Source organism: Yoonia maritima, from assembly GCF_002933395.1.
GTDB classification, from domain to species: Bacteria; Pseudomonadota; Alphaproteobacteria; order Rhodobacterales; family Rhodobacteraceae; genus Yoonia; species Yoonia maritima_A.
On sequence record NZ_PKFN01000011.1, the window covers coordinates 1 to 57,671 of the forward strand.

Genomic DNA, 57,671 nt, shown 5'->3' on the forward strand with positions numbered 1-57,671 from the left:
CGCGGGATGGAGCAGCCCGGTAGCTCGTCAGGCTCATAACCTGAAGGTCGTAGGTTCAAATCCTACTCCCGCAACCATTGAAACCGACACCCCACCCGTAAAACGGTGGGTTTTGTTGTTTTTAGGGTTGGTGAAATCCAAGATCGCGGCCAATTCCCCAAAGAGTTCAATCACATGACCTTCTTCGGCACTTTCGTCTGGATGCAAGCGCACCTCTGTCACAAGGCTGCGAAGAAGTTCGATGGCTTCGTGTTTGCTATCCTCATGATTGAGGCTGTCTGCCAAAGCGGTGATCTTCCCTCGGTAGGTCTCTGCGAGTGCAGGATGTAGCACTATTGGATCCTGTTCGGGCAGGGCTGCGAGTTTGTTCTCTAATTCGGCTTGTCGTATTGAACGACAACGCGATCCAATAGCTCATGAAGTTCATCACTCGCTCTCTCGCAAACTGCTTAGGATTGTTTCAGCTGCCAAGTCTTCCTTTAGGCCAGGCATCCCTGAGCAAACAGCGGAGCCTTTCTCCTTTGCGTTAGCGCAATAGTATCGCCGTGCCTTGCCAGAACCTGCCACAGTGAGATTACCACCGCACTGCCCGCACTGTAGTAGGCCAGAGAGAAGGTATTACCGAGTCTTTGATCATCAGTGATGTGGTCTGAGGGGGTGTCGGTTCAGGGGGGCAGATGCATCGCTTACAAAGCGCCTGTATCGCGTCTGAGCCTGCAGTAAAATTAGGGATGAAGGCGTCTGCAATTCTCGTGGATATTCAATTTAGGCGAATATTGACACCTAAACACTTGTTCGCTAAGTATTCCCAAGGTGCATATGTGAGCTGCCGGATGTAAAGTATTTGTTGTCTTCAGCGTGAGGCTCCCGACAGTATTTCAGATCGTCGATTGCATTTTCCGAATGATGCTTAGAAAGTTACGCTGAAGCAATAGACATGACTATAATAGCGGGCAACAAAGTAAACTCTCTACAAGCTTTACGGTTCGCAGTTGTCGGCTCGCTGACCGCTGCAATTTACTTTGGTATGTATAATCTGCTGAGGATTGCGGAGGTTGCTTCTCCAATAATGGCATCTGCTATGACATATTGCGCCGCCGTTTCGTTTCAATACGTTGGCCACTCTTGGTTTACCTTCGGCAAACCCGTTTTCGACATTGTGCAATTTATGCGTTTCTTAGCAACTAATGCCTGTGGCTTTGCATTTTCGATATCGTCAACATACCTGATGGTATCCGTCTGTCTCATGCCTGACTGGGTTGCCAGCGGGCTGATTGTTATCACGCTACCGATAATAAACTGGTTCGTAATGCGGCGATGGGTTTTTAATTAAATTGCGTCCGGCGATTTTTAGAATATAGCCAAACACCCAAATTTATATCTTGAAAAAATTGGAGTCCGCTCGGCATGAACGCCCCCCCAAAAACCATCCCAACGCTGGCTTTTGTAGTTCCGTGTTTTAACGAAGAACTTGTTTTAGATGAGCTAATTAAGCAATTAACATTGCTTAGTGCAAAGTTATTACAATCGGGTCTTATATCGCAGGAGGCCCAAATAGTGCTGGTTGATGATGGCTCTGTAGATAACACTTGGAATATGGTTGAAACGGCAAGCGTCACTGGAAATGTCATGGGAATTAAGCTCGCACGAAATCATGGCCATCAGCCTGCACTACTTGCTGGTTTGATGACGGCGAAAGCTGACATTTTGGTAAGTTTGGATGCTGACTTGCAAGATGACTTAGAAGCAATCCCTAAAATGATCGAAGCATATATGGGCGGTGCCGAAATCGTATTTGGTGTACGCTCATCTCGTAAGTCCGATACTTGGTTCAAGCGCAATAGTGCGCGGACGTATTATAAGATGATGCACTATTTAGGTGTGGACTTGATTGCCGATCACGCCGATTTTCGCCTGATGGGCCGCAAAGCTATCAACGCATTACGTGAATATGGCGAAGTTAATATCTTTCTCAGGGGGCTTATCAAAAACTTAGGATTTCCAACCTCAACCGTTGAATATGATCGTGCCGCACGGGTAGCTGGTGAAACCAAATATCCTTTCAGAAAGATGGTGCGGCTTGCCTTAGAGGGAGTGACTTCATTTTCAGTACGCCCATTACGGCTCGTTGCTTGGGCTGGATTAACCATCGCATTATTTTCATTCATATACGTCGGATACGCTGTCATCATGCGTTTTATGGGCCATTCAGTGTCAGGCTGGGCATCTATTGTAGCCTCAATTTATATGCTTGGCGGCATCCAGTTGATAGCGCTTGGCGTGATCGGCGAGTATTTGGGTAAAATATATCTCGAAACAAAAAAGCGTCCTCAGTTCATCATCGAAAAGACGACCGCAGACTAGGATTTATGATGATTCGAACACTCCCGTTGTGGGGCTTCATACTAACTGCTGTGTTGCTTTGTATACCAATTCTAACACATCCACACCTTCCTATGGTTGACTTGCCCAATCACATTGCGCGATTGCACATTGCAGCTAATCCAGAAAGCGTGCTGAACGAATACTATAGCTACGTTCTTGAGTTTCGCACGAACGTAGCGGTCGACGTTTTATGGCTGTCGATTGGTCAGTGGCTTTCGAGTGCTGAACAATTCTCCAACGTAATGTTTGCTGTCTATGCAGTCGGCTTTCTCGGGTCAATTATGGTGCTCAGCCGCCTGGTGCATGGGCAATGGCTAATGTGGCCGCTGGTATCAAACTTGGTCGTGTTCAACGCTGTCTATTTTTGGGGGTTTGAAAACTATCTCATTACCGTAGCTGTCGCGCTGTACATGTTGGCTTTATGGCTCTGGATGGAAAACCAGCCAAATTACATCAGGATATTAGTATACATTCCACTGTGCATGCTCCTCTATGCAATGCACATCTTGGGACTACTTGTCTTGATGGCTACGGCATTTGGGCGAGAAGTGCAGGTATTAATTGAAGCTAAACGAAGTTGGCCGCAAGTACTGCGCAGAAATTGGATTTTAAGTATACCGTTTTTATTCCCTATAGGCATCGTTGTATATGATATTATCTGCAAACCTCCAAACATTTATGGTGGGGCGATGCGTTTTGGCGATCTAGGTACCCGCCTTGAGGTGTTCACTGCACCAGTCAGCTCTATTATTTCAGACTGGTCGCAGACAATGAACCTGATTGGTTTCGCTATTTTATACGTTATTCTTGCATTGTTGTTAACTTTACGCCGCAAAGAAGGTGCTAGACTTCAGTTCAATCCAAGACTTAGGGGCCCTGTCATTGCGCTTTGTGTGCTTTCACTGTTCTTGCCCGATCTATTGAATGGTGTCGCTGTCGTCCATTTACGATTTTCGTTTATCTTACTCGGTGTCATCTTTGCGGCAACCACTTGGGTTGACCTTAAACCTAAGCATGGTGCCGTGCTTTTCGTTGCGATGGCCGTTCTTAGTGTCACAAGGGCGGTTTCAGTCGAGCGGATGACGTCTCTTCACAGTCGAGAAATTACTCAGCTTATCTCCGCACTCGATGCTGTTCCACCGGGCTCAAGGGTTCTTCCATTGCGGAATATGAAATTAAACCCGTCACCACGCTTATGGCATATGCAAGCCTATGCGGTTTCCGAAGCTGACTCATTTATTCCGACATTATTTATCGGTACACACAACTTACATTTACGTGAAGAATGGTGGGATAGCGCGAAAGCAATTGAACGCAGTACGCCCGGTTTCTTGCTATTGGACCCACCACGCATCAGAAAAAGCCGTAGTTCCTTGCAGAACTGGACTTACCTTTATGACTGGGAGCAAAAATTTACGCATGTTCTAACGCTGAATACCATGGAAGAGGGGTACTTCGATGAAATGCCAGTTCACCTGATTAAATCCGAAGGTATTTTTAGCTTATACGAAGTTGAATACGTCCCCTCAAATTGAAAATCATACTGGACTTGTCGGGTTTAAGTGCCGATCCTCGTGCTCATCTAAGGTCGAAGATTTAACCCCAAGGTCTCCGCTCAACGCTGGAGGAAACTTGGGACGCAGGTCACGTGTTAATGACTCAGCTCATCTTTTCATGCGCAGGTCTTGCGCATAAAGGTGATATATCTCTGGATCAAAGATTGAATTGACGGGTATTTGTGTGTTTGGCTCTAGATCTTTTGAAAACACTTGTGAAGCTGCGAAGCTTTCTGGAGTGATGGAGCGTAGGCCGTCGGGTAAAGGACCTTGACCAACTCCGGGAGATTTCATTGCCATATTAAACCCCCATATTCCAAACGACGGGATTGGTGTTTGGTAATTAACAACTTGAGGGAATATTTCTTCGAGAGTGCGTGAAACCGTCCAATAGGTATTGGGGGTGAAAAAAGGTGACGAGCTTTGGGTTACTAAGATGCCATCATCTGACATGATGTCAGATACCATCGCGTAAAATTCAACCGAGTACAGCTTTGACAGCGCTTCATTGTGTGGATCAGGGAAGTCAATGATAATTCTATCATAGGTGTTAGCGGTCTCTTTAACGTACAAAAAGGCGTCTTGATTTAGTACATTTACCAAAGGCGATGACATGCTGCCTTCGTTTAGGCGTACAATTGGAGCAAAGTCCCTCCCTAGATCGGTCATAGCTGGGTCAAGATCGACGATGTCGATTGACGTAACACTTGGATGTTTAAGAACCTCGCGGATAGCAAGCCCGTCTCCTCCACCTAAAATTAGTACGGTTTCTGGCGGCGTTCCCCAAGAAAGTACTGGATGAACAAGAGCTTCGTGATAGCGAAATTCGTCAGCCTGCGCGAACTGGAGGTGGCCATCAATAAAAAGCCGGACGTCGTTCTTTTGCCATGTGTTTGTTACAACAAGTGACTGATACTGTGACTGTTCACGCCAAACAACCCGATCAAAGTATAGATGGTCCTGTGCAAATGCAGTGATTTTTGACGCGAGCAACGTTAGGGTAAACAGCATTACGATAGTCGCGACGACATAGCCAAGCAAGCGTTTGGGCGCGTCTAGGTGGTCGCGCAACATAAAGACATTCAAAAGAGCGACAGATGAATTTATCAAGCCAATCGCGAATGACGCAGTGATGAGCCCGAGTGATGGAAGTAGCAAGATTGGAAAGGCAACTGAGCCGATCAGAGCGCCTATGTAATCTAGTGACAAAACGTCGGCGATGGACTCGCGAGTGGTCGATCGTTCCGACAAAACCCTTGTCAGTATTGGAATTTCCAACCCAACCAAAAAACCAATCGTTGATATGAATGAGAACATGCCTACCGTGTAGAACCATGGCGCAGCCGGAAAGAGCATAAATAGTGAAATACTGCAAAGACCACCGACCAAGGCAAGGATCAGTTCCACGTAGACAAATGCTTGTATCAGGTTTCCGTTGATGAAGCGGGATACGTATGAACCGACCCCCATAGCGAACATGAAAAAGCCAATCGTAAGCGAAAACTGATAAACAGAGTTCCCAAGTAGGTAGCTTGAAACCGTGCCAATAATCAGCTCGTACACAATGCCGCATAAAGCAACGATAAGGATTGATGCCAGCAATACGACGGCCTGCCTTTGAGGTAAGTCTTTGTAGCTGGGCTGAGATGATGGTTGTTTCGGCACTGTGCGGTCCTATCGTGGCGTTGAAACAAAAAAGGCTCGGTGCATGTGACGCAACCGAGCCTGTCATGAGGCAGTTTTTGCTTATTTGCCGGAACGTGGTCCGCCAGAACGGGCACTTGAGGGCGCACGGTAAGAGCTGCGTGGTGATACCGTCCGGTTGTTAAAGCTTGCTGCACTTATGCCTGCAGCACGTTGGCGACCGATTAGATTGCCTAACAAGGCACCAGCAAGGAAGCCTGTTCCAGAAAACCTCAATCCTGACGAGTTGCCAGCAAGGTCAGTCGCAATAAGCCGGTTATTCGCCTCGTCGATTTCAACGGTAAATACTTTGCCTTCGCCTTCGTCTTGAATGCGGTTGGCGTTTTCGTCTGCAAAGCCAAGGAACGTCGCGTCTTCCATAACACTTAGGCCAAGTGTTGTATCGTAGAACCGGGTGTCTGCGTTCAATACATCGGTATAAAACGCAGTAAATTCAGTAAGCTCTGCATCTGATGCTTCGGTAACACCGTTATCGGTTAGGTAGCCTTGGTAAGTATTTAGTGCGAACTCTGTACGATCAAGAACCTGCCCCAGGTCAGCCGTTTGTTCTGACTTTGTACCTGAGAGAAATGAGTAGGCAACAAAGCCAATCACACCCAAAATCGCGAGGTTCTTAAGATTTCCAAACATAAACAGTTCCTTATTCGTTACGGACGATAATCCATCAATATTTGCCATCCAAAGAACATATCCACCAGACTTGGTGCAATCCAAAATTGTAATAGTTGTCCAGCCTACCACAGACTTCAAATTTATGTGACTTTAAGGTATCAGCATTGGCGTCTGATAGGTCGCTAGGAAGCGCCAATACCACCTTACGGCCCCCGCGCATCTTAACTTGATCAACGGCGTAATCGATCCCAGCCAAGCCTACGGGTGCTTCTTGCCAAGTCAAACCAAAGACACCTTCGGTCTCAGGTTCAAGCGCAGACCCAGTAATGGATATCCCAGTGCTGGATGGCATGGCCGGAGATGGTCCTGCATCGAATTCAGGATTATCAAGTCCATACACGATTTTTGCTTCTGTCACAGTATGATAGGCAGGTATCGTTAGCTCAACCGCGGCGCCAAACTCAGCATACATTTTATGTGCGGCGGCATAGATTAGCTTGCCAAAATGATCATAGTCGCTGGTAGCGATGAATATTTTCCTTATTCCTTTCGCCTTTAGCTTTCCAAGCAAGTCATTGAGCATATACGCCCCTAGACCTTCACCTGCGCAGTCTTTTCTTAGATACGTCCATGATAACCATACAACATCATCAACCTGATCGTCATGACTATAGCCGATCACCCCCAAAACCTCCCCACGTTCGAGAAGTACGAACATGTCTTCAATGCCGTCATTTAGAAACTCGTTTTCTGCCTCTGCCGCGTCATCGTCGTCGGTTTCTTTAATGATTTGCACAACTTTTGAGAGATGAGTAAGTTGCATCGGTTTTAACTGGGGGCCTTTGCTGCCGAATAGTGATCCGAACATTGCGTAACTTCCTCCGATAAGAGTTGAAAAAATATGAGCATAAATCGCGATGGAACGGCCCCCAAATAAGATCTCAAGCGTGATAACTCCTAAGATAACAAGACATAAAAACCACCAGTTTTTAGGTTCTGCCGTGGCTATAACTGCATAAGTAACCAGTCCATAGACAGGGCCTGATATTCCGACAAAACGTTGATCAACCATGGCTAACTGCACCGAGGTCCCGACGGCGATGCATGCAATGATAAGCAGGAATGTCTGCCAGTGCCCAATGCGTTGTTCAGTAATCTGTCCGCCCAGAACAAGCATAACCAAATTCATTAACAGGTGAGGTATATCACCATGCATAAAGACATTCAGAAAGACGTCAGAAATAGGGATCGGATCATAGGGGACCGAAGCTGCCCCATTTTGCCAATACGCAAGAATGCAAAGTCCGAAAACCGCAAAGGTGACGCTTGACGCGCGCAATACATCCATAACTCCGTCAGGCCATGCCCACCTGGCCCACATCGTTAACAAAAACCTCGCCGCGTTTCACCAGCTGTACGGTTTCGCGTTTAGGGGCGAAATAATGCCGTAGCACATCAAGGCTACATAGGGGATCGACATCGCCGCACATGAAAATATCGATTGCCGCATAACTATGTTCTGGCCATGTGTGTATTGATATATGAGATTCGGCCAGCAAAGCTACTCCTGTAAAACCAGTTCGATCGCCGAAATCATGCAGCTTAATTTCGAGGACTGTTGCGCCAGAGGCAACTGCCGAATCGTGTAAAATTTGTTGGGCGGGTTCGCAGTCAATTAAGCATGCTGCGTCGAAAAATTCAGCAATGACATGAAGCCCAAGAACTGTTGGTTTCGTTTGGGCCTTTGTCAGCATTATGTTCCCTCAAGCATCACTACGTCAATATAAACGCAAACCACATGAAAAAGACGATAATTGCAACGCATTTTCACGCGCCGGGGTTGAGCGCATGCCCTGGATGGCCAAATTGTCGGAGCGGTGGATGTCTTTATGCTACTGCAAAGATGAAAGTTCTACCGTGATAGACTACACACTCATATCCCTAGAGATAGTCCCCATCGGGTAAATTATACTCACAACTATTCATGGTATTCTGGCGTGGGAAGTACGAGTAAGACCGGTGAAGGCGGTGTATCAAGGCGCGCGTTTTGCGCGCGCACCTTGTTCGAGCCCCTGAATGAACGACACGGCGACCAGCTGCATTGGTGAAAGATCGTTTGGAGTATGGCCTTTATGGTTCGCAGGGTAAGAATGTTTCCGCGAACGAGATGCAAAAGCAGCCCCAATCAATGCCAGCCCTAAGTATATGAGGCCGATTACGGTCGCAGCGAATAACTCTGACTGCAATTCAGTCATCACAATCCATGCGGCAGCGGTTAGGAATCCTGCTCCGATCATTGCCAGTATGGCGCTTGCGGAGAACAGAGCCGCCTTTTGGGCGGTCTCTGCTACTTTTCTTTCGATGCCAAACATTAGCGACGCGATGTCAGCATGCCGACAACAAAGCCAAGGCCTGCAGCGATACCTACGGCTGCGGCAGGGTTGGCGCGTACAGCATTTTCAGCATCGGCATAGGTGGCTTCTGCTTTTTGCTTTGCCGCGTTCGCTGTTGCGGCACCAGCAGTCGCTGCGTTTGCAGCTTTATCCATTGCGACAGATTTCAGCTGGGTGCCTTGCGCCTTGCCGTAATCCGCGACGGTCGCAGTTAGGTTTGCAATGTCTTCGCGCAGGACTGCCATTTGTTTGTTAATGTCGCCACCAAGATCGGAGACGTTGCTTTTTGTGGACTGTGCCATTGGAATTCTCCAGTGTTTGTTACGTTCGTAAAACCAACTGGCAACAGTCCTAAAAGTTCCCACATTTCTCTAAGAAATTGTGATTTCTTCGCTAGAGGAAAAGAACATTGCTTGGCTTACGGCCGAACGAACTTGTTCTTCGGTATAGGGTTTACTGATCAAGAATGCGGGCTCTGGCCGTTCGCCAGTCAGCAAGCGTTCTGGGAAGGCGGTGATAAAGATCACAGGGATATCGCCTGCGTCTTTTAGGATGTCGTTGACGGCATCAATGCCAGACGACCCATCCGCGAGCTGAATATCCGACAGGATCAGGCTCGGGCGTTTTTCACCCGCCAGTTTCACCGCTTCGGTGCGTTTACGGGCAACACCTGTCACGTTGTGCCCCAATTCGGTGACGATCTGTTTGATGTGAAGCGCAATGATGGCCTCGTCTTCGATCACCAGAATATCGCCAGAGACGGATTGTTCCATCTCGTCCAAGGCAACGCGCAGCAGATGATTAATTTCATCTTGATCGGTTTCCATGATTTCAGCGATTTCGGGAACGGAAAAACCTTCGATTGTGTGCAGCAGAAGTGCCTCGCGGGTATTCACGGTAAGGCGTGCCAAATGCGCAAGCGCTTTGCCGGACAGACCCGTTGAATCGTTTTGGACCGGTTCGCCTAGGCTTTGCCAAATACGGTGGAACGCCCCGAACAATGCAACCTTGTGGCTCGATGCTTCTTCAAAGATGCTGCGATCGGTCAAAAGTGCCTCGAGAGTCATAGCAGCATAGCGGTCGCCGCTTTTTTGTGACCCCGTCAATGCACGCGCATAGCGGCGCAGGAATGGCAAAAGTTCAGCTACAACGAGTGACAATTGCTTTTGTGATGCATCGGATGACATTTATTGTCCCTTTTTTCGATTTCTTTGGAACCAAACGCGGCCACGCGAGTTTGGTTCCATGAGATGTGATTTTTTATTCTAAGATGGTGAGGCGGTAAGTTGGCATGGGAAGACTAGAGGCAGATCGATGAACAAAGACAAGAGAGAAAGTCGGGCGGATAACCTGATCAAAGATAATCTTCGCCGAGCGTTTGACGATAAGGCGTCAGAGGAACTACCCACAGAGCTTATTGCGCTGCTGGCACAACTGAGGGATCAGGATGACCAGAATGGTACAAAGTGATTTTGAGGGATCGATGGATCCCCGTGACGAACTAGTCACGCACATGGGGGTGCTGCGCGCCTTTGCATTAAGCTTGTGCCGCAATTCGGCAACCGCTGACGACCTTGTCCAGGACACGGTTATGAAGGCTTGGAAATCGATTGGGTCGTTTGAAAAGGGTACGAATATGCGTGCCTGGTTGTTTACGATATTGCGCAACACTTATTATACCAACCATCGCAAAACGCGTCGTGAAGTTATGGATTCTGACGGGCATTTTGCAGCGACAATGTCTGTTAAGCCAGAACACGACGGTGCGCTTGCGATGACTGACTTTCTTGTTGCGTTTAATCAGCTGCCAGATGAACAACGCGAGGCGATAACTTTGGTCGGTGCATCTGGGTTTGCTTATCAAGAGGCCGCAGAAATGTGTGGCGTTGCGACAGGTACGATGAAAAGTCGCGTAAATCGTGCGCGCCAAAAGTTGGTAGAGCTGCTTGATCTATCTGACGAAGATTCAATGGAGCTGACCGATACCGGAACTATGGCTGTGCTGACTGCGCATCTTCCTGTTAGGCGCGCCTAACGTGGTGGCCGATTATGCGGGTGACGTAACCGTGCTTGTCACCGCCAAAGAAGCATACCCTGCGTTTGAGGCGCTGTTTCTTGCTGCGGAACGCAAGATCGAACTTGGGTTCCGCATTTTTGACCCTACTACAAAACTACGGTCCACCGATGCACTACAGGTTGGGAAAGACTGGGCAGATTTAATTGTCGCAACGCTGAACCGTGGTGTCTCAATCGAATTGCTGCTGTCTGATTTCGACCCCATCGTCGGGTATGATTTGCATCGGTCCGGATCAAAAAGCATCCGCATCTTACAAGGTCTAAACGATAAGACCGAACCGGGTGCCGCAATGCTGATGGTGCGTCGCCAATTGCATCCGGCAGTCGGCGGGATCGTTCCACGTGTTTTATTTGCGCCAAAGACTCGCCAAAAACTGCGTGAAATCGCAACGCAAATGAACGAAAGTTCAGACCCAGCCAGCGCTTTAAATGATGCGCCGGGTCTGGAACCTGTGCTTGATCTGATTGACGGCAAAGTATGCGTGCGACCTAAGGTGCTGCCATCGCTGAACCCGGTTACGTTGCACCATAAAATGGCAGTATTTGATGGTACGACAACCTATGTCGGTGGGCTTGATCTGAATGATCGACGCTATGACGATCAGAAACACGATCAACCCGCGCAAGACACATGGCATGATGTTCAACTGATCATTCGCGACGACGCAGTTGCGAGAGATGCGTCAGCATTTTTGCAAAGCTTGCCGGATGCGATTGCGGGCACATCTGAATTACCTCAAACGAATTCGATGTTCTTGCGGACCCTGTCGCGGAAATGGAAACACAATACCATCGCCTTGGCACCTGACAATGTCGCTGACGATTTGTTGCAGGAACATTTACGCCAAATTAAGGCTGCGAAACAGCTGATCTATTTGGAAACTCAGTTCTTTCGTGACCGGCGTATTGCATCGGCTTTGGCACAGGCAGGACGTGATAACCCAGACCTAAAGCTGCTGTTGCTGCTACCTGCTGCCCCCGAAGATATTGCGTTTGAAGCGTCGCGAGGTGTTGATTCCCGTTTTGGTGAATACCTTCAGGCGCGCGCAATCCGCAAGGTTCGCCGGGCATTTGGTTATCGGTTTTTGGCCGTGAGTCCCGTTCAACCTCGACGCCCGACGCACAGCGACCACGATGTGGATAGGGCTACATTGTCAGGTGCGCCAATCATTTACGTGCACGCAAAAGTGTCTGTTTTCGACGATACATCCGCGATCGTATCATCGGCAAATTTGAACGGGCGCAGCATGAAATGGGATGCTGAGGCCGGCGTGGTTTTAACGCGCAAGCCTGACATCGAAGCGGTACGGCACAAAGTTTTGGGCCACTGGTTACACGATACCGCTGGACCTGAATTTTACGATATTGGCTCTGCGTTTGAACATTGGAAGAACCTCGCGATGGACAATGCGACGCAATCGCCGGAAACGCGCAAAGGTTTTATTGTACCTTACGCCTTAGCCCCGGCAAAGGCACATGGGCTCGTCGTACCGGGCGCGCCAGAGGAGCTTGTCTGATGCGAGGAGGCGGGAGATGTAACCCCAAATGGAACTTAGCTTTACTATACCCGGTATTAGAATATGAGTAATGTTGTTTTGAAACGAGCAGGTAAATAGTCGGATGTTCAATATATTACAGGTCGCTAAGGCTGCTTTTGACAAGCTGGGTATTCGGTTCGCCGTCGTGCTTGCGGTGGCTCTTTTGCCTCTGACAATCGTGTCTGTGCTGCGCTCACAAAGTGTCATTAGCGAAGCTCGCTCTCAGTCCGAGGCGGCGCTGGACGGCGAGACGCTTCGTGTGGTTTCGCGTGAACTTGCTTTGATTGAAGAAGCAAAGGGCGCTGCCATCGCATTGGCGGAGGTTATACCGCAGCTTATGGCCAACCCCGAAAGCTGCTCGAAATCGATGAAACGTATCGTTGACGCACAGCCTTTTTCATTTGCAGGCTACTATGATCTGACCGGTTACATTGCCTGTTCAAACGCTGACGCACCATTTAGCATTGGCTTGACCGAAGACCTTAAAGCGCAAATTGCTGATCCGCGTACGACGGTGTTGGTTAATAGGGATGCGCCGGTTTCGGGGACTTCAGTTCTATATGCGACCTCTCCGATGTATAGTGAAGACACTGAAGAGTTGACGGGGTTTGCTGCGGTATCTGTGCCGCACCGCGCACTTGCACCAGCATCAGAGAAATTTACTGACAACGTCGCATTTTTAACCCTGAACTGGGACGGGCAAATCCTGACGTCTACTGTACCCTTGGATAGCGCCGATCAGGTGCTTCCTGTCGAGGGGGAAATTATTGATTACCTAGGTCGGTTAGATCCGTTCACCCGCAAAGACCGCGCGGGCGTATTGCGGACCTATTCTGTTGTGCCAATCTTAAACGGTCAGGTCTACGCGCTAGGCACTTGGCCAGAGGCAAGCATCAGCGAAAACAATTTCTACATGAGCAGCCCGGGCATGTTCCCCGCACTTATGTGGTTGGCTAGTTTAGCCGTTGCATGGTTTGCGTCGTCATTGCTTGTTACAGGCCATGTGTTGCGGCTGCGCAATGCGATGCGCAGCTTTACTCAAGATCGCAGTCCCACGGATCTAGCCAGCTTTCGCCATGCGCCGCAAGAATTGCGCGAGGTCGCGCAAGCACATGCTGATATGACGGATCAGTTGATGCGTGACGAAGCATTACTGGAAGACACTGTGAGACAAAAAGAGGTCTTGTTGCGCGAAGTCCATCACCGCGTGAAGAACAACCTTCAGCTTATTGCGTCGATCATGAATATGCAGATGCGCGGATCAAAATCGCCGGAAGTGCATCAGTTGATGCGTGGACTACATGATCGCGTTATTAGCCTCGCGACGATCCATCGTGGTCTATACCAAACCACGGGTCTGGCTGACGTGCGGGTCGATGAATTACTTGCTGAAATTGTGCAACAAGTTGTGCGTATCGGCGCAACCGATCACAAAGCCATTGATGTGAAGACCGAACTGAACGAGTTGCACCTAAACCCAGATCAAGCTGTTCCGCTTTCACTGATGGTCACTGAGGCGTTGACCAACGCGCTTAAGTATATCGGCGCAAAGGAAGGTCAGAAGCCTAAGCTGACAGTCGAATTAAGGTCGCTTGATGATGACATGGCAGAAATACTGGTGAGGAATACTTTGCCATCTGTTGTAACACCATCAGAAGAAATTGAGTCGACAGGGCTAGGCAGTCAGTTGTTAGAGGCGTTTTGCCAGCAGCTTTATGGTGAAATGGAGAAAACTGATGATGGTGAATGGTTCACCGTCAAGGTTGGTTTTCCTGTCGAAGAATTAACACCCAAGCCCGGGGAATAGAAAAAGGGCGGCACGCTGAACGTGCCGCCCTTTTGAATGTCTTCTATAGCGCATTTCTTAGACTGGCGGACGACCACGTACCGCGCGGGCAATCATTGTCACTACGAACAGTACCAAGAAAACCAGGAATAGGATTTTTGCGATACCAGCAGATGCGCCAGCAATACCACCAAAACCAAGTGCAGCTGCGATCAGCGCAACAACAAGAAAAGTAAGTGCCCAAGTTAGCATTGTCTTTCTCCTTCAAGAAAATTTCGTTTGTCTTTGTGATAGAATAACCGCCAAAGGTGAATTTGGTTCCAAACAAAGCACACGGAAGGATGACAGAACTTCGCGGAGGGTTGCGTTCACAAGACGAAAAGTTGCAAGGTTTGGCTGCGCGTTGGTCACAATTCGAATATATTTAGTATGTGTTGGTATACGGCGATGCCCTTGATGTGTTGACTTGGCAATGGTGCACATTCTAGCCTTGTACATGTTAATCCGCGCGTACTGATAACTGAAAATAAGTGCGTCACGGCATAACAGACGTGCATATTGGGCGACATTTGGATCCGTAGTCGTCGTGCAAATTTACGGACCTATAGCCTGACATTGTTAATTATTCATAGGTTAGTCGTGCCGATTTTTACTTTTCATAATCTGATCAATGCGTGCCGGTTTTCGGCACCTTTTCCGCTGTTTGATACGCTAGGAACCTTTTCGCATGGTGCAAAAATATCTTGTTCGCAGATTTTTACGGTGCTTGCGTGATTTCCAAAGTAACTTATTTTTTTCGTTTCATACTGTCGGCCATTTTTTTTGTATTCTTATCTGGCGTGCAGGCGTTTGCGCAGGAACGATGTGGGGCCGCTTGCGTATTTGCTGGCCCGCGCTTGGCCAGTGTACAGTCTAGTGAATCTGAGCTTTTAAACCCTGTGCTTTCGGGGTTGTTGGGAACTCATGTCAGCATCAGCGTGCTTGATTGGAATGCGATTGCGAGCGCAGAGCTTGATCTGCTGGGGGTGTTGGGGGAAAGTGGGCAAGATATTATCGTGTCAGACCCCAGCCAGGTCGCGAATATTGACCTAACATTACTTGAGTTGATTGAGGCATCGGCTGTTGTTGCAGAAGCGGACGGAGACACCGCTCTGGTCAGCGCCCTGAATGCACTAAGCATCCCTATCGCTGAGCTGAACCAGACGATTAATTTGGCTGACCTTATTTCTATAAACCTTCCCAGAGGAGCGTTGGCAGAGCTGGAGTTGAACGCTCTCGACCTCATCGGTGGTGCGATCCAGCTTTACAATTATGAAAATGTCGTCACGACAACACAACCAGTCGCTTTGGATAGTACATTTTTACAGCTATTTGGGATTGGAGGGGCAGAGATATTATTGCAGGTTATCGAGCCGCCTCATTTCGAATGCGGCGGGGCTGGTACCACCTTTCATACCTCGACAATCCGCGCGAAGCTCTCGGTAGATTTGGCTGATATTTCGCTTGATACGGGCGTTTTGGAAACGGCGCTTGGCCCTGTGGTTGGCGGATTGGTAGCGGTTGATATCGTTTTGGCTGATATAGACCTGTATTTCGAATTTGGCCGGGTTGACGGTGAAGTCGTATCTGCAGATCCAGTGACCAAAACAGCCAGTGTCGTCCTCGCCCCTAGCGCGATTGATCTCTATCTGGGGGGGATTGACGATGCTATTTTCTTTAACCGTGAGCAGCCGATCCAGCAATCGGACGTCGATTATGCAACGCTTGGCGCGCTTGAAATTTCTTTATTTGGGGGGCTAATTCAACAAAGTGCAGCGATTGACATAAAATCGTTTGCACAAAGCGCGCCCAGCACCGGCGAAACCTTGTTCTTTTCTCCGCCTTACCCTCAACGGCAGGCTATCGGTGACGGTGTTTCTTCCTTCAGTAATTTGGTCGGAACCTTGGCTCAAAGCTTGGATATTGAAGTGCGCGGTTCGCTCGGTGGCTTGATTGATCCAGTGGTCGACTTGATCATTGAACCGCTCTTGAAAGACATTGTTGGTGACCTTCTTGTGAACGTCATCTCGCCAGTCTTAGATATTTCGGTTGATCCGCTGTTGGCCTTTTTGGGCATTGGTATCGGTGAGGGCGAAGTCGCAGTTTTGGGCGTTACATCACAATGTTTGGACTTTAGCGATTGTCCAGTATCTGGCCCTGCGCCGGATGGTTTTTCTATCGCAAACTATGGTGCTCCTTCCCACGTGATTTACGAAACAATGTTTATGGGACTGACCGCTCCTGATGAAGAAACAGGTTCGCTTGCGAATAGTACTGCGACAGGTGACGACGATGACGGTCTTGATGACGAAGACGGCGTTTCAGTGCCTCCGTTGATCCCGGGACAGACGCAGATCATAGAAATCAGCGTTACAGAAACAAGTGGAGAAAGTGGTTACCTCCAAGGCTGGATTGATTGGAACGGCGATGGCAGCTTTTCGGAAACAGAACAGGTTGCAAAAGATGTAACGCTCGCTGGCGGTGGGGTCATATCGCTTTCCGTTATTGTCCCGACCAATGCTCGTCTGGGTCAGAGTTTTGCGCGGTTTCGTTGGTCCACCGAAGCGGGGCTGAGCGCATCAGGTGCTGCACCAGATGGTGAGGTCGAAGATATGAGCGTCGTTGTCGCGAATCCGCCGGCACCTTTAGTAGCGGGCAAGATGCATGCGGATACCGGGTCGGGAAGTGGAATTGCACATGATGCAATCATGAATGGCAACGAGGTTGTACTGGACGGTATTGTGATCCGGGTCGAAACTCTCGCGGGGGAAATTCTTGCTGAGACGATGTCGAACACATCAGGGGATTGGTCACTAACCTTACCGGCCGGAACCAATGAAAGCGTCGTAGTACTGACTGTCCCCCCTGTTGGGTGGTTAACTATTTCTGAAACCACAGTCGGTCCGTCAGAGCTTGTTGTATCCGATAATTCAGACGGTCAGATCGTGCTGAATATCAGTCCGACAAGTGCGATTTCCGATCTGTCATTGGGCCTTGTGCCTATGCCTCGACTTTTTAATGATGTTCAAACATTTGTCCAAGCAGGACAAGTTGCGACACTTAGGCATCAGTATGTCGCGGGAAGTCCTGGAACGGTCAGTTTGGGATTGGCTGACGTGAATGATCGGTCAGCGGGCAGCGTCAGTGTCGCCTTGTATTTGGATAACGATTGCGACGGGACCCCAGACATCGTGGTTACTGGGGGTATCTCTATGGAAGCAGAAGACCGTCTATGTCTTGTGTCGCGTGTTGCGACAAGCTCGGCTGCGGCGAATGGCGTAAATATCACCTATCGACTAACCGCTGAGACATTGCTGAAAGACACCAACCGTCAAATTCTACTAGAAAACTTTGACAGGATAATTATCGGGCGCGATGGTGGTGGTCTGATCGTGGAAAAGTCGGTAGAGAACCTGTCACGCATGAGCGGGGAAACCAGTTTTAATACTGGCGGTCCCGGTGATGTTCTTTTGTATCGTCTCAAGGTGGAAAATTTAGGCTTCGCCACCTTGCAAGACGTGAAAGTCTATGACCAGACACCGCCCTATACCAACCTAGATGGAGAGATCACACAGTCGATTCAGCTGGGAAACGGAACGGAATGCACTTTAAACTGGCCAGAGACTGTCACCGTCGGCTACGTCGGTGACCTTCGGTGGGAATGCAACGGCGCGATGGAACCCGGTACATCGACCACGCTAAAGTTCACCGTGCGTATTCAGAATTAGACCGTGCTTTGTATCTTCAAATTGTGCGACTTCCTATCAGTAATACGTTCCGATGACGGGGCAACTGATTGCGGCAGGGGGTGACCAAGTGTTGTGTCTACTTAGGACAAAACACTGCTGCAACACTTGCCGCTAAGCTTCCAGCTGCATCAATTATGCAATCTTCAACAGCAGCTCTTTCGTGTTTTCGGCGGTCATTTCGATTGGGTTGCCGCCTGTGCTTGGATCGATGAGTGCGCCTGCGACTATTCTGTCGATGTCCGGGTTTTCGATGCCTAAGTCGCTCAGTGTTTTAGGGATGCCAAGCGACGCGTTCAGATCGTCGACGTAGCTGCAAAAGCCGTCAAATCCACCAGTGATCCCAATATAATTTGCTGCCATCTCCATCCGCTCGGCGATTGCTGGTTTGTTGAACTGAAGCACTGCAGGCATGCAGACGGCGTTCGTTGTGCCGTGATGCGTATGGTAGATTGCGCCGATGGGGTGTGACAGCGCGTGGATTGCGCCTAGGCCCTTTTGGAACGCTGTTGCGCCCATTGCTGCTGCGGACATCATGTTAGCGCGTGCTTCAATATCTGTACCGTCGGCGTAGGCACGGGGCAGGTATTCTTTGACCAAGCGCATCCCTTCGAGTGCGATACCTTGCGACATAGGGTGGTAGTGCGGTGAGCAGAATGCCTCTACGCAATGCGCGAACGCATCTAGGCCAGTGCCTGCTGTGATGAACTTTGGCATGCCAACCGTCAGCTCTGGATCGCAGATGACCACGGATGGCAGGAACTTCGGGTGAAAGATGATTTTCTTTTCGGCTGTGACCGAGTTGGTGATCACGGATGCCCGGCCCACTTCGGACCCTGTCCCGGCAGTCGTAGGTACGGCCACAATCGGCGCGATGGCATCCGCGTCTGCACGCGTCCACCAGTCGCCGATATCTTCAAAGTCCCATAGTGGGCGGGTTTGGCCAGCGTAGAACGCGACCAGTTTTCCCAGATCAAGACCCGAGCCACCACCGAATGCGACGACCCCGTCGTGTCCACCTTCGCGAAACGCTTTCACACCGGCCTCGGCATTCTTTTCGTTCGGGTTCGGGTCAACATCAGCAAAGATGGCGCGTCCCAAACCGGCGGCTTCAAGCAGATCAAGCGTCTTTGTCGTGATCGCCATGTCTGCCAGCCCGCGGTCGGTGACCAGCAGCGGTTTTTTGATACCCGCAGCGGCGCAAGCATCTGCGATCTCGGAAATGCGCCCTGCGCCGAAACGAATTGCGGTAGGGTAGGACCAGTTTGCAGTGATCGACATCGGTTAGGCCTTTTTCATGTGGTAGGATTTCGGACGTGTTAGGTTGTGGAACCCGATCACGGACAGACCGCCGCCGCGCCCGGTGTCTTTGCAACCAGTCCAGCATAGGGCGGGATCAAGGTAATCGGCCCGGTTCATAAATACGGTTCCGGTTTCTAGCTGATCGGCGATTGCCTCTGCGCGTTCGGTATCTGGCGTCCAAAGGGAGGCCGTCAGCCCGTAGTCGCAGTCGTTCATGAGAGCGATTGCCTCGGCGTCGGATTTCACGGGCATGATGCCGACGACAGGGCCAAAGCTTTCTTCGCGCATGACACGCATGTCGTGGGTCACGTCGGTCAGGATTTGGGGCATCAGGTATGCGCCCCCATCTTGCGGGAACAACGCAGGATCGATGTGGGTCTTGGCACCTGCGGCAACGGCATCTGCAATTTGCGAACGAACACCATCGGCAAAGCGCACTTGCGCCACTGGCCCGATGGTTGTTTCCGGATCAAGAGGGTTGCCGAGTTTGTAGGTGCTGACGAGTGCGACGGCTTTTTCGACGAATGCCTCGAATAGGCTTTCGTGGACGTAAATCCGTTCGATACCACAGCAGCATTGGCCAGAGTTGAACATTGCGCCGTCCATCAGTGTGTCGACAGCAGCGTCTAGATCAGCGTTTTCCATGACATAGCCGGGGTCTTTGCCGCCCAGTTCAAGGCCCATGTTAGTGAACGTGCCGGCCGCGGCCTTTTCCATCGCGGCGCCGCCTGCGACTGACCCGGTAAAGTTCACGAACCCAAAGGAACGTGTCGCAATAAGGTCTGATGTCGTTTGGTGATCAAGGAATACGTTTTGGAATACGTCGGCGGGCACGCCTGCGGCATGGAATGCCTCTGCCATGCGCTCACCTACAATCGGTGTTTGCGATGCGTGTTTTAGAACGACCACGTTGCCCGCGATCAGCGCGGGGGCAATTGTGTTGATCGCCGTCATGAATGGATAGTTCCAAGGGGCGACGACCAAAACGACCCCATGTGGCACGCGTTTAATCATGCGGCGGAATTTGTCGCTGTCTTCGACCATGGTCGGGGCAAGCGATTCATGCGCGATGTCCGCCATATACTGCGCACGCTCGTTAAAGCCGCCAAATTCACCGCCATAGCGCACAGGGCGACCCATTTGCCAAGCAAGTTCCGGCACGATGAGGTCGTTCATTTCACCGACCTTGGCGACACCAGCAAGCACCAGAGAAATACGTTCGTCTAGCGGGCGTGCGGCCCATTCGATTTGGACCGTCTTTGCGCGGGCGACGGCTGCGTCGGCCTCTACGCGGGTTAGGGTAGGGCGTTCGGCATAGACCGATCCGTCTACCGGAGAGATGCATTTGATAGTCATGGTTCAGGCCCTTTCAAAACCGCGTGCGATTTCCCAGTCGGTCACCACACGGTCAAATTCTTCTTGTTCCCATTCCGCAGCGCGCGTGTAGTGATCGATTACATCGTCGCCCATGACGTCGCGCAGGAATTTCGAATTACGGAGTGTTTCGGTTGCTTTGCGCAAAGTCTGGGGAATGTCACCAGCTTTGGCATCTTCATAGACATCACCTGTGGTAGCAGGCGCAAGAGGCATTTTATCTTCGATGCCCTTGATCCCTGCGGCAAGCATAGCGGCCTGGGCAAGATAGGGGTTCAGGTCCGACCCTCCAATCCGACATTCAACGCGAACGCCCTTGGTGCCATCACCACAAAGGCGGAACCCAGCGGTGCGGTTGTCAATCGACCAGACCGTTTTTGTAGGGGCAAAGGTGCCTTTGGAAAACCGTTTATAACTGTTCACATAGGGTGCCAGAAAATAGGTGTAATCGGGTGCATAAGCGATCAGCCCGGCCATGTAATGTTCCATGAGTTCAGACATGCCCAGTTTGGCGTCCTCGTCATAGAATGCAGGCTTTCCATCGACCCAAAGCGACTGATGCACGTGCGAAGATGATCCAACGCGGTCATGGCTCCATTTCGGAAGGAAGCTGGCGGCGTGGCCCTGTTGCCAGGCGATTTCTTTGATCGCGTGTTTCGCAATCGAATGGTGATCTGCGCAATCCAGTGCAGCGGCGTAGCGGATGTTTAGCTCTTCTTGGCCCGCTTCTGCCTCGCCCTTTGAATTTTCAATCGGGATGCCCGCAGCATATAGATGGTTGCGGATTGGGCGCATGACGCCTTCTTCTTTGGTGGTCTGAAGGATGTGGTAGTCTTCGTTATAGCCGCTAATAGGTTCGAGATCACGGAACCCCGATTTGCGGATTTCATCAAAGCTTTTCGCGAAAAGGAAAAACTCCAACTCTGTGGCCATCATCGCGTCGAACCCAAGCGCCTTGAGCCGATCAATTTGCTTTTTCAGTATAGCGCGGGGGGAATGCGGGACCGGTTCATGCGTGTGATGATCGAGCACGTCGCACAGAACCATCGCGGTTCCTTCTAGCCATGGCACCATCCGAATGGTGCTTAGGTCGGGTTTCATCACATAGTCGCCATAGCCCGACTGCCAACTGGTTGATGCGAAACCGCTTGGCGTTGCCATCTCAAGGTCAGTGGCAAGCAGATAGTTGCAGCAATGTGTTTCGTTAAACGACGTTTCCACAAAGTTGGCCGCGTGAAACCGTTTGCCCATCAGGCGCCCTTGCATATCTACAAGGCAGGTCAGAACCGTATCAACCGTGCCGTCTGCGACGCGGGATTTCAGATCATCGAATGTCAGATTGCCGGGCATTATCGTGTCCTTTTGGGTGGAAGTGGCCCCGAACATGATCCGGGGCCGCTAAGTTCGTTTAGGATATCGTCGACAATCAGCTTAGCCGTAGCGGTAAGGACGTCCAGCTTTGAGCATGTCCGCGTTGTATTGTTTGAAGATATCGACCACGCGGCGTTTCACGTCGCTTTCGGCTGCGATTTCTTCCCAGAAGTCTTGGGCTTTGGCTTCGACTGTTGCCCATTCCTCGTCTGGGATCGTGGTCAGTTCCATCTTGGTGCCATTGACGCGCAGGTTTGCTTCGCCACCCCAGTACCACCACTGACGATAGTAATGTGATTGGTCACAGCAGACGCGGAACAGCGTTTGCAAATCTTCGGGCAATTCGTTCCAACGATCCATGTTGGCGAAGAACGACCCAGCCCAAGCACCAGAGATGTTGTTGGTCAGGAAGTAGTTGGTCACGTCAGCCCAACCAACGGTGTAGTCCTCGGTGATGCCCGACCATGCGATGCCGTCAAGTTCGCCAGTCTGCACCGCGACTTCGATATCTTCCCAAGGTAGGTTCACAGGAACAACCCCAAACTGGGACATAAAGCGGCCAGCTGTTGGGAAGGTAAAGATGCGCTTGCCTTCAAGATCAGCAAGGCTGCGGATCGGGTCTTTGGTAGCAAAGTGGCAAGGATCCCAAGAACCCGCACTGATGTGTTTCACGCCGACGGCGGAATACTCTTCGTCCCAGATTTCGTTCAGGCCGTATTGGTTGAACAGCACAGGCACGTCCAAAGAATAGCGTGAACCAAACGGGAAGTAGCCGCCGAAAACGGTAACCTCGGTCGGGGACGCCATTGAATCGTCGTCAGATTGCACCGCATCAATTGTGCCGCGCTGCATGGCTTGGAACAATTCGCCGGTCGGGACCAGCTGATCTGCATAGAACAGTTCAATCTGCATACGGTCGCCAGCGATCTGGTTGAACATCTTAATCGCAGGATCAATCACGTGCTCGGCTAATGCGGCACCAGCATAGGTCTGCATCCGCCATTTAATTGTGCTTTGGGCAAGCGCGGGCGTCGCCAGCGCTGCGGGGGCGGCAACAGCGGCCCCTTGGATAAACTTACGTCTCGTTGTCATTATATTGTCTCCTAGGTTGGGAAAAATGGCCCACTTTGCGGGGCTCTTATTAAGGGTTGTTGTAAATATAATCGGGCAGCCAAGTCGCGAGGCCGGGGAAAACCATCACAAGGATCAAGGCAAAGACCATGACCAATACGAAAGGGGTGATCGAAGAATAGATATCGCGCAGGGAGATTTCAGGCGGAGCCATCGCCCGCATCAAGAACAGGTTATAGCCGAATGGCGGCGTCATATAAGCAATCTGAGTCGTGATTGTATAAAGGATACCGTACCAGATCAGATCGAACCCTAGTTCGCCAACCAGCGGTACGTAAAGTGGCGCAACGATGACCAGCATCGCAGTGTCATCTAGGAACGTCCCCATCACGATAAAGCTAAGCTGCATCAGAATTAGGATCGTCCAAGGCGACAGGTTTAGCTTTTCGGTGAATAGGCTCTCAATCGCTTTGACCGCGCCCAGCCCGTCAAACACCGCCCCGAACGCCAGCGCCGCCAGAATGATCCACATGAACATACAGGTGATGCCCAACGTATTGCGGACCGAGTTTTCAAAGACTTCGCGCGTCATGCGCCCTTTGATGACCGCAGCAACAAAGGCGGCGATGGCACCAATTGCAGAGCTTTCGACAAGCGATGTCCAGCCGCGCACGAAAGGGATCATCATCACGGCAAAGATGATAAGTGGAAGCAGCCCGGCGCGTAGCAGGCGCATTTTTTCTGCGCGTGGTATATCGCGTTCCTCAGCGGGCAGGATTGGCCCCAGATCGGGGTTCATCCGGCAACGGATCACGATATAGGCGATAAATAGTCCTGCCATCATCAGGCCCGGTACGATCCCGGCAAGCCAAAGCTGGCTAACTGGTTGCCGCGCAATCATTGCGTAAAGAACAAGCACGACAGAGGGTGGTACAAGAATGCCTAACGATGATCCGGCTTGGATCACCCCCGTGACCATGCGTTTATCGTAACCGCGTTTTAACAGCTCGGGCAGCGCAATCGTTGACCCAATCGCCATGCCGGCCACCGACAATCCGTTCATCGCCGAAATAAGCACCATTAGCCCGATTGTCCCAATGGCCAGACCGCCGCGCAGGCCGCCCATCCAGACATGAAACATCTTGTACAAGTCATCGGCAATTTTGGATTCCGACAGCACGTACCCCATGAAGATGAACATCGGCAGGGTCAGAAGCGGGTACCATTTCATCAGCTTCATCGCGGCAGAGAACCCGATGTCAAATCCGCCCTTGTCACCCCAAAGCAGTAAGGCAGCGACGACAGCAACAAAGCCAATCGCACCAAACACCCGCTGCCCTGTTAGCAGCATCAGCATCATGGTGGAAAACATCAAAGTGGCGATTAATTCGTAAGACATCAGATCGTTTCGCCCTTAATGCGCAGCACGTCTTTGCAAAGTTCGGATGTGCACTGCAGCAGCATCAAGAACAGCCCGGTCACCATGATGGATTTGATTGGCCAAAGGTATGGACGCCACGCCGTTGATGCGCGTTCCATCCTACCGATTTCTTCTGAACCTGTGACTAGGCCGCCAAAGAACGAAAACGGTTCAGTACCCCAGTACCCCAGTGAATACGCGGTCGAGCTAACGGCCCCGTAAAGAAGCACGCATAGATAAAAGATTAACAATAGCGCAGTGAAGACATCAAACCACGCCTTTTTGCGCGTGGACCATTCACCATAAAGCAGGTCCATTCGCACATTCGACCCAAGCTGGATCGAATACGGGCCGCCTAAAATATAGTAGCCGACCATCACAAACTGCGCCATCTCAAGCGTCCAAAGCGAAGGCATAAAGAATGTCTTACTGATCGAAGACCAAAGCAGAATCCCCATCAAGACAAATATCCCGTACATAGCGATACGCCCGATACGGTGATTGATCGCGTCAACGACACGGATATACCCGAACATTATGCCACGCATTGAACGGTTCCTTGTGCGCCGATCGCTGCGACAGCATCGACAAGCCAACTGGCGATCATATCACCCATTGCATTCTGTTGATCTTTGGTTTGGATCAGGTCGTTCCTGATTTCGAGCATCACATTCAGGTGTCCGCCCGGCAAAGCGTGTTCACGTAGCGTGTGGGTTACGCCGTTGTCTGGGCCATACGGGTCATTACGTAAAACCACTGCATTTGTGTGTGCGGTTGCTGTGTTCAGCATCGCATCTGCCAACCGGGTGTCACGATCATGAAGCACACCAATTTCGACGTGACGTTTTTGACCATAATAAATAGGGGTAAAGCTGTGAATTGTGACAATAATAGGCGCAGTGGTCTTATCAACCTGTTCTACGACAGCTTTGCGGAACGGTTCGTAATACATCTGCGTGCGTTGCTCTCGTGCCACAGGAGTGAGGTTGAAATTGCCCGGGATGTCGATGACTTCGCTACGTGCGGGCATGGCGTCAGGCGCGCTGGGCGGACGATTACAGTCGTAGACCAGACGCGAAACATTACTTGCGATCAACACAGCGTCCAGCTTGCGTGCGATCCGCAGCGATACCCCCAAAGCACCGGGATCCCAAGCAGCATGGCTATCACGTGCCTTGAGAGGCAGGCCAAGATGGTTCAATGCATCAGGGATATAATGCGACGCGTGTTCGCATATCAAAACGGCAGCAGACCCACCCGTGGGGTTCACAATTTGCACCGTGTCGATTGCCTGGTTTTGTGTCATATGCTCTCCGTTAGGAATAAACTGCTTGCTCGCTGTGCGACATGTCAACAAAATTCTGTTATATTTGTAACAAGGTGAACTGCTTTGTTATTTTTTTAATCAAAACGAGGGCGGTCATGTCTGACGGAGTTCTTACGATTGCAGATCGTATTCATAATAAGCTGGATGATCTGACGCGTGCAGAACGGCAATTGGCGCATTCAATTCTTGAAAACTATCCGGCGTCAGGTTTGGGTCCGCTTGCCGCGTTAGCCAAAGGCGCAGAGGTATCGGTGCCGACAGTTGCGCGCATGGTGCAGAAGCTAGGCTTTAACGGATATCCGGAATTTCAGGCAGAGCTGCGTGAAGAACTAAGGGCAAAGGTGCAGAACCCTATTGCGAAACATGATACGTGGGCTGAGGGCGCACCGTCCGGTCATGTTCTTAATCAATTCACCGATGCAGTCATTGATAATATTCGGCACACGCTGGGACAGATCGCGCCCGCAAAATTTGATGAAGCCTGTGCTATGGTCGCAGATCAAACAAAGTCGCTTTATATCGTGGGCGGGCGTGTTACGCATACGTTGGCCGAATATCTGTTTCTACATACGCAGGTCATTCGTCCACGGGTGACACATGTTCAATCGACGTCAAACACATGGCCGCATTACCTGCTAGATGTTGCCGAGGGCGATGTTTTTGTGATCTTTGACGTCCGGCGTTACGAGAATAACACCTTGAAACTGGCTGAAATGGCACATGCGCGTGGTGCTAAAATCATCTTGTTTACGGATCAATGGCGGTCACCAGTTCACCAGCTTGCTCATATCAGCTTTAGCAGTCGGATTGTCGTGCCATCTGCGTGGGATTCGGCCGCGACAACGATGCTACTTGTGGAAACTATGATTGCGGCTGTCCAGAATATCGATTGGGACGGCACAAAAGAGCGCATGGAGCGGCTTGAGGAAATGTTTGATCAGACCAAGCTGTTTCGCAAGTTTACCTAAGCGAACCCCCATTATTTATGAAATGAGCGAACAAAAATTCAATTTTTGTTCTTTATGAATGCTGCGTTGCGGCGTCAAATTTTGCGCGTAACCTAATAATCCCCTTGCCGAAACCGGTTTCGGAACGAACTATGATTCGTGGGGGATTTAATTTGCGTATTGATTTACATGATAAAGGCATGCGGCGTGCGGTGACACGTGTGACAATCGCGGATGTTTCAGATGCGCTGGGATTGACTAAGTCGACAGTGTCACGTGCGCTGAACCATTATCCCGACATTTCAGAAACCACCCGCAACCGTGTAAAAGCGATGGCCGATAAAATGGGCTATCGTCCGCTAAGCCACGCACAAGCCATCCGGACAGGGTTGGTGAAATCACTGGGTCTTGTTATCCAAATGGCAGATCACGACGCGCAGCGTCCATTTTTAGCGGAATTTCTGGCGGGTCTTTCTGAGGGCGCAAGTGCCGAAGGTTTTACCCTCACCATTGCAACATCAAACAGCGCAGCTGCGACGGTTGAAACCTTTCGTAATATGATCCGTGACCGCAAGGCGGATGGATTTATTTTACAACGAACAATGATCAACGACCGGCGGATTGCACTGTTACGTAAAGAACGGGTTCCGTTTGTTTTGTTCGGCCGTGCGGATCAGCCTGACGACTGTCCATCGTTTGATATTTTGGGCGAGGTGGCAATGCGCGAGGCGGTGTTGCACCTTGTGTCACTGGGGCACCGCCACATCGGTTTTATCAACGGCGGAACGCAGTATACCTATGCCCCATTCCGCAACGCCGGCTTTTTGCGGGGAATGCAGGATGCGGGACTGCCGGTGGACGCGGCATGTGTGTCACAGGATGCGGTTACAGTCGCAGACGGAGAAGCGGCTGCGACAGAGATGCTGTCTTTGCCGACGCCACCTACCGCAATCATATGTGCCGTCGATATGGCGGCGCTGGGCGTTTACCGCGCTGCAGCCTTTGCAGGTTTGGTCGTGGGGGAAGACATTTCCGTAATCGGCTATGACGGTGTGCCCGAGGGCGCACATGTATCACCGCCATTGTCGACGTTTGCTGTCAATTTCAAAGAAGCAGGTCAACGCCTGAGCGGCCTTTTGATCCGCCGTATTCGCGGGGCGAAATCGCAAGATTTGCAAGAAACGGCAGTGCCAAAGTTTCTTAATCGCGGATCGACTGGTCCCGTGCTTGCTGATCCGAATACTTCAATTTTTACTAAGGGAGGGAACTATGAAAATTAATCGTAAATCCACATTAATGATGGGCGCGGCGACTGCTCTTGTCCTGTCCGCTGTTGGCGCACATGCTGACACACTGCGGTTTTGGACAACCGAAGAACAGCCCGAACGTCTTGCGCGGCAAGAGCAGATGGCTGCTGATTTCGCGGCCGCCTCTGGTCACACCGTCGAGGTCATTCCAGTTACCGAAAGCGATCTTGGTACCCGTGCGACAGCGGCCTATGCAGCCGGTGATCTGCCCGATGTGATTTATCACACTTTGCAATATGCGCTGCCTTGGGCTGATGCCGGTATTTTGGATGCAGATGCCGCGACGGATGTGATCGAAAACCTAGGCGTTGATACGTTTGCGCCAGGTGCGCTTGCTATGGCGACAAGCAACGAAGGTTACGCATCTGTGCCTGCCGATGGTTGGACGCAAATGATCGTTTACCGTGCTGACAAGTTTGAAGATGCAGGTCTTGAGCCGCCGACATCTTATGCCAATGTGTTGGCGGCGGTTGACGCGCTGCATAATCCACCTGAAATGTACGGGTTCGTCGCGGCAACGAAGGTCGATGAAAACTTCATGAGCCAAGTTCTGGAACATGTGTTCCTTGCGAATGGCGTTTCCCCAGTTGGCCCAGATGGCATCCAACCATTAGACGAGGCGGCAACGATCGAAGTGCTAGAGTTCTACAAGGCCATCGCAGAGGCGTCGCCTCCGGGTGATCTGTATTGGGATCAGTCGCGTTCACTGTATTTCTCGGGGAATGCAGCGATGATCATTTGGTCGCCGTTCATTTTGGACGAATTGGCAGGCTTGCGTGACAGTGCGCCGCCCACAATCAACGATGATCCAACCAGCCCAGCATTGGCGGCAGCAACTGGTATCGTGACGACGTTCTCTGGCCCCTCTAACCCGGACGGGGCAGCATGGGGTGATATCCGCTATTTCGGCATCACGTCTGATGCTTCGACCGACGCGGCCATGGAATTTGTCGAATATTCGATGAACGAAGGTTACGGTCAGACGCTTGCCATCGCGCCAGAGGGTAAGTTCCCTGTGCGGCGCGGGACGGCGGACAACCCGACTGAGTTTAGCGATCTTTGGGCAACCTTGGATGTGGGCGTGGACCGCAAGGCGCCGCTGGGCGACTTGTATGATCCGGCAATGATTGAAGAAATCGTTGGTGGTTTGGATGTCGCACAGCGCTGGGGCGTTGCGGATGGCCAGCTAGCGACAGCATCAAAGATCATCAACAGCCAAGTGATCAACCGTTTGGTGCGTGAATACATCGACGGTGAACGCGATGCAGCGGCAACAGTGGCAGCACTGAACGAAGCCATCGCAGGCGTCGAGTAACAAGTAGCGCAAGGCGGCGTGACCTGCGCCGCCTTGCATAAGGCTAATTTCGGAGCACCACACCATGTCAGACGTTTCACCACCCAAAGGCTCTGGCCCGCTCGCGCGGTTAGAGGCGCGTTTGGCTTGGGGATTGCTTGCGCCCACGATTGCGGCAGTCGCATTGGTGGTGATCCTTCCGTTGCTTGCGATCTTTTGGATCAGCATTAAGCCGGTATCGCTATCTGACCTGCGCGCGCCAGAGGTGGTCATCCGTGAAGATATCCGTGGCGACTATGAATCCGTCGGTGACGAAGCCTCGATCAGATACCGGCTACGCAATTCATCCCAAGACCAACCCATACGTGGCGTCACAATAACAGACACTATTCCTCAGGGTTTAGCTGTCTTTGACCTCGACCCGCGGTGTGCGTTGGATGGTCGGGCATTGTTTTGCGACTTTGGCGATTGGGAGGGCGGATTTCGTGAAACGCTCATGATCCCTGTCATGGTCGAACAGTCCTATTTAGACACTAATTTGCGCCCGCAAGACACTGATGCGACGGTTACTGGCCGCGCTTCAAGCGTGCTGAGCAATGCGACCTTTACCTTTGATAATTTCAAACGCGTTTTTGACGGCGATGAATTCTGGTCGGTTCTGTGGGTCACGCTGTTTTACACTGTGTTCGGGACGATTGGGGCGCTACTGTTTGGGTTGTTCGCAGCGATGCTGCTGAACAAATCGTTCAAAGGTCAGGGCATTTTACGCGGGCTATATCTGTTCCCTTACGTATCGCCTGTCATTGCTGTGGCCTTTGCTTGGATTTTGTTGTTCGATCCGTTTTCAGGGTCTGCCAATGCGCTTTTGATCCAAATGGGCGTCACGCAAGAGGCGATCAACTTTTTCGGTCAGCGGCCATTGGCATTGATCATGGTGACCCTGTTTGAAATCTGGCGCTATTTTCCGCTGTCATTCCTGTTCATCCTTGCGCGGATGCAGTCGATCGAGAGCGATATGTACGAGGCCGCCGATATGGATGGCGCGTCACCGTTCCAGCAATTTTGGTACCTAAGTGTGCCGCAGTTGTTGGGCATTCTTTCCGTTCTGTTCCTGCTGCGCTTCATTTGGACGTTCAACAAATTCGATGACATTTTTCTGCTAACGGGTGGCAATGCGGGTACGCGAACGCTGACGGTGAATGTCTATGAGCAGGCGTTTGCAGTGTCTAACATTGGGGCAGGGGCTGCAGTTGCCGTCGTGATCTTTGGCTGTTTGCTGCTATTCTCGTTCTTCTTCTTCCGGTTCATCAGTCAGGAGGAAGGGCTATGAAGCACCTACGCTTTGGATATGTCACAGCACCGGTTTTGGGCGTCATGTGGACATTCGTGATTGCCCTTACCGTCGCCATCGCGATGAGCTTTGCAACGGGTTCGGCCTTTCGCCCTTCGGGATTAGGCGCATTGATTTGGGGCGCTGGGCTGGGGTTGGCGTGTCTGCCGGGGCCAGTATGGAAACCCGTTGCCGCAGGTATCATCGTCACGATTGCGGCCCTGTTCGGTTTTGGTCCCATTGCCATCGGGGACGGCGTGTCAGGTTTTTCAAGCCTGCTAGGTGCCGCCGGAACCGCCGGGTTCGCCGTGCTTGGGCTATGGATCATGCTGGACGAGGTCGCATTCGGCCCGATCAATCGGCACGTGTTTGAGGCCGCGATTATCAAGTTTCTGACCGGATTTGGATATATCTTCTTTACCGCCATCGTGTTGATCCCGTTCTACGTGATGGTGCTGACTAGCCTCAAAAACCAAGCCGAGCTTATTCAAAATCCGTTAGATTTTTCAGTGGACCTTTCCAAAGGTTGGGATCTGTTTCGGTCGTATGACGAATTGTTCACGCAGTTTAATTTTGGCACTTATCTGCTGAACTCTTTCATCATCTCAGTTCTGACGGTCTTCATTACGTTGCTGTTCGCTGTGCCCGGTGCCTATGCCGTTGCGCGGCTTCGGTTTCGCGGGCGCGCCGCGTTTTCTAGGTCGATTTTGCTGATCTATATGGTGCCGATGATCGTGCTGGCGCTGCCAATCTACATTGCTTTTTCCATGCTGGGCCTGCGCAATAGCCTTGGCGGGATCATCATGATCTATCCGGTCACGACGATCCCCGTCGCGCTTTATATGCTGCAAGGGTATTTCCGCGGACTGCCCGCCGAGATCGAAGAGGCAGGTCTAATGGACGGGCTAAGTCGGCTAAAGGTGATCTGGAAGATTACGCTGCCACTGTCACTGCCCGCCATGGCTTCGGTTTCGCTTTATGTTTTCATGATCGCTTGGAATGAATTCCTGCTTGCGTTCATGCTGCTGGATGATCCGTCAAAATTCACGCTGACACGTGGGATCGCCAGTCTCAACTCTTCTGAAATTCCGCGCCAGCACCTGATGGCAGGCTCTGTGATCGCGACCGTGCCGATCATGGTTCTGTTCTTGGGGTTAGAGCGTTTTATGACAAAAGGACTGACCGCCGGGTCGGTCAAAGGATAACAAGATGAACTACGATAAACTTGATAAACGGGCGCGCAAAATCCTACAGGCGAATGACCGGGGGCTTTACACAGTGCCTACCAAAGGGCTTTACCCCTATCAGTGGAACTGGGACAGCGCGTTTTGTGCATGGGGTATTGCGACATATGACGTGCGTCGTGCTTGGGCCGAGTTAGAGACGCTTTTTACCGGTCAATGGGACAATGGGATGGTGCCGCATATCGTGTTTCACAAGCAGGCATTCGGCTATTTTCCGGGGCCTGATGTTTGGGATGTTCCGCGCGTGCCGCATACATCGGGTATTACTCAGCCACCTATCGCCGCAACAATGGCACGCAGTGTTTATGAACAAGACAAACACTATGGCCGGGTGCATATGGAACTGCTGTATGGGCGGTTGGTGTCTTGGCATCGCTGGTTCGTGAAATATCGCATGCATGATGGTATGGTTGTTATCACGCACCCTTGGGAATCTGGCCGTGATAATGCTATCGATTGGGATGGCGCGATGGCCAATGTTGATGGGTCAAATGTCGGGGAATACACCCGCCGGGACACCGCGCATATCGACCCTGAAATGCGCCCCAAAAAAGAAGACTATGACCGCTATCTTGCGATGCTGTATTTCTCGCGCGATTGCGGCTGGGATGAGGTTGAGATCGCAAAGAACTCTCCTTTGCGGGTCGCGGATGTCGGTATGACGTTCCTGTTTTTGCGCGCTTGTCGCGACTTGTTGCATCTCGCGTTGGAGCTGGATCACGAAACTGACGAAATCCAAGGCTGGATTAGCGCCCTAAAAGAAGGTGTCGACCGACACTGGAATGCTGACCGTGGGCACTACGATAGCATCGATATTCGTACTGGAAAATTTGCTAACTCTCTTAGCACGGGGTCATTTTTATGTTGGTATGCAGGCGTGGATCATCCAGAGATGTTGGCACATTACGAACGGATCATGGGCGAGGTGCCATTTGGCGTACCCTCTAATGACCCGGCTGCGGATACGTTTAACCCTAAACGATATTGGCGAGGTCCGACATGGTCCAACGTGAACGCGTTGATCGCTATTGGATTGGCTGAGATGCACCATATTACTAAGGCAGAAGAACTACGTAAAGCGACCCAAAGCCTAATCGCAGAGCATGGTTTTTACGAATATTTCGACCCTTACCAAGGCTCGCCTGAAGGCGGCGATAACTTTAGCTGGACGGCTTCGATTTGGCTGACTTGGGCATCACCGCATGCAAAGGGGAGGTTCTAAATGGGGTCTATCGCGCTAAAATCTGTCGAAAAGTGGTTCGGCGATGTTCAGGTGATTAAAGGCATCGACCTTGAGATCGGAGAAGGTGAGTTTATCATTTTTGTTGGCCCCTCTGGCTGCGGAAAATCCACGTTGCTGCGGATGATTGCGGGGCTAGAGGAAACCAGTCGCGGTCAAATCATGATCGATGATCGCGATGCCACGGCTGAACCGCCGGCCAAGCGCGGTCTTGCGATGGTTTTCCAATCCTACGCGCTTTATCCGCATATGTCGGTTCGCGACAATGTTGGTTTTCCGTTGAAATCGGCAGGCATGTCAGCCATCGAAGTGGCGGCAAAAGTGGATGAAGCCGCTCGGGTTTTGAAGCTAGATGCCTACATGGATCGTCGGCCCAAAGATCTGTCGGGTGGTCAGCGCCAGCGCGTCGCAATTGGACGCTCTATCGTGCGCGATCCGACTGCGTTCTTGTTTGATGAACCGCTCTCGAACCTTGATGCCGCTCTGCGGGTTGCGATGCGTTATGAAATTGCCAAACTGCACCAGACCCTGAAATCCACGATGATCTATGTCACCCACGATCAGGTCGAAGCAATGACGCTTGCCGACCGGATCGTCGTACTGGATGGCGGTCGCATTGCGCAGGTCGGCACCCCGCGCGAGCTATACGAAAAGCCCGCGAACTTGTTCGTTGCGCAATTCATCGGCTCACCCAAGATGAACGTGGTACCCGCTGAAACTGTCACAGAGGTGGCGATGCCAACGGGGACGACGCACATTGGGTTACGTCCTGAACATGCGGTGTTGGGTGCGGCCGGATCTGGCCAGTTAGAAGGCACAGTGGATGTCCTTGAATACCTTGGCGCGGATACGTTTGTTGTGCTTGATTGCGCAGAGGCGGGGCAGGTTACCGTCCGTGTTCTGGGGGATAGTGACCTGTCACCCGGCGACAAGACTAGCGTGCAGTTCGACCCCGCACGCACGCATTTCTTTGGTGCGGACGGTATCGCGCTATTCTAGGGGGCGGATAGGAAACCACCCTCGGGCAGTGCGCCGAACGTCGATCGCCACTGCCCGACAAACCGCGAACGCCGATGTCGGTCCATTGCCACCAACAATTTTGGGTCAATGGGGATCGTCCGCTGTGCGCTTTCCGACAGCAATGTCGCATCGTCGTCACGACGTTGAACAAGATTTCCAGCGGCCAAAATATCTTGGCCTTGGGGTGACAGTAAGAAATCTAACAAGATCGCGGCGCCAACTTTGTTCGTTGCTGTTTGCGGGATCATATAAGCGCGCGACAACAAGAGCGTATAGTCCTCGGGGTGGATGACGCCGATATTTTTCCGCGGAGTTGAGCTAAGGTACGACCCAAGGACGTTGTAGGCGATCAGATATTCACCTTTGGCGACACCATCAATGATTTCGGCAGAACAGCACGTCGCGACGGCATTGGTGCGTGCGAATCCCTCTAATAGACCACCGAATGTTGTGGCTTCTAGGCTGTCCATAAATGCGAACAGAAAACCTAGCCCTGATGCTTCAACATCGTAGGTGGCGATTTTACCGCGATAGGGTGACTCTGCGCGTCGCATCAGGTCAAGCAAGGCAAAGCGCGTGTGCGGCGCATCTTCGGCGGGGACGAGGGCGCTGTTGTAGATAATCACCGCAGGTTCGAGCGTAATCCCCCAAAGTTCGTTACGCCAGACACGCGCTGTGGATAGCCCCCGCGTGATGTCAGATGTATATGGATGCGCACATGCGCGATTAACAAGGTCGACCATCTGGTGCACGCCCGAGGACAGGACTGCATCCGCGGCTGGTATCTGACCATCACACGCAGCGCGGCTATCTGCATAAAGCGCGTTGGACCCCCATTGTTCATAGGTGATCGAGATATCAGGGTAGATACCAACAAATGCATCGAGCGCAGGTGTCAAAACGCCAATATCAGTGGTTGAACGCACGACAATATCGGTGGGGGCAATTGCCACATCTGACACAAAATGCGCGACGGCCTCCTGGGCGATGGCGGGGCCTGACAACATCCATATACAAACGATGTAGCGGATCATGTGTTGTCCTCATTTTGGGAGGGCAATGTTAGGGTTACCCGAAATCCTGTTTCTGTTGTGCCCATGTTGACTGAACCGTTAAATGCTTCGGCGACGGCGTGTACGATCGACAGGCCAAGTCCTGCGCTATTGCCTTGAGACGCCGCTGATCGTTCGAAACGTCCGCCAATTCGCGATAAGATATCATGTCCTGGGCCTTTGCCTGCGTCTTCGACCCATAGCTCTGATTGAAGCGGGCTTGTACTAACGCCGATGCGAATAGGTGCTTTGCCGTGCTGTAACGCATTAGTTAGCATGTTTTTACCCGCCTCAGTGACGGATACTTCATCCGCCATGACAATAACGGGGGCGTCGGTGATGATCAGATCAACCTCGACACCGGGGGCAAGCAGTTCTGGGTCGCATTCGTCTAGAACTTGCAGCGCGATATCGCGCAGATCCACAGGTTCTGGCGGGGCGTTATCCGTGCGGTGAATAACCAATGCGCGCGACAGCATTTGATCCAGTAAATTTCCCAACGACCGGGTGCGCCGCAATAGCCGCTCAAGCCGTTGTGGCTGATGTTCGGTATCATCTTCAATTGCCAATTCTGCCTGCGCGCGGATTGCAGCGACCGGGGTGCGTAACTGGTGCGCTGTGTCTGAAATCAGGTGTTTCATCGCGCCGATTTGCCGGTCAAGCCGCTGCATAAATCGGTTCATTGCATCGGTCATTACTGCGACTTCGGCTGGGCCATCGGCCTGCATCGGGGTTAGATCATAGGGATCACGTGCCAGTAATTCGTTTGCCATCCGTTCAAGCGGGCGCATCGCGGACCGGATCACTAAATACGCACTTAGGATCAGCGCGATGCCCGCAAGCCCGGTGATAACAAGTGCACCTTTGGTCAGGTCAATTGCCATCGCATTGCGGGCGCGCAGCGTTTGTCCAACAGTGACCGATACCGTTCCGGAATAGTCCCGCTCTGAGAATCTGCGGACGACGGTCACAAAACGGCTTGGTTCACCTTGCAATGTGCTGTCGTAATAAAAAGGATCAGCCTGCCGCCGCGCCGCGCCTTCGGGCGGTAACGCGGTTTCGTATCCCGTCAAAAGCGCGCCGTCTGGGCCACGTACCGCGTAAGCAATGCGATCATCCAGAGCGAGCGACAGTAAGCCAAACGCAGACACAGGAATGTCGGCGATTGCGGCCCCATCGATGATATTGATTGATTCAGCGATGTCATTTGCTGCCCCCACCAGCAATCTGTCATAGGACTGCCGCGCCGCGTTTTTACCGTAGGCAAACGCCGCGAGTGAAACGATACATCCCCCTATGGCGAGCAGTGACAAGACGCCAATCATGACCCGCGAAAGAAGCGAACGCTGTGCCAGCTTGGATGGTTGATCAACCGCTGGCATGAATGCGGTATCCTAGACCACGCTGTGTTTCGATCGCGACGCCCGATGCGTTCAGCTTTTTGCGCAGCCTCGCTATGTACAGCTCAATTGCATTCAGCCCAACATCCACATCATCAAAGGCAAACAGCCCGTCATAAAGGCGTTGCTTGCTAAGAACCTGACCTTGGCTACGCAGCAATAATCCCAATAACATCGCTTCGCGTCGGGTTAGGTCGACGGGGGTCCCGTCTAGGGTTGCGGCCAAGGTTGCGGGTGAAAACGATAGCGGTCCAAGTTGAACTTGATCAGATTTTTGATCTGTTTCGCGTCGCACTAACGCGCGGATGCGGGCTTCTAATTCACGCTGATCAAAGGGTTTTACAAGGTAATCATCTGCCCCAAGGTCCAGCGCTGAAACACGATCATCTACGGAAAAAAGCGCAGTCAGCATCAGAACTGGTGTGCGATCATTTCTCTGTCGCAGCGACTGTAGCAATTCAGTTCCGTTACGGTCAGGAAGGTTGATATCAAGCACGATGGCGTCGTAGCTTTGCACAGCAAGGAAATCTTCTGCGGTCGCGTATGTGTCGGCCAAATCGCAAGCCATGCCCGATTTGCCAAGACGGATCGCGATGGCCTCGGCCATGTCAGTTGCATCCTCGACTATTAAAACCCGCATTGGTGTTCCTTTCCCCCCAAGGTATGATCACCGACCGCATTTTGTGGTGCGTGACAGGTTCATGACAGCTTGGCCTCCTATCCATTACTCATAGTCATTCGCGAGGAGACTGCAAATGCAGTGCGAATGCTATGGCACCGGGCGGCCTTATGGCCCGGGTGATATATATGTGTGGAGGAGTTATCACATGATTTTCAAGGCAACCCGTATTGCTGTCACATCAGCAATTTTTGGTGCGTCCGCGTTGGCCGCATCAGCACAGGGCTACACCCCAGAAAACGCAGAGTGCATTGCACCAGCTAACCCAGGCGGCGGTTGGGATTTTACTTGCCGTCAAGTTGGACGTTCACTGCAAGAGCAGGACATTCTTGACCACACTATGCAGGTTGTGAACCTTGCTGGTGGTGGCGGTGGTGTTGCGTTTGCCGAAGTCGTTAACAAGCGTAGCGACGAAAACGACCTGATCGTTGCAGCATCTGCAGCTACAGCAACACGTTTGGCGCAGGGCGCGTACCCTGGCAACACAATGGACGAAGTTCGCTGGTTGGCTGCAATCGGTGCTGACTATGGTGTTATTGCTGTTGCAGCAGATAGCGAAGTAGCTGATTTGCCAGCGCTTCTGGATATGATCAAAAACGATCCAACATCGGTTTCTGTTGCTGGCGGTTCTGCCGTTGGTGGTTGGGATCACCTAAAGGTGCTGATCGCGGCTGATGCTTATGGTGTCGAAGACGTGCGTACCGTGAAATACATCGCATTTGATGGCGGCGGCGAAGCGGTAACGCAGTTGTTGGCGGGTTCTGTGCAGGCATTCACCGGCGATATTTCCGAAGCCAAAGGTTTCGTAGACAGCGGTGACATCCGTGTTCTTGCCGTCCTGTCACCAGAGCGTCTGGAAGGCGAATTCGCTGACTTCCCAACTGCGGTTGAGCAAGGCGTTGACGCGATTGGCGCAAACTGGCGCGGGTTCTACGCACCGGGCGACATGTCAGACGAAGCCTATGACGTTTGGGTTTCTAAGATTGCAGACCTCTATGCATCTGACGAATGGAAAGACATCATGGCAGCGAACGGCCTAGCGCCGCTTGATCTGCAAGGTGCTGCGTTTGAAGAATTTGTTTCTGGTTCTGTTGAGCAGATCCAGCAGATTTCTAAGGACATCGGCATCATCAAATAACGGCCACTCATTGACCGTTCTTCCCCCGGGGGCGCTGTAACGGGCGCCCCCAACTTTTTAAGTACTCACCGCTACAGGAGATCCTCATGAGTGATCGTATCTTTGGCGTTGTCGGTATCCTTCTTGCTGTTAGCTTTGCGTTCGCTGCGCTGGCCATCGAAGAAAGTTTCCTGTCTGACGCTGTTGGCCCAAAGGCCTTTCCCCTTATTGTTGCCGCGGTTCTTGGGATCAGTTCCCTTGTTATCGCTTTGAAACCGGACGCTGCCCCGGAATGGCCCAGCCTTGATCGGCTGGTCGAAATCGGTGCCGCCGCTGTTGTGATGGTTCTTTATGCTGAACTGTTACCCGTATTGGGCTTTGTCATCGCGACCGCACTTGCCGCGACCTATCTGACTTGGCGTTTGGGTTCTGGCCCTATCGCTTCGGTCGTGACCGGGTTGGGCACGTCGGTTGGCATCTACGTTGTATTTCACCTTGTGCTGGGGCTTTCGCTCGCACGTGGTCCTCTTGGCTTTTAACGGAGACTGAAAATGGAAACTTTTGCGTCTCTTGCCGATGGTTTTGCCATCGCGCTGACGTGGCAGAACATTCTGCTTGCGCTACTTGGGTGCTTTTTGGGTACGATTATGGGCGCCCTGCCGGGTCTTGGCCCATCAAATGGCGTGGCGATCCTGATCCCACTTGCGTTTACGCTTGGCCTTGGCGCCACGCCTTCGCTGATCTTGCTGACTTCGGTCTATTATGGGGCGATGTACGGTGGGCGGATTTCGTCAATCCTGTTGAATATTCCCGGCGACGAACCTGCGATGATGACCTGTCTTGATGGCTATCCCATGGCACAAAAAGGCATGGCAGGGCAGGCGCTGTCACTGTCTGGTATCGCGTCATTTGTCGGTGCGTTTTTTGCGACTTGGGGGCTGATCTTTCTTGCGCCGCAACTGGTGAAAATCGCGCTATTGTTTGGTCCTGCTGAATATTTCGCGTTGTTCGCGCTGGCGTTTATGACGCTAGGCGGCGTGTCATCAACAAACCAAGCAAAGTCAGCATTCGCTGCTGCGCTGGGCCTTGGGCTTGCGATGATCGGCGTGGATACACAAACGGGCGTCCCACGTTTCACATTCGGCGAAGTCCACCTGTACGACGGTTTGGATTTCCTAGTTGCGATCGTTGGGCTGTTTGCATTGTCCGAGGTGTTCATCTTTCTTGAAAAACGCCACGGCGCAGCCGATGCTGACAAGAAAAAGGTTAAAGTGGGTCGTTTGACACCGCCTTGGTCGATGATCAAACAGACGACACCAACCATGCTACGCAGCACTGGTTTGGGTTTCTTGGCAGGCGTTCTGCCAGGGGCAGGGGCATCGCTCGGGTCATTCATTTCCTATTCTATGGAAAAACGGCTGGTCGATAAGGACAAAACATTCGGCACAGGCGACCCACGTGGTATTGCTGCTCCAGAAGCAGGTAACAACGCCGCTGCCGGTGGTGCACTGGTGCCAATGCTGGCGCTGGGCGTGCCGGGTTCTGGTACGACGGCGGTGTTGCTGGCGGTTCTACTGTCACTGAACATCACGCCGGGTCCGCTGTTGTTTAGCCAAAACCCTGACGTTGTTTGGGGCCTGATTGCAGCGCTGTTCATTGCTAACTTTATGCTGCTGGCGATGAACATCCCAATGGTTGGCTTGTTCACTCGGGTGCTGATGGTGCCACCGCGCATCCTGATGCCTGTGGTCGCAATGGTTAGTTTCGTCGGTATCTACGGTATCTCAGGTTCATCGTTTGACCTGTTGGTGATGATTGGCTTTGGTATCATGGGCTGGGTCTTGCGTAAGCTGGACGTGCCGCTGGTGCCGATCATCTTGGGTACGCTGTTGGGCAACACGATGGAAAACAACCTGCGTCGCGCGATCACCATCTCAAACGGAGACTGGATGACCCTGATCGACAGCCCGCTGTCTATCGGCCTATGGGTGATCGCGATAATCGGCTTTATCCTACCGCTTGTTATTGGTCGCCGGGTAAAGGCACAAATGCACGCAAAAGCGGGCGAAGAAGGCACAATCTCGGATTAAGGTAACGGTTTGGGCAGACGTGAAGATGGCTGCCCAAACCATTCCCTATCCGGATTTTGGCGGTCGCGAGCAGCCCTATGGGCCTTACTCTAGGATGCCGCGATCATGCTGGGCGATAGTCGGAGATTCGCGGGGGTCAATATCGTGCTTCTTTAAGAGTAAATCTAAATAGCTGTTTTCTGGTGGAATGCCGTCATACATAAATGCACAAAAGCGTTTGATAGGTGCCCAAAGGTGAATACAGCGTGTATCTTCGGTCAAATGATTGCGGGTCAGCATTGGGCGTTTTAGGAAAATCCTACGGTCGGCAAAATGGACAGGGTAATACACATCGGTACTACGTGCGTATTTGTTTTCGCCAGTCTGTCGCAAAAATGCGGTAACGCCAAGCGGCCCCCAAATACCCCATGGCATCTCTGAAACATGCATTGGGTTACCTGCGGCCGCACGCTCTTTTATGCCAACTAAACGTTTGCGAGGCAGCCATTCAGGGATGGGATACTCATCTCTCGTGAATTCAAGAAGCCCCTGCAGCGCCGGAGATTCACAAGGCATCCGCAAAATCGCCCCGTTGATCTGTCCTTCACCCTTCTCGCTCGAGCGCGTTTCGTAGCCGAACACATGACTTTCCCCACGAGGGAATGGTCGCACCGAATATACATCTGTATCAACGTAAATGATGTCAGGGTCTTTCGCTATCATGTGGAAACGGAAAAGATCCGAGAATAAAGCAACGCTGCCAGATTTCTCATGAGTAATGAACCTGTCTGTCGGCAGAACTGCATTAGCATCGCGAACTTCGACACCCTCAGGAATGCCTTTAACTTCACCATACGTATACAGAATCGTTTGGTGTCCTTGGTCAATGAATGATTTGAGGCACAACTGTTCAAGCCATGTAAGCGAACCGCCAATCCAAAGTGCGCCAACTGGAGGAAGATCGGCCATAGTGTTACCCTGTCACATAATAGTTAAATTCGAGAATAATCTCTAGCCGAAGATCGATTTTGTCACAAGAAGCTTGCCTGCGGTCGCTGTTGCAATGTTTGAAAGCTACTTGATGCAGGGTAGCAAAGATGGGACAACCTCCTGACTTTGGTAAATGAATAGGTGCATGGTGGATAAGGAACGCTTTCTCGTTGTGACGACAATGAAGAATGAAGGGCCGTTCATGCTTGAATGGATCGCTTTTAACCGTGCGATCGGTTTTGATGATTTCATAATTTACACCAACAGCTGCGATGACGGTACAGATGCAATTGCGATGCGTTTGGAGGAGTTGGGACTTGCTGCGCATATCGACAACAACAAGCGAAAAATCGGCCGGAACGGAAATGAATTGTCCCCCCAATTGGCGGCGCTGCGCTTGGCGCCGCGGCATGAAAAATACGCCGCAGCGGATTGGGTCATCTGTGCTGACGTTGATGAGTTTCTGAATATTCGTTGCGGGACATCATTGCCAGATTTGGTAAACGCGAGCGGCCCTGCGGATGCGATTTCGATCTGCTGGAAGCTGTTTGGAAATGATACGCGCCGTAACTATGAAGACGTCCCAATTACCGAACAGTTCTTTGGATGCGCACCTGAAGACAAGATCAACATCTATCGCGAAGCGGGTGTGAAAACCCTGTTCCGGAATAATGGGGCATTTGAACGCATGGGGGTACATCGCCCGCGCGTTAAAAACCACAAATCGTCTGATCCAAACCTGAAGCCAGTCTTTGATGGGATCACATGGCGTGATGCGGGCGGCAACACCACAGACCCAAGCCAGATTTCATGGCGTACATGGAAAGGCTTTAAACATGATCATGCGCGTCTGCATCACTATGCCGTGCGCAGTGCAGACAGCTTTTTGGTAAAACGTGATCGGGGTCGTACCAACCATGTGAATATGGATCAGGGGCAAGAATACTTTGACGCTATGAATGCGAACTATGAACGTGATTACAGCATCTTAAACCATGTGCCCGGCATGTTGACCGAGCTGGCAAAGCTGAAATCTGACAAAGTCCTGAACGATCTGCACGCTGCCGCCGTTGAATGGCACCGCGCCAAAATTGCGGACATTAAGTCGCGGGACGATTGGGGTGATTTTATCGAGATGACCTATAACCATAGTGGGCAGGCCCGCAGCGCAGAAAAACCCAAGGATTAGTCACAAGGCGCACTAATGCACGCGCACGCCTTGTGACTTTATTATTTTTTGCACCGCCGCGATATCGATATGCGCGAAATCGCAATCGTTTTTGACTGACCAAGCGGCTGCGACGCCCGCGCCTTGTCCCGAGACAGCGCAACAGGCCATGTTCCGGGTCGCAGCATGTGCAATCCGATCTCCGCCGATAGCACGCCCCGCGACAATCAGGTTTTTAACGCCTTTTGGTAACATCGACCGATAGGGGATTTGCATGTAGCGGCCCGTGGTCGGAATGATCAAAACACCATACCCGTCGATGAACTCTGGATAGATACCGATACTGTCGTCAAACCGTCCTTCGTGGCGCGCATCGCTTTCGGTCATATTATACACTGCGTCGATCTTGCGAGTGTCGCGGATACCAATCGACATACCGAAATTACGTAGCCGCATTGCGGTGCAGCCGGGTGTGTAGTGGCGAAGCGCATCGATGGCGAGCATGGCTTGCTTGCGCCCTTCGATTTCAAATTTGGTCATACTGTCGGGGTCTGTGCCATCACAACCCGCAAGATGTACAAGGTTCATATACGTCATTTCGCCGCTATCATGTACTGCGCCCCACGTGCCGCCAATGGTATTCAGGTGGGCGGGGATGATGCCGTCGTTGATTGCTTGGGCAAATGGTTTAGCAAGAAAGGGGGAAAACATTTCGTCTGATTTACCGTCAGATTCGACCTGCCACTCGCCAGTCGACCAATCACGATAAGTTTGCGGGTCAGATTTAACACCCGCCATAAACGCGGCCTTATCGACGCCTGCGACGTGAAACATGACGCTGGCGGCTTGCATATCTTCGACCGGGGTTTTGATGGTTGGTGCGCCTGCACGTTGTGCAATATCTGCATCGCCTGTCGCATCAATCACGCGTCTGGCGAGGATGGCTTCGCGACCAGATTTTGATTCAACGATCACACCTATAATGCAGTTCGCCTCCATGATCGGCGCAACGAATTGACGGTGTAGCATGGGGTGAATGCCGGCCTCTTCGATCAGCTTGTCAGCGACAAGCTTAAAACCTTCGCTATCCAATTCGTAGCTAAGTGATTGGCTTTCAGGAACTGCGGCGCCCATGGTTTTGGCGCGTTCTTCGAACTCCCGGCCGATGCCACCTGCCTCGACCGTGGCTTCGTGCCGGTACCATGCGAAACCTTCAACACCGACGACTGTGATGTTGCCACCGAAGCAACCGAACCGTTCAAGTAGGGTCACATCAACCCCACAACGCGCAGCGGCCAATGCCGCGGCTAAACCTCCGGGTCCAGAGCCAACCACCAATACATCCGTCGTATGAATGACGGGTGTTTTGCGGGCGGGTTCGGTGATTGTTTTGCAGGGCAAAATAGGCCTCTTTGGTTGGTGACGATACAATGATCATCATTTCCGCATGCGCTAGTAGGTCCACAATTATGGAATTGGGCACGCCAGATTGGGCGTATATGTATTTTTAGATGGTTTGCACTGATAAACAAATGCGTATCAGTGCAAACCAGTCCTATGTCCGTGAGCGGCTATTGTTGTGGTTCAGTTGACGTTGGTGGAGATTTCGAAAAATGTCGGACGATCACGTAGAACGACGGTACCATAAAGATACCAATGACAGTGGCCGCCAGCATTCCGCCCAGCACACCAATACCGATTGCGTTTTGAGCGCCCGCGCCCGCACCCGAGGCAATCGCCAACGGCGTTACGCCAAGGATAAACGCAAGTGACGTCATCAGAATTGGTCGCAACCGCAGGCGCGCTGCTTCTAACGCGGCTTGCGTTGCTGAGCGTCCATTCATTTCTAATTCACGTGCGAATTCAACAATCAGAATGGCGTTTTTCGCCGCCAGTCCGATGGTCGTCAAAAGCGCAACCTTGAAGTAGACATCGTTTGACTGCCCAAACAACCAAGCAGCAACAAGCGCACCAAGCACACCGACCGGAACGGCCAGCATAACCGACAATGGAATTGCCCAGCTTTCGTAAAGCGCCGAGAGGCACAAAAACACGACCAGCACAGAGAGCGCGTAAAGATACGGTGCTTCGTCGCCGGATTGACGTTCTTGATAGGACAAATCCGTCCAGGCAACGCCCCACCCGCCATCCATCTGCGAGACGAGTTCTTCAATGGCATCCATCGCTTCGCCAGAGGATACACCCGCGGCTTCGGACCCAGAAACAGATACTGCCTGCAACCCATCAATCCGCGAAAGGCTGGGGGCAACCGGCGCCCATTCCGTTGTGATGAACGCTGAAAACGGAACCATTTCGCCACTGCTGTTACGTGCATACCAGCGATCAATATCTTCTGGCTGCATGCGTGCGTCTGCGGTGCCCTGAACAACAACGGGGCGCAGCGATGTTCCTAGTTGGAAGTCATTCACTGAGTTCCCAGAAAAGATAGTGGCCAGCATGCTGTTCACATCCGATAGCGAAACGCCCATCGCTGCGGCTTTTTCTTGGTCGATAACCAGCTTGAGCGCCGCTTCGTCATCGGATGCACCGTTGCGCAGGTTGGTCGCGCGTCCATCTGCTTCTGCGAGGTCGACCAATTCATCGGCAGCAGCGAACAATGCATCGGTGCCAGCAGAGGCCTGATCAACAAGATACATTGAAAACCCGGACGAGTTCCCGAGGCCCTGAATTGCAGGGGGCTGCATAAACATAATTTGCCCAGCACGTGACGACCCGAATTTTGCGTTGGCACGCGCAGCCACCGCTGTTGCCGAAAGGCTTGCGTCTGTCCGTTCGTCAAAGTCACGCAGTTTGATGAAAATCATCGCCGCGTTCTGGCCAGTCCCGCTAAATCCAAAGCCCATGGCCACAAAGGTTGCTTCGACGGCTTCGGATTCATCATTCAATAGATAGTCTTCGACGTCTTTCACCACGGCAAGCGTAGACGCGGTGGTCGACCCTTCGGTTAGGTTGATCATTGTCATAAGCACGCCTTGATCCTCAGTCGGGAGGAATGAGGATTCAATGCGTGTATACACCTGCCACGCGCCAATAATGACGGCTGCAAGCACCAATAACATCGCAAATGGGCGTAATAGGATGCGGCGCAAGATGGCAACATATCCATCCGTTGCCGCGCCAAATCCACGGTTGAAAGCGCGCGCTGGCGCAGCCAGTCCCGTTTCGGGACCATGGGGTTTCAATAGTGTAGCACATAACGCGGGGGTAAGGATCAGCGCGACCGCTGCGGAAAGGACCATCGCAGTGATGATTGTTGCTGAAAACTGTCGGTAGATAACACCTGTTGAACCGCCCGAAAATGCCATTGGCAGGAATACAGCAGAAAGCACGAGCGCGATCCCAATGAGAGCCCCTGTAATTTGCCCCATGCTTTTTTCGGTCGCTTCCAATGGGCCTAAACCGTCTTCGTGCATCACGCGTTCGACGTTTTCAACAACCACGATCGCGTCATCAACCAGCAGGCCAATCGCCAGCACCATGGCGAACATCGTCAGTGTGTTGATGGAGTACCCAAGAACACCAAGCATCCCAAAGGTTCCCAAAAGAACGACGGGCACAGCGATAATAGGAATGAGCGTCGCGCGCCAGTTTTGCAGAAAGATCAAGATGACCAGAAAGACGAGCCCGATTGCTTCGATCAGTGTATGTTCGACCTTTTCAATTGATAGTTCGACAAAAGGTGATGTGTCATATGCGTACGACACCTCGACCCCATCAGGGAGCGCGCTTTCCAATCCTGCAATGGTTTCCCTTACAGCTGCTGCGGTGTCGACCGCGTTAGCACCAGAGGCAAGATTAACCCCAAACCCTGCGGCATTCGCGGTGTTGAAACGTGAATCACCGCCGTAGCTTTCTTGGCCAATTTCGACGGTAGCCACATCACCAAGCCGGACTGTCCGGCCTTCTGTTGTCGTCGTTAGGTGAATGCGTTCGAACTCTGCTACTGTGGTCAGCTGGCTTTGGGCCGTGACTGTTGCGGTGAATTGTTGCCCTTGCGTGACTGGCTGGGTGCCCAAGGATCCGACGGATACCGTAGTATTTTGCCCCTGAACCGCGCTGACGACATCCGTGGGGGTAAGCGAAAATTGGGCCAAACCCAGAGGATCAAGCCAAATACGCATAGCATATCCAGAGCCAAAGCTGTTGATGCCACCGACACCCTCGGTCCGGGTCACAGCGCCTTCGACGGTCGAGGACAGAATGTCGCCAAGCTGAATGGTGTCATAGCGGCCATCGGTTGAAACCAGCGCACCGATCAAAAGAATGGACGACGACGATCGCGATATGGTCAACCCAGAGCTTTGTACCGCATCTGGCAGGCGACGAGTGACTTGATCGACGTTTGATTGAACGGTGTTTTGCGCATCAACGGGATCGACACTATCGTCAAAGGTTAACGACAGGCTGGCGCTGCCTTGGCGGGATGACGAAACGGTATAGAGCAGCCCGTCAATACCGGTTAACCCATCTTCGATGACTTCAGTGACGGATGATTGCACCGCTTCGGCTGTCGCACCGTCATATGATGCCGAGACACGGATCGTTGTTGGCGCAATGTCAGGGTACTGTGACACTGGAAGCTGAAGCATTGAATAACCGCCAGCAAGCATGACGACAATCGCAAGCACCCAAGCGAAAACTGGGCGGTGAATGAAAAACCGTGCCATGTTTATTGCTTTCTGTTTGTGTCGTCAGCGCCGGATGGCGTGTCAATCACCGCACCGTCAGCATTAATCGTAACCGGGACAGTCGTGACCTCTGCACCGTCTACAAGATTAGAAAGGCCGTCGATGACCAATAGGTCGCCAACTTCTGCCCCCTCAGTCACGACCCAACTGTTATTATAGCTGCCTGACGATGATAGTGTGACTTGCTGCGCGGTTCCCTCGCGTACAATAAACGCTGTCAATGCGCCATTCGAGGCACGGCTGGTCGCGCGCTGCGGGACAAGCGTGGCTTTGGTTGTTCCGAATGTAATGTCGACACGCAAGAATTGCCCCGGCATGATCAGACGGTCTGGGTTGTCGAACTGCACTCTTAGATCAAATGTACCAGTGGTCGTCGAAACAGTTGTTCCGGGCGTGATAAGAGACCCTTCACCCAAGTAAACCGAACCATCCTCTAGCGTAAGCGAAATCTCTAGCTTATCGCCAACGGTCAGGTTTCCGGTTTGGATGCCATCGCGGACACGCAGACGTGCAGCAGAGCTATCGCTAACGTCGATATAGATTGGGTCCAATCGGGTCACGCTGCCTAGTGGATCGGCTTGGTTAGCAGTGACTAACGCTCCGACGGATATCTCTGGTAAGCCGCCGATGCCATCAATTGGGCTAACCACGGTCGTGTGGTTTAGATCTAGGATCGCAATATCTAGCGCCGCTTGTGCCGCGGCGACGTTCGCCTTTGACGCAGCAGCGGTTGCTTCAGCGGCTTGCAAGTCGGCCTGCGTTACTGCCGCGCTATTTTGTAGGCTGCGATAGCGGTCAAGGCTGGCTGTTGACGTGGTCGCGTCCACTTGCGCGCTTGCAAGGGCGGCTTCAGCAGATGCAACGGCTGCCCGGTAAGATGCATCTTCGATTTTAAACATAGGGTCGCCAACCTTGAGCGGCGCCCCCGGTGTGTACAGAATTGCTTCGATCAGGCCACTGACGCGAGGGCGCAAATCAGTTTCTTCAAATGCAACAGCGCGTCCGGGCAGGGTACGCACATAAGGTACGTCTTCGGAGGTGAGTGTGATTGTTCCCACTTCGGTTGGGCCTTGTGCGTTGCCGCCGGGCGGCATGCCTTGCGCATGAACAGGGGAAGAGAAAAGTAATAAAAACAAGGTAAGCAGTGTGACTGATGTCCCTTGAAATGAGTTGCGACCAGTCGATTTCATGGTGGTTCCTAACGCGATGTGTTTTCACTAATACGCATAGAAATGCAGTTTCCGTCGGGAAAGCTGAAATAAACTTGGCGTGTTTTCCTGACACGAATTCTTTGCGGTTCGGTTCTAGCTATGTGGTGCTGTTTCCCGTAAACTGTGTTTTGGGGGCGCTCTAATTGGGTGCAATAAGATTAAATGAACGATATTCAACGCGCGCGCGCGAAGCTATCGGGGACACTGGCGAATTGTAGCCTGTTTTCGGGTATTTCCGACGACGAGCTGTCAGTGATAGCGCAGAAGATGGATGTCATAGCAGCGCCGCGTGGTCGTTTAGTTATGCAGCATGGCGATTTCACTTCCGAGACCTATTTTTTGATTTCCGGTGGCGTGATTGGTCAGTTGGTCGCGGACAATGGTCGCGAGATACTCTTTACGGAAATCGCTGTTGGTGGCTATTTCGGAGAGCTTGCAGCATTAGATGGTGCAGCGCGTTCAATCACGATTTCCGCCAGTGCTGACTGTGTTTTTGCAAAGTTGAGCGGCGCAAAATTTCGCGAAATTTTGTTGGCACACCCGCAAACGGCAGTCAATTTGGCGACAGATTTGGGTGCGCAGTTACGGGGCATGAATGAACGTGTCTTTGATCTTGTGGTGCATAGCGTTGAAACACGGGTCAGCATTCGCCTCATGCAATTGGCCCAAGCCCAAGAACAGTTGATCCAAGGCGGTGTGATTAACGATGCCCCAACCCGAGAAGGGATGGCGAACTTTGTTGGATCAAACAGAGAAGCCGTGAGCCGCGCTATCGCAAGGTTAAACAAGGCTGGCATTATCGAGACAATGCACAAGAAGGTCGTCATTCTAGATCTTGATCGTTTGCTAGAGTCTGCTGAGGGCACGGCGCAGTAGCATGCATCAGTTTGTATCAGACTCATTTTGCGTGGCCTCGTGCCCCAGCGCACAGATTTGCTGTGTGCCGGTCTGCATACACCACGTGTAACCAGTAGTACGCACGACAAAGCCATGAAGGGCGCATGTCGTGCGTTTGTTTTCATTGAGACATTTAACCAGCGGGACCTCAGATGAACCGATCAGACAAGCACAAAAAAATCGTATCGACACTTTCGGCATTTCACCAAAAGGAGAAGGGCGAAGGTCGTATGGACTTGGACAGAAGCAAAGGGTCTACTTCGCTGGCAGGCTGGTTTCTAGGTCCGCTTGCTGAAAACGAAGATGTGCTTAGCCGATCTGTTGGGCGTGCGGTCGAAGCGCACTGTAATGCGCGCCGGGAATATGGTGCTCAGTTCGGTGATCCGGCTTATGTTACGCCTGAAATCAAAAAGTCAGATACCTATCGCGAGACGATTTCAGCGCTTGATACCAAGCTTGATGACCTACTAGGTGCGTTGCACGGTTCGATCCCGCTTTCCAGCTATCGCAATCAGTCGCATATGTACTGGGATATCACGATGCCTGGCGCGATCGGTTATTTTGCTGCAATGCTGTATAACCAAAATAATGTTGCTGCCGAAGCGTCGCCCGTCACGACTCTGCTCGAGATCGAAGTGGGGAAAGATTTGGCGCGCATGTTGGGGTATACTGTTCCCGCAGATGGCGACCAAACCAGTACCACTCCGACGCCTTGGGCACATATTACCTGCGATGGGTCCGTCGCAAACGGAGAGTCGATGTGGGCTGCGCGCAACTTGAAATACATGCCAATCACTTTGGCGGAAGCGATCCGCAATGAACCCGACCTTGCGGCTGCAAAAGATGTAGAGGTCACGCTTGCTGATGGGCGGTCTAAGAAACTTCTCGATCTAGATTGTTGGGAGCTTTTGAATGTTGCGATTGATGACGTCATCGCTTTGTCGCCGCGTATGCAGTCTCAGTTTGGCGTAACGCCTGCAGCGATTGCGGCGGCATTAGATAAATATTCGGTGCAAAACCTTGGTCTAGCTGAATACCAGCAGCGATTTATATCTAGGGACGTTCAAAGTCTCCCGGTGGTGCTGGCCCCATCGACGGCGCATTATTCATGGCCCAAAAGCGCGGCATTGATTGGCCTTGGCGCAAATCAGTTATGGCGTATTGATGTCGATCTGGATGGCCGTATGCGCATGGATCGTTTGCGCGAAGTTCTGCAAGATTGCTTAGATAAAAAACGCCCTGTGATCGAGGTGGTTGCTGTCATTGGGTCCACGGAAGAAAGCGCAGTTGATCCGCTTGCGGATATTGTCGATCTTCGTGATGAGTTCCGCAAAAAAGGGCTCGAGTTTTCGTTACATGTGGATGGCGCTTGGGGCGGGTATTTCGCGTCGATGCTGCGTGACAGCAAAGAGCCGATCGACCCCAAACAAGGCGGCGCCCTAGAGCAAACCCCTGCAATGATAATGAGCGACTATGTTGTGCGGCAGTATCGCGCATTCCAGCATGCTGATACGCAGACAGTTGATCCGCATAAGGCCGGGTTTATTCCGTATCCTGCCGGTGCGCTTTGCTATCGAAATGGCGCGATGCGGGACATGATCACATTTACCGCGCCTGTTGTGTATCACGGTGGCGTTGATCCAACCGTTGGGGTTTACGGTATCGAAGGGTCTAAACCCGGTGCCGCTGCCGCTGGCGTGTATCTATCCCATGCGATGATCCGCCCCGACAAATCCGGCTATGGCAAATTGCTGGGGAAATGCATCTTTAACTCTAAGCGTCTGTATTCTGAATTGGTGACGCATGACGGTGCCGACGACATTATCAAAGTGGTGCCTTTCCAACGCCTACCTGCACAAAAGGCCGGAGAAGACGCAGAGACGGTCGCGCGTCAAATAAAATATATCCGCGACCACTTTGTGAAACCGCAAAACGATGAATTGGTTGCCTTGTTTGAACGCGACAAAGACGCGCTTAAACTGTTCCAAGAATTGGGATCAGACCAAAACATCGTCACCTATGCGGTCAACTTTAAGACAAAGGACGGCTGGAATTCCGACGTTGCCCTTATGAACCATCTAAACACAGCCATTTATCAAAAGCTGTCGATTAGTACATTTGATGGCGGTGTTGTGCCGGACAAGCCGATGTTTGTCACTTCATCCGCGTTTGATGTCCCAAGCTATGGGCAGGAGTTTGTTGATGCATATGCCGCGCGCGCAGGCCTGAAGCCGACCAATGGTTCTTCCATGTCATTCTTGATTTCAACGACGCAAGATCCTTGGGTTTCCGCAACCGAAGATGGCAATTACATACCAAAGGTTGTTTCTAGTTTTGTAGAGGTCGCTAGGGTTGCTGCTATTGAAATTATGGAAAAAAATGGGCTTGTTTGGGAATAAAATGATGCTTATCCAAAATTGAACGGAAGATAGCCTTTGGCATTCTTCCGCAAATTAGGGGGATGGAGAATGCTGAAGGTTGTCATCGGATGGAGTGACGAACCCGACACTGGGGAAGCCACGAAATTTGCTTTGGATATGGCGGTCGCGTCTCTGGATGGGCAATCCGCGCAAGCTGCAATGGTTTACGCTGGGGTTGATTTTGACTTGGACGTTGTTGCCAAGGAAATCAACGCGCGCTTCCCAGAATTGTTGGTCGTTGGATGTACTACCGATGGTGAGATCGCAGGTGGTGAGGGCTTTTTAGAAGACAGCCTTGTTATTACTCTGTTCGCATCCGATAGCATTCAGTTCACCGTTGGAATTGGACGCAATGCAATTGCTGACCCTCTGACGGCTGCCAAAGATGCGGTTGCGATGGCACAGTCAAGTTCAGAAATTGCGCCGTCTCTTTGCATTTCGTTGCTGGAAGGTTTGGGAACAAATATCCACCATCTTGTTGAAGGGATACGGAGTGCCGTAGGTGCAGATGTGCCCGTTGTCGGTGGTGCCGCTGGTGATCAGTTGCGTTTTGAAGGCACGCGTCAGATGTGCGGTGACGTTGTCACAAGCGATGCTGTTGTCGTTTTGATGCTGCACGGGCCACTTGTCATCTCGACGGGTGTTTCGACCGGCTACACACCGTTGGGCCAATCCCATCCAGTTACCAAGGCAGACGGCCCTGTCGTCCATCAGATTGATCACCGTCCTGCTGCAGACCTTTATGCTGACTATTTGCAGCAACCATCGATCTTTTACCCACTCGCTGTTCAAGACGAGACTCGGCAATCGCTCGTCCTTAGCTCACCGCTGAACTTTGATGCTGATACTGGGGCTATTCACATGGTGAACCCTGTTGCGCAGGACAGTATGGTACAGCTTGCGACGGCATCACGCGAAGAAATTGTGGATGCGGCCCGGAATTCTGTTGGGCAAGCATTTGCTGGTTTCGGTGAAGGGAAAGTTGATGCTGCACTGTTGTTTTCTTGTGCAGGACGCCGTGCGACGCTTGGGACACGCACCGGCGAAGAATATGCGGCCATTAAGAATGTTATCGGAGAAAACGTTCCGACAGCAGGTTTTTACTGTTACGGTGAAATCGCACCCGACTTTAATGGTGGCCAGCCTTTGACACACACGAATGCGTTTGTCGCGGTGTTATTAGGTACGCCCTAGAATTTAGAAATAGGAGTGAGTTCCAGCCCATGTCGGACGGTCTCGCAAATAGTGATAGGGAATTGCTTCGTACCAAACGACTTTTGGCTAAATCGGAACTACGGCGTGCCGAATTAGAACACCTAATTGATACAGGTCAATCATTCCAACGGCGCGTTCTAGCAGAGGTCGAAGATGCCAAAGCTGCACTACAGGTTGCGAATACCAAGCTGACACAGGAACAAGAACGCACGGATCATCTGTTAAAATCCATTATGCCGTCGTCCGTTGCATCTGAATTAAAGCAAACTGGCGGCGTGGTTCCGCGCCGCTACGAAGAGGCAACTGTCATGTTTGCCGACTTCGTTGGGTTTACAGCACATGCGGAAACACTTGATCCGTTGATACTGGTTCAGATTTTGGATCAGTATTATTCAGAATTCGATCGTATCGCCGCAAATCACGTTGTCGAAAAGGTGAAAACAATCGGCGATGCGTATATGTGTGTGTCAGGCCTGAATGAAGATCCAAAATCCGCGACCCGTATGGTTGACGCAGCTCGGGACTTTCTTTCATTTGTCAAAAACATACGACCCTTTGGGTTAGCTGCTGATGCGCCCGGGTGGAAAATTCGGATCGGGATCAACTCTGGGCCGGTGTTGTCCGGGGTCATTGGCTATGATCGTTTAAGCTACGATATTTGGGGCGATACCGTGAATACCGCAGCGCGCGTCGTTGCAGGCTGTGGCGTGAACGAGATATTATTGTCGCGCAGCACGTATGATTTGTTGATCGACCAAGAAGGGTATGAACCACTTGGATCGATCGAAGCAAAAGGCCGCGGACCGGTGGATGTGCTGCGGCCCGCGGTGTTATAGATCAATCCATGTATATTGGTGCAACTGGGCGAACAGGCACACCGGGTTTCCATGCTTGGTTAAATGATGGCGCAGCATACGGGAACTTGTCAAGGTTCAGGTCTTGGTCCGAACTCCGAGGGAGGAAGCTCGTCGGGTCGGCGTAAAAGAACGGGTTCACGTCCGCGATCGTCCAATAAATTGCATCCTCGGCAAAGCTACGTCCGTTGGGGTAACCTGCGGGCTCTGATGGGTTCCAAAGGATCATATCACGACTGTAAAAATCGACGATGTCATCAAGTTGGGCGTCTTCGACCTCAAGCCGTTCGAAGCTGAATTTAAACTGATCGCCAAACTTAGCAATGCCTTCAGCTGGGGAGGTCGCATTATAGGCATCGTTGAACGCGCCGACGGTCTCATAGGATCTATCGACAGGCAAATAGCGGTTGGGGTTGTACCCAACCGGCGGATCCACAAAGAATATACCCTGAACACCAGCGCGCCCCATACGATCAACGGCATGACCGTCTTCGTCAGCGACGACGACCCAATAGTTCAGTTTTTGATCGGCCAATTCGGGTACTTCTAGCGTGATCAGGGTCATATCTGAAACACCAAATGCGCCGATTGAGGTCGGTGCCGCAGGTAGGTGGTCGCCTCCTGCCAGTGCTTGCTTAATGGCAAGTGCCGCTGGCGCCTGAACGGTCGTGAAATCAAAGAAGAATGGGTCACGCCGTGGACCAACAAACAAAAGCTCACCGTTTGTGCCGGTGGTGACTTCTAATGTGTGGTTCAGCGCAGTTGTGAAACCTTCACCAACATCTTCACCGTCCCAACGGTTTGATCGCGCGTCGTCGCCCGTTGCGCGCCGCAGTTCAAGCCGTTGGCGCTGTGCTTCGCCATCAATGTCATGAACACGGACTTTGTAGACAATGTCGGCTATCGCATCATCATCAGTGTCCAGTTTGAACATGTAGATCAGCTTTGGATCAAGCTTGATTTCGTCAGAGCCAAGCGTGCCCGGCGCGCCGCTGCCTGACAAGGGGTTCAGTGTGAAGGACATCGTCAGTCCACCAGTTTGCGCACCACGAAATATAAAGCTGTCCCCGATATCAGACATCGGGTTTAATTGCGTATAAGGCGCATCACGGTGATCCGATGCGATCGCTGCGGTGGTGCAGATTCCACCACAGATCGCTGCAACAGAAAATAACGTATTTCGCGTGCTCATTTTGTCTTCCTCGGAAATGTATTTACGAGCGAACCTAAATGAAAAGATTAGGTTCGCCCATATATTTACCCCTTTTTAAGAAGGTAAATTAACGCTGTGACATTAGCTGCGCGACGGGAAGATACCCTGAAGTGCGATAATGTAATTAATCACAAGACTCGGCTGCATGTTCTCGTGCTGCTGGCCACCGCCTGCATTGCTAATGCTACCTGCGGCTAACTGTGAAGTCGGCGTTGTTGTTGCAGTGTATGCTGTTGATCGCGCGAGGTAGTCACCAGTTGGGCGGTCATTGTCGGCAGGGACATTCACAAAGTTCAGGCTGTGGTTGTGCGGTGGAATCTGTGATTCAACTAAGGTCACGTCTTCAATGCCGACGCGCTGACCGATCACGCGTGGTGAAAGGCCAGGACCCGATCCTGCGTGAATTGGTGCGCGACCACGCAAATCAGGCAGCGCAAATGTCGAACGACCGTCACCGCCGTAGGTCGTGCCAAGTATGCTAAAGAGTGCTGAATTGGATGAAATAGGCAAGAGTTGCCCGTCACAAAACGCCCAGCCGCGTGGTGCGAAATTTCCACCAAAAAGCATGATTTGAGCAATAAATGGTTCCATTACGGTAACTCCGAATTTCGCAATCGTATCTGATTGCATGTCAGTTGAATCGAACTCACGGCGATCCCGTTCGTTTCTTTCTTCAATCAATCAATTCGCGTTTTTCGATTCTGTGCCCCAGGGCACGGAAATGAAAATCCAAAACAGTATTTTCGAACAAAAGCAAATCACCGCGCCATGCGCCAGAATACTCGATTGGATTCACCAGTGCCTCATATTGTCTCAAGAGCTCTCGTATTAACTCTTATGTTGTTTTTGTCGATACTACCCAAAAGCGCCTTGGCGCTTGGTGGCGGGGTTTTTGTCGACGAGGTGATAAAACCTGTGGGTGTCACGGCAGGAAGTTGTAATTTTAACCCATACTATGACGTTGGGTTTCAGGAGGCGCAGGTCAATTTTTCAGGTAATGGCGGTTCGTCAGGAAGCAACTATTGGTTTGGTGGGAATATTTCCGCTTGGCCTGGTGATATCACTTCAGCATCAATCGAATCGACATGCGGTATCTCAAATATTCAGAATTTTGTATCTGATGGTGCTAACGGGACCTTCGCAAGTGATGACTTTATGGGGGTGCGGTTTCGCGGCACCCATGGCGGCACCGTCTACGATTATGAAATTGGAATTAAGGGTGCTTCCTCCACCGCTTTGGTAAATACACGCGTTGCCGCACCAGCGAACACCGCGCCAACAGCGGATGCGGGTACGGCGCAGAATGTGGCCTCGGGTGCGGCGGTGACGCTGGATGGGTCCGGATCGGACGCGCAGGATGCGGGTCAGACGCTGACCTACGCCTGGAGCCAAATCGGCACGCCAGCAGTGACCCTGTCTGATGCGACAGCCGCAAGCCCAAGCTTTACCGCGCCGACTTTGGCGGCTGGTGATGCGGATGTTGTGCTGACGTTCTCTCTGACAGTGAACGACGGGATCGATAACTCGACCGCGTCAACGGTGACAGTAACGGTTGCGGCGCCAGCGAACACCGCGCCGACAGCGGATGCGGGTACGGCGCAGAATGTGGCCTCTGGTGCGAGCGTGACGCTGGATGGCACGGGGTCAGATGCGCAGGATGCGGGTCAGACGTTGACCTACGCCTGGAGCCAAATCGGCACGCCAGCAGTGACCCTGTCTGATGCGACAGCCGCAAGCCCAAGCTTTACCGCGCCGACTTTGGCGGCTGGTGATGCGGATGTTGTGCTGACGTTCTCTCTGACAGTGAACGACGGGATCGATAATTCGACCGCGTCGACAGTGACAGTGACGGTTGCCGCACCAGCGAACACCGCGCCGACAGCGGATGCGGGTACGGCGCAGAATGTGGCCTCTGGTGCGAGCGTGACGCTGGATGGCACGGGGTCAGATGCGCAGGATGCGGGTCAGACGTTGACCTACGCCTGGAGCCAAATCGGCACGCCAGCAGTGACCCTGTCTGATGCGACAGCCGCAAGCCCAAGCTTTACCGCGCCGACTTTGGCGGCTGGTGATGCGGATGTTGTGCTGACGTTCTCACTGACAGTGAACGACGGGATCGATAACTCGACCGCGTCAACGGTGACAGTAACGGTTGCGGCGCCAATCGACAGTACGAACCCGAGTGTGACCCTGTCAGGTATGCCGGAATCGCATGATGGCGTTTCGCCATTCTCGCTCTCAGTTACATTCTCAGAGCCGGTTGAGGGGTTTGCAGCTGACGATCTTGATGTGCAGCATGGTTCGGTAACCAGCCTGTCAGGTGCCGGTGCTGACTATACTGTGCAGATTACGCCATCTGCTAAAACGAGCTCTGTTGTTGTTCAGGTGAAATCAAACGCGGTTACGGATGCGTCTGGAAATCAGAACGATAGCTCAGCGCAGGTTCAAATCGCGGCAGAGATTGTTCGGGTCGCAACTGAGGAAATCGGCAACTTCTTTGTCCAACGTGGTCGGTTGCTGTCACGTGCGCAGCCAAAGCTCTCTGCGTTTATGGGCGGTAGCCGGGGGCGTTTCAACGCAAACGGGACATCGACA

At 51.9% G+C, this 57,671-nt stretch carries 48 protein-coding genes, 1 tRNA gene and 1 pseudogene (1 of these 50 running past the window's edge); 25 read left to right on the plus strand and 25 right to left on the minus strand.

The window, feature by feature from the left end; genetic code table 11:
- A tRNA-Met gene (locus CYQ09_RS14885) sits at window positions 1-77 on the plus strand.
- A gap of 349 nt (window positions 78-426) precedes the next feature.
- On the opposite strand, the pseudogene CYQ09_RS14895 reads toward CYQ09_RS14885, so the two are convergent.
- Window positions 427-603: pseudogene (locus CYQ09_RS14895) on the minus strand (zinc ribbon domain-containing protein); the annotation flags it as partial.
- Between the two features lie 334 nt (window positions 604-937).
- Here CYQ09_RS14895 and CYQ09_RS18670 point away from each other — a divergent pair.
- The 3 genes from CYQ09_RS18670 to CYQ09_RS14910 all read left to right on the plus strand — a co-directional run bounded on the left by CYQ09_RS18670 (window position 938) and on the right by CYQ09_RS14910 (window position 3,920).
- Window positions 938-1,333 (plus strand): GtrA family protein, encoded by a 396-nt coding sequence (locus tag CYQ09_RS18670; RefSeq protein ID WP_106746196.1) that lies wholly within the window; start codon window positions 938-940, stop codon window positions 1,331-1,333.
- Window positions 1,334-1,407: 74 nt separating this feature from the next.
- Window positions 1,408-2,364, plus strand: a complete 957-nt coding sequence (locus CYQ09_RS14905; RefSeq protein WP_106746197.1) for a glycosyltransferase family 2 protein — start codon at window positions 1,408-1,410, stop codon at window positions 2,362-2,364.
- Window positions 2,365-2,372: 8 nt separating this feature from the next.
- Window positions 2,373-3,920: a hypothetical protein gene (locus CYQ09_RS14910; protein ID WP_162617692.1), complete on the plus strand. Its 1,548-nt coding sequence runs from the start codon at window positions 2,373-2,375 to the stop codon at window positions 3,918-3,920.
- A gap of 129 nt (window positions 3,921-4,049) precedes the next feature.
- Here CYQ09_RS14910 and CYQ09_RS14915 read toward each other — a convergent pair whose 3' ends face one another.
- The 7 genes from CYQ09_RS14915 to CYQ09_RS14945 all read right to left on the minus strand — a co-directional run bounded on the left by CYQ09_RS14915 (window position 4,050) and on the right by CYQ09_RS14945 (window position 9,837).
- A complete protein-coding gene (locus CYQ09_RS14915; RefSeq protein ID WP_106746199.1) occupies window positions 4,050-5,606 on the minus strand; it encodes a polyamine aminopropyltransferase in 1,557 nt (518 codons plus the stop codon).
- Between the two features lie 81 nt (window positions 5,607-5,687).
- Window positions 5,688-6,275, minus strand: coding sequence for a hypothetical protein (locus tag CYQ09_RS14920; RefSeq protein WP_162617693.1), 588 nt, complete (start codon window positions 6,273-6,275; stop codon window positions 5,688-5,690).
- 34 nt (window positions 6,276-6,309) lie between these two features.
- Entirely contained in the window at window positions 6,310-7,605 is a 1,296-nt protein-coding gene (locus tag CYQ09_RS14925; protein WP_162617694.1) for a rhomboid family intramembrane serine protease, read from the minus strand.
- 7 nt (window positions 7,606-7,612) lie between these two features.
- Window positions 7,613-8,011, minus strand: coding sequence for an adenosylmethionine decarboxylase (speD, locus tag CYQ09_RS14930; RefSeq protein WP_106746202.1), 399 nt, complete (start codon window positions 8,009-8,011; stop codon window positions 7,613-7,615).
- Between the two features lie 279 nt (window positions 8,012-8,290).
- Complete coding sequence (locus tag CYQ09_RS14935; RefSeq protein WP_106746203.1) at window positions 8,291-8,629, minus strand: phage holin family protein; 339 nt, start codon at window positions 8,627-8,629, stop codon at window positions 8,291-8,293.
- Window positions 8,629-8,952 (minus strand): DUF883 family protein, encoded by a 324-nt coding sequence (locus CYQ09_RS14940; RefSeq protein WP_106746204.1) that lies wholly within the window; start codon window positions 8,950-8,952, stop codon window positions 8,629-8,631. Before CYQ09_RS14940 ends, CYQ09_RS14935 begins: the two co-directional genes overlap by 1 nt.
- 69 nt (window positions 8,953-9,021) lie before the next feature.
- A complete protein-coding gene (locus CYQ09_RS14945; protein WP_106746205.1) occupies window positions 9,022-9,837 on the minus strand; it encodes a response regulator in 816 nt (271 codons plus the stop codon).
- 127 nt (window positions 9,838-9,964) lie between these two features.
- On the opposite strand from CYQ09_RS14945, the gene CYQ09_RS18370 reads away from it, so the two are divergent.
- The 4 genes from CYQ09_RS18370 to CYQ09_RS14960 all read left to right on the plus strand — a co-directional run bounded on the left by CYQ09_RS18370 (window position 9,965) and on the right by CYQ09_RS14960 (window position 14,071).
- A complete protein-coding gene (locus CYQ09_RS18370; protein WP_162617695.1) occupies window positions 9,965-10,120 on the plus strand; it encodes a NepR family anti-sigma factor in 156 nt (51 codons plus the stop codon).
- Window positions 10,107-10,685, plus strand: coding sequence for an RNA polymerase sigma factor (locus CYQ09_RS14950; RefSeq protein WP_204353971.1), 579 nt, complete (start codon window positions 10,107-10,109; stop codon window positions 10,683-10,685). Before CYQ09_RS18370 ends, CYQ09_RS14950 begins: the two co-directional genes overlap by 14 nt.
- A 1-nt stretch (window position 10,686) precedes the next feature.
- On the plus strand, window positions 10,687-12,243 hold the full coding sequence (locus CYQ09_RS14955; RefSeq protein WP_106746207.1) for a phospholipase D family protein: 1,557 nt from the start codon (window positions 10,687-10,689) through the stop codon (window positions 12,241-12,243).
- Window positions 12,244-12,346: 103 nt separating this feature from the next.
- Window positions 12,347-14,071: a sensor histidine kinase gene (locus tag CYQ09_RS14960; protein WP_106746208.1), complete on the plus strand. Its 1,725-nt coding sequence runs from the start codon at window positions 12,347-12,349 to the stop codon at window positions 14,069-14,071.
- A gap of 57 nt (window positions 14,072-14,128) precedes the next feature.
- On the opposite strand, the gene CYQ09_RS14965 is transcribed toward CYQ09_RS14960, so the two are convergent.
- On the minus strand, window positions 14,129-14,302 hold the full coding sequence (locus CYQ09_RS14965; RefSeq protein ID WP_106746209.1) for a DUF1328 domain-containing protein: 174 nt from the start codon (window positions 14,300-14,302) through the stop codon (window positions 14,129-14,131).
- 725 nt (window positions 14,303-15,027) lie between these two features.
- On the opposite strand from CYQ09_RS14965, the gene CYQ09_RS14970 reads away from it, so the two are divergent.
- Window positions 15,028-17,817, plus strand: a complete 2,790-nt coding sequence (locus CYQ09_RS14970) for a GEVED domain-containing protein (RefSeq protein ID WP_162617696.1) — start codon at window positions 15,028-15,030, stop codon at window positions 17,815-17,817.
- A 153-nt stretch (window positions 17,818-17,970) separates the two neighbouring features.
- Here CYQ09_RS14970 and CYQ09_RS14975 read toward each other — a convergent pair whose 3' ends face one another.
- The 7 genes from CYQ09_RS14975 to CYQ09_RS15005 form a co-directional block, all read right to left on the minus strand.
- Entirely contained in the window at window positions 17,971-19,116 is a 1,146-nt protein-coding gene (locus CYQ09_RS14975) for an iron-containing alcohol dehydrogenase (RefSeq protein WP_106746211.1), read from the minus strand.
- 3 nt (window positions 19,117-19,119) lie between these two features.
- A complete protein-coding gene (locus CYQ09_RS14980) occupies window positions 19,120-20,493 on the minus strand; it encodes an aldehyde dehydrogenase family protein (protein ID WP_106746212.1) in 1,374 nt (457 codons plus the stop codon).
- Between the two features lie 3 nt (window positions 20,494-20,496).
- Window positions 20,497-21,861, minus strand: coding sequence for a glutamine synthetase family protein (locus CYQ09_RS14985; protein ID WP_106746399.1), 1,365 nt, complete (start codon window positions 21,859-21,861; stop codon window positions 20,497-20,499).
- 81 nt (window positions 21,862-21,942) lie between these two features.
- The gene (locus CYQ09_RS14990) at window positions 21,943-22,974 is read right to left on the minus strand and encodes a TRAP transporter substrate-binding protein (RefSeq protein ID WP_106746213.1); all 1,032 of its coding nucleotides are present in this window, start codon (window positions 22,972-22,974) and stop codon (window positions 21,943-21,945) included.
- A 49-nt stretch (window positions 22,975-23,023) separates the two neighbouring features.
- Window positions 23,024-24,352, minus strand: coding sequence for a TRAP transporter large permease (locus CYQ09_RS14995; protein WP_106746214.1), 1,329 nt, complete (start codon window positions 24,350-24,352; stop codon window positions 23,024-23,026).
- Window positions 24,352-24,921, minus strand: a complete 570-nt coding sequence (locus tag CYQ09_RS15000) for a TRAP transporter small permease subunit (protein WP_106746215.1) — start codon at window positions 24,919-24,921, stop codon at window positions 24,352-24,354. The genes CYQ09_RS14995 and CYQ09_RS15000 overlap by 1 nt, the downstream gene beginning before the upstream one ends.
- Window positions 24,909-25,679, minus strand: a complete 771-nt coding sequence (locus tag CYQ09_RS15005; protein WP_106746216.1) for an N-formylglutamate amidohydrolase — start codon at window positions 25,677-25,679, stop codon at window positions 24,909-24,911. Before CYQ09_RS15005 ends, CYQ09_RS15000 begins: the two co-directional genes overlap by 13 nt.
- Before the next feature lie 116 nt (window positions 25,680-25,795).
- Between CYQ09_RS15005 and CYQ09_RS15010 the strand changes: the two genes are divergently transcribed.
- From CYQ09_RS15010 to CYQ09_RS15040, 7 genes are all read left to right on the plus strand, one after another.
- A complete protein-coding gene (locus CYQ09_RS15010; protein ID WP_106746217.1) occupies window positions 25,796-26,668 on the plus strand; it encodes a MurR/RpiR family transcriptional regulator in 873 nt (290 codons plus the stop codon).
- A 131-nt stretch (window positions 26,669-26,799) separates the two neighbouring features.
- Complete coding sequence (locus CYQ09_RS15015) at window positions 26,800-27,927, plus strand: LacI family DNA-binding transcriptional regulator (RefSeq protein WP_239495967.1); 1,128 nt, start codon at window positions 26,800-26,802, stop codon at window positions 27,925-27,927.
- Window positions 27,917-29,269 (plus strand): ABC transporter substrate-binding protein, encoded by a 1,353-nt coding sequence (locus CYQ09_RS15020; protein WP_106746218.1) that lies wholly within the window; start codon window positions 27,917-27,919, stop codon window positions 29,267-29,269. The genes CYQ09_RS15015 and CYQ09_RS15020 overlap by 11 nt, the downstream gene beginning before the upstream one ends.
- A 64-nt stretch (window positions 29,270-29,333) precedes the next feature.
- Window positions 29,334-30,578 (plus strand): carbohydrate ABC transporter permease, encoded by a 1,245-nt coding sequence (locus CYQ09_RS15025; protein WP_106746219.1) that lies wholly within the window; start codon window positions 29,334-29,336, stop codon window positions 30,576-30,578.
- On the plus strand, window positions 30,575-31,783 hold the full coding sequence (locus tag CYQ09_RS15030) for a carbohydrate ABC transporter permease (RefSeq protein WP_106746220.1): 1,209 nt from the start codon (window positions 30,575-30,577) through the stop codon (window positions 31,781-31,783). The genes CYQ09_RS15025 and CYQ09_RS15030 overlap by 4 nt, the downstream gene beginning before the upstream one ends.
- Window positions 31,784-31,787: 4 nt before the next feature.
- A complete protein-coding gene (locus tag CYQ09_RS15035) occupies window positions 31,788-33,044 on the plus strand; it encodes an MGH1-like glycoside hydrolase domain-containing protein (RefSeq protein WP_106746221.1) in 1,257 nt (418 codons plus the stop codon).
- Complete coding sequence (locus CYQ09_RS15040) at window positions 33,045-34,061, plus strand: ABC transporter ATP-binding protein (protein ID WP_106746222.1); 1,017 nt, start codon at window positions 33,045-33,047, stop codon at window positions 34,059-34,061.
- On the opposite strand, the gene CYQ09_RS15045 is transcribed toward CYQ09_RS15040, so the two are convergent.
- Genes CYQ09_RS15045 through CYQ09_RS15055 form a run of 3 tightly spaced genes read right to left on the minus strand, consistent with a single transcriptional unit; the run spans window position 34,058 to window position 37,174 of the window.
- The gene (locus CYQ09_RS15045) at window positions 34,058-35,116 is read right to left on the minus strand and encodes an ABC transporter substrate-binding protein (protein WP_106746223.1); all 1,059 of its coding nucleotides are present in this window, start codon (window positions 35,114-35,116) and stop codon (window positions 34,058-34,060) included. The genes CYQ09_RS15040 and CYQ09_RS15045 overlap by 4 nt on opposite strands.
- Window positions 35,113-36,516, minus strand: a complete 1,404-nt coding sequence (locus CYQ09_RS15050; protein ID WP_106746224.1) for a sensor histidine kinase — start codon at window positions 36,514-36,516, stop codon at window positions 35,113-35,115. The genes CYQ09_RS15045 and CYQ09_RS15050 overlap by 4 nt, the downstream gene beginning before the upstream one ends.
- Window positions 36,503-37,174 carry a response regulator transcription factor gene (locus tag CYQ09_RS15055; protein ID WP_106746225.1) on the minus strand — a complete coding sequence of 224 codons (672 nt, stop codon included), beginning with the start codon at window positions 37,172-37,174 and terminating at the stop codon, window positions 36,503-36,505. Before CYQ09_RS15055 ends, CYQ09_RS15050 begins: the two co-directional genes overlap by 14 nt.
- Before the next feature lie 187 nt (window positions 37,175-37,361).
- Here CYQ09_RS15055 and CYQ09_RS15060 point away from each other — a divergent pair, with 187 nt between their 5' ends.
- The 3 genes from CYQ09_RS15060 to CYQ09_RS15070 all read left to right on the plus strand — a co-directional run bounded on the left by CYQ09_RS15060 (window position 37,362) and on the right by CYQ09_RS15070 (window position 40,420).
- Entirely contained in the window at window positions 37,362-38,351 is a 990-nt protein-coding gene (locus CYQ09_RS15060) for a Bug family tripartite tricarboxylate transporter substrate binding protein (protein WP_106746226.1), read from the plus strand.
- Window positions 38,352-38,437: 86 nt separating this feature from the next.
- Window positions 38,438-38,869, plus strand: coding sequence for a tripartite tricarboxylate transporter TctB family protein (locus CYQ09_RS15065; RefSeq protein ID WP_106746227.1), 432 nt, complete (start codon window positions 38,438-38,440; stop codon window positions 38,867-38,869).
- A gap of 12 nt (window positions 38,870-38,881) precedes the next feature.
- Complete coding sequence (locus tag CYQ09_RS15070) at window positions 38,882-40,420, plus strand: tripartite tricarboxylate transporter permease (protein ID WP_106746228.1); 1,539 nt, start codon at window positions 38,882-38,884, stop codon at window positions 40,418-40,420.
- Window positions 40,421-40,504: 84 nt separating this feature from the next.
- Here CYQ09_RS15070 and CYQ09_RS15075 read toward each other — a convergent pair whose 3' ends face one another.
- Entirely contained in the window at window positions 40,505-41,368 is an 864-nt protein-coding gene (locus tag CYQ09_RS15075; protein ID WP_106746229.1) for a hypothetical protein, read from the minus strand.
- A 166-nt stretch (window positions 41,369-41,534) separates the two neighbouring features.
- On the opposite strand from CYQ09_RS15075, the gene CYQ09_RS15080 reads away from it, so the two are divergent.
- On the plus strand, window positions 41,535-42,578 hold the full coding sequence (locus tag CYQ09_RS15080; protein ID WP_106746230.1) for a glycosyltransferase family 2 protein: 1,044 nt from the start codon (window positions 41,535-41,537) through the stop codon (window positions 42,576-42,578).
- 12 nt (window positions 42,579-42,590) lie between these two features.
- On the opposite strand, the gene CYQ09_RS15085 is transcribed toward CYQ09_RS15080, so the two are convergent.
- The 3 genes from CYQ09_RS15085 to CYQ09_RS15095 form a co-directional block, all read right to left on the minus strand.
- Window positions 42,591-43,958, minus strand: a complete 1,368-nt coding sequence (locus CYQ09_RS15085) for an FAD-dependent oxidoreductase (RefSeq protein ID WP_106746231.1) — start codon at window positions 43,956-43,958, stop codon at window positions 42,591-42,593.
- Between the two features lie 170 nt (window positions 43,959-44,128).
- Window positions 44,129-47,245, minus strand: coding sequence for an efflux RND transporter permease subunit (locus tag CYQ09_RS15090; RefSeq protein ID WP_106746232.1), 3,117 nt, complete (start codon window positions 47,243-47,245; stop codon window positions 44,129-44,131).
- A 2-nt stretch (window positions 47,246-47,247) separates the two neighbouring features.
- Entirely contained in the window at window positions 47,248-48,456 is a 1,209-nt protein-coding gene (locus tag CYQ09_RS15095) for an efflux RND transporter periplasmic adaptor subunit (RefSeq protein ID WP_239495968.1), read from the minus strand.
- Window positions 48,457-48,639: 183 nt separating this feature from the next.
- Between CYQ09_RS15095 and CYQ09_RS15100 the strand changes: the two genes are divergently transcribed.
- From CYQ09_RS15100 to CYQ09_RS15115, 4 genes are all read left to right on the plus strand, one after another.
- Complete coding sequence (locus CYQ09_RS15100; protein ID WP_106746233.1) at window positions 48,640-49,353, plus strand: Crp/Fnr family transcriptional regulator; 714 nt, start codon at window positions 48,640-48,642, stop codon at window positions 49,351-49,353.
- A gap of 173 nt (window positions 49,354-49,526) precedes the next feature.
- Entirely contained in the window at window positions 49,527-51,773 is a 2,247-nt protein-coding gene (locus CYQ09_RS15105) for a pyridoxal phosphate-dependent decarboxylase family protein (RefSeq protein WP_106746234.1), read from the plus strand.
- A 69-nt stretch (window positions 51,774-51,842) separates the two neighbouring features.
- Window positions 51,843-52,988, plus strand: coding sequence for an FIST signal transduction protein (locus CYQ09_RS15110; RefSeq protein WP_106746235.1), 1,146 nt, complete (start codon window positions 51,843-51,845; stop codon window positions 52,986-52,988).
- Between the two features lie 29 nt (window positions 52,989-53,017).
- Window positions 53,018-53,845: an adenylate/guanylate cyclase domain-containing protein gene (locus CYQ09_RS15115; protein WP_106746236.1), complete on the plus strand. Its 828-nt coding sequence runs from the start codon at window positions 53,018-53,020 to the stop codon at window positions 53,843-53,845.
- Between the two features lies 1 nt (window position 53,846).
- Here the strand turns inward: CYQ09_RS15115 and CYQ09_RS15120 are convergent, their stop codons facing one another.
- Together CYQ09_RS15120 and CYQ09_RS15125 are read right to left on the minus strand one after the other, a co-directional pair.
- On the minus strand, window positions 53,847-55,055 hold the full coding sequence (locus CYQ09_RS15120; protein ID WP_106746237.1) for a DUF4331 family protein: 1,209 nt from the start codon (window positions 55,053-55,055) through the stop codon (window positions 53,847-53,849).
- 102 nt (window positions 55,056-55,157) lie between these two features.
- On the minus strand, window positions 55,158-55,667 hold the full coding sequence (locus tag CYQ09_RS15125) for a tail fiber protein (RefSeq protein WP_106746402.1): 510 nt from the start codon (window positions 55,665-55,667) through the stop codon (window positions 55,158-55,160).
- A 207-nt stretch (window positions 55,668-55,874) separates the two neighbouring features.
- On the opposite strand from CYQ09_RS15125, the gene CYQ09_RS15130 reads away from it, so the two are divergent.
- Window positions 55,875-57,671, plus strand: partial view of a PKD domain-containing protein gene (locus CYQ09_RS15130; protein WP_162617697.1) — the 5' portion only. Its footprint extends 765 nt past the window's final position; the window shows 1,797 of its 2,562 coding nt (coding positions 1-1,797); it begins with the start codon at window positions 55,875-55,877; its stop codon lies beyond the right edge, outside the window.

Coding starts and splice junctions, on each gene's coding strand:
- CYQ09_RS18670 (WP_106746196.1), top strand. CDS start 938: ATGACTATAATAGCGGGCAACAAAGTAAACTCTCTACAAGCTTTACGG.
- CYQ09_RS14905 (WP_106746197.1), top strand. CDS start 1,408: ATGAACGCCCCCCCAAAAACCATCCCAACGCTGGCTTTTGTAGTTCCG.
- CYQ09_RS14910 (WP_162617692.1), top strand. CDS start 2,373: ATGATTCGAACACTCCCGTTGTGGGGCTTCATACTAACTGCTGTGTTG.
- CYQ09_RS14920 (WP_162617693.1), bottom strand. CDS start 6,275: ATGTTTGGAAATCTTAAGAACCTCGCGATTTTGGGTGTGATTGGCTTT.
- CYQ09_RS14925 (WP_162617694.1), bottom strand. CDS start 7,605: ATGGATGTATTGCGCGCGTCAAGCGTCACCTTTGCGGTTTTCGGACTT.
- speD (WP_106746202.1), bottom strand. CDS start 8,011: ATGCTGACAAAGGCCCAAACGAAACCAACAGTTCTTGGGCTTCATGTC.
- CYQ09_RS14935 (WP_106746203.1), bottom strand. CDS start 8,629: ATGTTTGGCATCGAAAGAAAAGTAGCAGAGACCGCCCAAAAGGCGGCT.
- CYQ09_RS14940 (WP_106746204.1), bottom strand. CDS start 8,952: ATGGCACAGTCCACAAAAAGCAACGTCTCCGATCTTGGTGGCGACATT.
- CYQ09_RS14945 (WP_106746205.1), bottom strand. CDS start 9,837: ATGTCATCCGATGCATCACAAAAGCAATTGTCACTCGTTGTAGCTGAA.
- CYQ09_RS18370 (WP_162617695.1), top strand. CDS start 9,965: ATGAACAAAGACAAGAGAGAAAGTCGGGCGGATAACCTGATCAAAGAT.
- CYQ09_RS14950 (WP_204353971.1), top strand. CDS start 10,107: ATGGTACAAAGTGATTTTGAGGGATCGATGGATCCCCGTGACGAACTA.
- CYQ09_RS14960 (WP_106746208.1), top strand. CDS start 12,347: ATGTTCAATATATTACAGGTCGCTAAGGCTGCTTTTGACAAGCTGGGT.
- CYQ09_RS14965 (WP_106746209.1), bottom strand. CDS start 14,302: ATGCTAACTTGGGCACTTACTTTTCTTGTTGTTGCGCTGATCGCAGCT.
- CYQ09_RS14975 (WP_106746211.1), bottom strand. CDS start 19,116: ATGTCGATCACTGCAAACTGGTCCTACCCTACCGCAATTCGTTTCGGC.
- CYQ09_RS14980 (WP_106746212.1), bottom strand. CDS start 20,493: ATGACTATCAAATGCATCTCTCCGGTAGACGGATCGGTCTATGCCGAA.
- CYQ09_RS14985 (WP_106746399.1), bottom strand. CDS start 21,861: ATGCCCGGCAATCTGACATTCGATGATCTGAAATCCCGCGTCGCAGAC.
- CYQ09_RS14990 (WP_106746213.1), bottom strand. CDS start 22,974: ATGACAACGAGACGTAAGTTTATCCAAGGGGCCGCTGTTGCCGCCCCC.
- CYQ09_RS14995 (WP_106746214.1), bottom strand. CDS start 24,352: ATGTCTTACGAATTAATCGCCACTTTGATGTTTTCCACCATGATGCTG.
- CYQ09_RS15000 (WP_106746215.1), bottom strand. CDS start 24,921: ATGCGTGGCATAATGTTCGGGTATATCCGTGTCGTTGACGCGATCAAT.
- CYQ09_RS15005 (WP_106746216.1), bottom strand. CDS start 25,679: ATGACACAAAACCAGGCAATCGACACGGTGCAAATTGTGAACCCCACG.
- CYQ09_RS15010 (WP_106746217.1), top strand. CDS start 25,796: ATGTCTGACGGAGTTCTTACGATTGCAGATCGTATTCATAATAAGCTG.
- CYQ09_RS15015 (WP_239495967.1), top strand. CDS start 26,800: ATGATTCGTGGGGGATTTAATTTGCGTATTGATTTACATGATAAAGGC.
- CYQ09_RS15020 (WP_106746218.1), top strand. CDS start 27,917: ATGAAAATTAATCGTAAATCCACATTAATGATGGGCGCGGCGACTGCT.
- CYQ09_RS15025 (WP_106746219.1), top strand. CDS start 29,334: ATGTCAGACGTTTCACCACCCAAAGGCTCTGGCCCGCTCGCGCGGTTA.
- CYQ09_RS15030 (WP_106746220.1), top strand. CDS start 30,575: ATGAAGCACCTACGCTTTGGATATGTCACAGCACCGGTTTTGGGCGTC.
- CYQ09_RS15035 (WP_106746221.1), top strand. CDS start 31,788: ATGAACTACGATAAACTTGATAAACGGGCGCGCAAAATCCTACAGGCG.
- CYQ09_RS15040 (WP_106746222.1), top strand. CDS start 33,045: ATGGGGTCTATCGCGCTAAAATCTGTCGAAAAGTGGTTCGGCGATGTT.
- CYQ09_RS15045 (WP_106746223.1), bottom strand. CDS start 35,116: ATGATCCGCTACATCGTTTGTATATGGATGTTGTCAGGCCCCGCCATC.
- CYQ09_RS15050 (WP_106746224.1), bottom strand. CDS start 36,516: ATGCCAGCGGTTGATCAACCATCCAAGCTGGCACAGCGTTCGCTTCTT.
- CYQ09_RS15055 (WP_106746225.1), bottom strand. CDS start 37,174: ATGCGGGTTTTAATAGTCGAGGATGCAACTGACATGGCCGAGGCCATC.
- CYQ09_RS15060 (WP_106746226.1), top strand. CDS start 37,362: ATGATTTTCAAGGCAACCCGTATTGCTGTCACATCAGCAATTTTTGGT.
- CYQ09_RS15065 (WP_106746227.1), top strand. CDS start 38,438: ATGAGTGATCGTATCTTTGGCGTTGTCGGTATCCTTCTTGCTGTTAGC.
- CYQ09_RS15070 (WP_106746228.1), top strand. CDS start 38,882: ATGGAAACTTTTGCGTCTCTTGCCGATGGTTTTGCCATCGCGCTGACG.
- CYQ09_RS15075 (WP_106746229.1), bottom strand. CDS start 41,368: ATGGCCGATCTTCCTCCAGTTGGCGCACTTTGGATTGGCGGTTCGCTT.
- CYQ09_RS15080 (WP_106746230.1), top strand. CDS start 41,535: ATGGTGGATAAGGAACGCTTTCTCGTTGTGACGACAATGAAGAATGAA.
- CYQ09_RS15090 (WP_106746232.1), bottom strand. CDS start 47,245: ATGGCACGGTTTTTCATTCACCGCCCAGTTTTCGCTTGGGTGCTTGCG.
- CYQ09_RS15095 (WP_239495968.1), bottom strand. CDS start 48,456: ATGAAATCGACTGGTCGCAACTCATTTCAAGGGACATCAGTCACACTG.
- CYQ09_RS15100 (WP_106746233.1), top strand. CDS start 48,640: ATGAACGATATTCAACGCGCGCGCGCGAAGCTATCGGGGACACTGGCG.
- CYQ09_RS15105 (WP_106746234.1), top strand. CDS start 49,527: ATGAACCGATCAGACAAGCACAAAAAAATCGTATCGACACTTTCGGCA.
- CYQ09_RS15110 (WP_106746235.1), top strand. CDS start 51,843: ATGCTGAAGGTTGTCATCGGATGGAGTGACGAACCCGACACTGGGGAA.
- CYQ09_RS15115 (WP_106746236.1), top strand. CDS start 53,018: ATGTCGGACGGTCTCGCAAATAGTGATAGGGAATTGCTTCGTACCAAA.
- CYQ09_RS15120 (WP_106746237.1), bottom strand. CDS start 55,055: ATGAGCACGCGAAATACGTTATTTTCTGTTGCAGCGATCTGTGGTGGA.
- CYQ09_RS15125 (WP_106746402.1), bottom strand. CDS start 55,667: ATGGAACCATTTATTGCTCAAATCATGCTTTTTGGTGGAAATTTCGCA.